The organism is Sphingopyxis sp. RIFCSPHIGHO2_12_FULL_65_19 (genome assembly GCF_001830555.1).
GTDB lineage: Bacteria > Pseudomonadota > Alphaproteobacteria > Sphingomonadales > Sphingomonadaceae > Sphingopyxis.
This window is the reverse complement of the sequence record NZ_MIAM01000057.1, coordinates 10347-64037: the sequence shown is the minus strand read 5'-3', so window position 1 is coordinate 64037 and position 53691 is coordinate 10347. Positions and strand designations below refer to the sequence as shown.

61 protein-coding genes and 1 tRNA gene (1 of these 62 cut by a window edge) are annotated in these 53691 nt (G+C 63.8%); 39 read left to right on the top strand and 23 right to left on the bottom strand.

The genetic code is table 11. The features are described from left to right. From A3E77_RS16220 to A3E77_RS16205, 4 genes are all read left to right on the top strand, one after another. A protein-coding gene (locus A3E77_RS16220; RefSeq protein ID WP_293647826.1) for a TolC family outer membrane protein crosses the window boundary here: on the top strand, positions 1 to 611 show its end. It extends 883 nt beyond the left edge of the window; 611 of the gene's 1494 nt are visible here — the last part of the coding sequence; its start codon lies off the left edge, out of view; the stop codon is at positions 609 to 611. A 77-nt stretch (positions 612 to 688) separates the two neighbouring features. Next, positions 689 to 1111, top strand: a complete 423-nt coding sequence (locus A3E77_RS16215) for a DUF2497 domain-containing protein (RefSeq protein WP_293647824.1) — start codon at positions 689 to 691, stop codon at positions 1109 to 1111. Between the two features lie 286 nt (positions 1112 to 1397). Beyond that, a complete protein-coding gene (locus A3E77_RS16210; protein WP_293647822.1) occupies positions 1398 to 3752 on the top strand; it encodes a putative bifunctional diguanylate cyclase/phosphodiesterase in 2355 nt (784 codons plus the stop codon). Between the two features lie 209 nt (positions 3753 to 3961). Then, positions 3962 to 4546 carry a CHAP domain-containing protein gene (locus A3E77_RS16205; RefSeq protein ID WP_293647820.1) on the top strand — a complete coding sequence of 195 codons (585 nt, stop codon included), beginning with the start codon at positions 3962 to 3964 and terminating at the stop codon, positions 4544 to 4546. A gap of 96 nt (positions 4547 to 4642) precedes the next feature. Here the strand turns inward: A3E77_RS16205 and A3E77_RS16200 are convergent, their stop codons facing one another. Further along, the gene (locus tag A3E77_RS16200) at positions 4643 to 4924 is read right to left on the bottom strand and encodes a DUF3297 family protein (RefSeq protein WP_293647818.1); all 282 of its coding nucleotides are present in this window, start codon (positions 4922 to 4924) and stop codon (positions 4643 to 4645) included. 435 nt (positions 4925 to 5359) lie between these two features. Between A3E77_RS16200 and A3E77_RS16195 the strand changes: the two genes are divergently transcribed. Further along, positions 5360 to 6289 carry a hypothetical protein gene (locus tag A3E77_RS16195; RefSeq protein ID WP_293647816.1) on the top strand — a complete coding sequence of 310 codons (930 nt, stop codon included), beginning with the start codon at positions 5360 to 5362 and terminating at the stop codon, positions 6287 to 6289. 11 nt (positions 6290 to 6300) lie between these two features. Further along, positions 6301 to 7935: a ShlB/FhaC/HecB family hemolysin secretion/activation protein gene (locus A3E77_RS16190; RefSeq protein ID WP_293647814.1), complete on the top strand. Its 1635-nt coding sequence runs from the start codon at positions 6301 to 6303 to the stop codon at positions 7933 to 7935. On the opposite strand, the gene A3E77_RS16185 is transcribed toward A3E77_RS16190, so the two are convergent. Beyond that, on the bottom strand, positions 7907 to 8365 hold the full coding sequence (locus A3E77_RS16185) for a hemerythrin domain-containing protein (protein ID WP_293647812.1): 459 nt from the start codon (positions 8363 to 8365) through the stop codon (positions 7907 to 7909). The genes A3E77_RS16190 and A3E77_RS16185 overlap by 29 nt on opposite strands. A 262-nt stretch (positions 8366 to 8627) precedes the next feature. Here A3E77_RS16185 and A3E77_RS16180 point away from each other — a divergent pair, with 262 nt between their 5' ends. From A3E77_RS16180 to A3E77_RS16170, 3 genes are read left to right on the top strand one after another with little or no spacing between them, the layout of a single operon-like run. Beyond that, positions 8628 to 9794: a PepSY-associated TM helix domain-containing protein gene (locus A3E77_RS16180; protein WP_293647811.1), complete on the top strand. Its 1167-nt coding sequence runs from the start codon at positions 8628 to 8630 to the stop codon at positions 9792 to 9794. Further along, positions 9791 to 9967 carry a hypothetical protein gene (locus A3E77_RS16175; protein ID WP_293647810.1) on the top strand — a complete coding sequence of 59 codons (177 nt, stop codon included), beginning with the start codon at positions 9791 to 9793 and terminating at the stop codon, positions 9965 to 9967. Before A3E77_RS16180 ends, A3E77_RS16175 begins: the two co-directional genes overlap by 4 nt. 37 nt (positions 9968 to 10004) lie before the next feature. Further along, on the top strand, positions 10005 to 12182 hold the full coding sequence (locus tag A3E77_RS16170) for a TonB-dependent receptor (protein ID WP_458574462.1): 2178 nt from the start codon (positions 10005 to 10007) through the stop codon (positions 12180 to 12182). A 99-nt stretch (positions 12183 to 12281) separates the two neighbouring features. Here the strand turns inward: A3E77_RS16170 and A3E77_RS16165 are convergent, their stop codons facing one another. Further along, entirely contained in the window at positions 12282 to 13145 is an 864-nt protein-coding gene (locus A3E77_RS16165; protein ID WP_293647808.1) for a helix-turn-helix transcriptional regulator, read from the bottom strand. A gap of 163 nt (positions 13146 to 13308) precedes the next feature. Here A3E77_RS16165 and A3E77_RS16160 point away from each other — a divergent pair, with 163 nt between their 5' ends. Then, on the top strand, positions 13309 to 14082 hold the full coding sequence (locus A3E77_RS16160) for an SDR family oxidoreductase (protein WP_293647807.1): 774 nt from the start codon (positions 13309 to 13311) through the stop codon (positions 14080 to 14082). A gap of 19 nt (positions 14083 to 14101) precedes the next feature. Here the strand turns inward: A3E77_RS16160 and A3E77_RS16155 are convergent, their stop codons facing one another. The 3 genes from A3E77_RS16155 to A3E77_RS16145 all read right to left on the bottom strand — a co-directional run bounded on the left by A3E77_RS16155 (position 14102) and on the right by A3E77_RS16145 (position 17394). Continuing rightward, the gene (locus A3E77_RS16155) at positions 14102 to 14644 is read right to left on the bottom strand and encodes a pseudouridine synthase (RefSeq protein ID WP_293647806.1); all 543 of its coding nucleotides are present in this window, start codon (positions 14642 to 14644) and stop codon (positions 14102 to 14104) included. A gap of 88 nt (positions 14645 to 14732) precedes the next feature. After that, positions 14733 to 16565 (bottom strand): translational GTPase TypA, encoded by a 1833-nt coding sequence (gene typA, locus A3E77_RS16150; RefSeq protein ID WP_293647805.1) that lies wholly within the window; start codon positions 16563 to 16565, stop codon positions 14733 to 14735. Positions 16566 to 16743: 178 nt separating this feature from the next. After that, positions 16744 to 17394, bottom strand: coding sequence for a 5'-methylthioadenosine/S-adenosylhomocysteine nucleosidase family protein (locus A3E77_RS16145; RefSeq protein ID WP_293647804.1), 651 nt, complete (start codon positions 17392 to 17394; stop codon positions 16744 to 16746). Positions 17395 to 17568: 174 nt separating this feature from the next. Here A3E77_RS16145 and A3E77_RS16140 point away from each other — a divergent pair, with 174 nt between their 5' ends. The 3 genes from A3E77_RS16140 (at position 17569) to A3E77_RS16130 (ending at position 20563) form a co-directional block, all read left to right on the top strand. After that, on the top strand, positions 17569 to 18546 hold the full coding sequence (locus A3E77_RS16140) for a bile acid:sodium symporter family protein (RefSeq protein ID WP_293647803.1): 978 nt from the start codon (positions 17569 to 17571) through the stop codon (positions 18544 to 18546). Positions 18547 to 18622: 76 nt separating this feature from the next. Next, complete coding sequence (locus A3E77_RS16135) at positions 18623 to 19834, top strand: toxic anion resistance protein (RefSeq protein WP_293647802.1); 1212 nt, start codon at positions 18623 to 18625, stop codon at positions 19832 to 19834. 9 nt (positions 19835 to 19843) lie between these two features. Further along, positions 19844 to 20563: a hypothetical protein gene (locus A3E77_RS16130; RefSeq protein WP_293647801.1), complete on the top strand. Its 720-nt coding sequence runs from the start codon at positions 19844 to 19846 to the stop codon at positions 20561 to 20563. Positions 20564 to 20596: 33 nt separating this feature from the next. Here A3E77_RS16130 and A3E77_RS16125 read toward each other — a convergent pair whose 3' ends face one another. The 5 genes from A3E77_RS16125 to A3E77_RS16105 all read right to left on the bottom strand — a co-directional run bounded on the left by A3E77_RS16125 (position 20597) and on the right by A3E77_RS16105 (position 23786). Beyond that, positions 20597 to 20917, bottom strand: coding sequence for a hypothetical protein (locus tag A3E77_RS16125; RefSeq protein ID WP_293647800.1), 321 nt, complete (start codon positions 20915 to 20917; stop codon positions 20597 to 20599). After that, a complete protein-coding gene (locus tag A3E77_RS16120) occupies positions 20914 to 21417 on the bottom strand; it encodes an RNA polymerase sigma factor (RefSeq protein ID WP_293647799.1) in 504 nt (167 codons plus the stop codon). Before A3E77_RS16120 ends, A3E77_RS16125 begins: the two co-directional genes overlap by 4 nt. A 28-nt stretch (positions 21418 to 21445) precedes the next feature. Further along, entirely contained in the window at positions 21446 to 22051 is a 606-nt protein-coding gene (locus A3E77_RS16115; RefSeq protein ID WP_293647798.1) for a hypothetical protein, read from the bottom strand. Between the two features lie 346 nt (positions 22052 to 22397). After that, on the bottom strand, positions 22398 to 23549 hold the full coding sequence (locus A3E77_RS16110) for a tyrosine-type recombinase/integrase (RefSeq protein ID WP_293647797.1): 1152 nt from the start codon (positions 23547 to 23549) through the stop codon (positions 22398 to 22400). A 6-nt stretch (positions 23550 to 23555) separates the two neighbouring features. Then, on the bottom strand, positions 23556 to 23786 hold the full coding sequence (locus A3E77_RS16105) for a helix-turn-helix domain-containing protein (RefSeq protein ID WP_293647796.1): 231 nt from the start codon (positions 23784 to 23786) through the stop codon (positions 23556 to 23558). A 41-nt stretch (positions 23787 to 23827) separates the two neighbouring features. On the opposite strand from A3E77_RS16105, the gene A3E77_RS16100 reads away from it, so the two are divergent. The 3 genes from A3E77_RS16100 (at position 23828) to A3E77_RS16090 (ending at position 26327) form a co-directional block, all read left to right on the top strand. Next, positions 23828 to 24385 (top strand): helix-turn-helix domain-containing protein, encoded by a 558-nt coding sequence (locus A3E77_RS16100; protein WP_293647795.1) that lies wholly within the window; start codon positions 23828 to 23830, stop codon positions 24383 to 24385. Positions 24386 to 24442: 57 nt separating this feature from the next. Continuing rightward, the gene (locus tag A3E77_RS16095; RefSeq protein ID WP_293647794.1) at positions 24443 to 25273 is read left to right on the top strand and encodes a hypothetical protein; all 831 of its coding nucleotides are present in this window, start codon (positions 24443 to 24445) and stop codon (positions 25271 to 25273) included. Positions 25274 to 25703: 430 nt separating this feature from the next. Then, positions 25704 to 26327 (top strand): hypothetical protein, encoded by a 624-nt coding sequence (locus tag A3E77_RS16090; RefSeq protein WP_293647793.1) that lies wholly within the window; start codon positions 25704 to 25706, stop codon positions 26325 to 26327. A 154-nt stretch (positions 26328 to 26481) separates the two neighbouring features. Here A3E77_RS16090 and A3E77_RS16085 read toward each other — a convergent pair whose 3' ends face one another. Genes A3E77_RS16085 through A3E77_RS16070 form a run of 4 tightly spaced genes read right to left on the bottom strand, consistent with a single transcriptional unit; the run spans position 26482 to position 33020 of the window. Continuing rightward, on the bottom strand, positions 26482 to 27243 hold the full coding sequence (locus tag A3E77_RS16085) for a M48 family metallopeptidase (protein ID WP_293647792.1): 762 nt from the start codon (positions 27241 to 27243) through the stop codon (positions 26482 to 26484). A gap of 5 nt (positions 27244 to 27248) precedes the next feature. After that, the gene (locus A3E77_RS16080; protein WP_293647791.1) at positions 27249 to 30293 is read right to left on the bottom strand and encodes a type I restriction endonuclease subunit R; all 3045 of its coding nucleotides are present in this window, start codon (positions 30291 to 30293) and stop codon (positions 27249 to 27251) included. Next, the gene (locus A3E77_RS16075) at positions 30290 to 31531 is read right to left on the bottom strand and encodes a restriction endonuclease subunit S (protein WP_293647790.1); all 1242 of its coding nucleotides are present in this window, start codon (positions 31529 to 31531) and stop codon (positions 30290 to 30292) included. The genes A3E77_RS16080 and A3E77_RS16075 overlap by 4 nt, the downstream gene beginning before the upstream one ends. After that, positions 31521 to 33020, bottom strand: a complete 1500-nt coding sequence (locus tag A3E77_RS16070) for a type I restriction-modification system subunit M (RefSeq protein ID WP_293647789.1) — start codon at positions 33018 to 33020, stop codon at positions 31521 to 31523. Before A3E77_RS16070 ends, A3E77_RS16075 begins: the two co-directional genes overlap by 11 nt. A 262-nt stretch (positions 33021 to 33282) precedes the next feature. On the opposite strand from A3E77_RS16070, the gene A3E77_RS16065 reads away from it, so the two are divergent. After that, entirely contained in the window at positions 33283 to 33621 is a 339-nt protein-coding gene (locus A3E77_RS16065) for a hypothetical protein (protein WP_293647788.1), read from the top strand. A gap of 326 nt (positions 33622 to 33947) precedes the next feature. Here A3E77_RS16065 and A3E77_RS16060 read toward each other — a convergent pair whose 3' ends face one another. Then, positions 33948 to 34169, bottom strand: a complete 222-nt coding sequence (locus A3E77_RS16060; protein ID WP_293647787.1) for a helix-turn-helix domain-containing protein — start codon at positions 34167 to 34169, stop codon at positions 33948 to 33950. Between the two features lie 223 nt (positions 34170 to 34392). On the opposite strand from A3E77_RS16060, the gene A3E77_RS16055 reads away from it, so the two are divergent. Beyond that, positions 34393 to 34893, top strand: a complete 501-nt coding sequence (locus A3E77_RS16055) for a hypothetical protein (protein WP_293647786.1) — start codon at positions 34393 to 34395, stop codon at positions 34891 to 34893. 104 nt (positions 34894 to 34997) lie between these two features. After that, the gene (locus tag A3E77_RS16050) at positions 34998 to 35186 is read left to right on the top strand and encodes a hypothetical protein (RefSeq protein ID WP_293647785.1); all 189 of its coding nucleotides are present in this window, start codon (positions 34998 to 35000) and stop codon (positions 35184 to 35186) included. A 307-nt stretch (positions 35187 to 35493) separates the two neighbouring features. On the opposite strand, the gene A3E77_RS16045 is transcribed toward A3E77_RS16050, so the two are convergent. Then, positions 35494 to 36144 (bottom strand): SOS response-associated peptidase, encoded by a 651-nt coding sequence (locus tag A3E77_RS16045; protein WP_293647784.1) that lies wholly within the window; start codon positions 36142 to 36144, stop codon positions 35494 to 35496. 97 nt (positions 36145 to 36241) lie between these two features. Between A3E77_RS16045 and A3E77_RS16040 the strand changes: the two genes are divergently transcribed. From A3E77_RS16040 to A3E77_RS16030, 3 genes are all read left to right on the top strand, one after another. Continuing rightward, on the top strand, positions 36242 to 36586 hold the full coding sequence (locus A3E77_RS16040; protein WP_293647783.1) for a hypothetical protein: 345 nt from the start codon (positions 36242 to 36244) through the stop codon (positions 36584 to 36586). A gap of 35 nt (positions 36587 to 36621) precedes the next feature. Continuing rightward, positions 36622 to 36861: a hypothetical protein gene (locus A3E77_RS16035; RefSeq protein WP_293647782.1), complete on the top strand. Its 240-nt coding sequence runs from the start codon at positions 36622 to 36624 to the stop codon at positions 36859 to 36861. 317 nt (positions 36862 to 37178) lie between these two features. Next, entirely contained in the window at positions 37179 to 37958 is a 780-nt protein-coding gene (locus tag A3E77_RS16030; protein ID WP_293647781.1) for a KilA-N domain-containing protein, read from the top strand. Positions 37959 to 38006: 48 nt separating this feature from the next. On the opposite strand, the gene A3E77_RS16025 is transcribed toward A3E77_RS16030, so the two are convergent. Then, positions 38007 to 38318, bottom strand: coding sequence for a hypothetical protein (locus tag A3E77_RS16025; protein ID WP_293647780.1), 312 nt, complete (start codon positions 38316 to 38318; stop codon positions 38007 to 38009). Positions 38319 to 38381: 63 nt separating this feature from the next. On the opposite strand from A3E77_RS16025, the gene A3E77_RS16020 reads away from it, so the two are divergent. The 6 genes from A3E77_RS16020 (at position 38382) to A3E77_RS15995 (ending at position 40326) form a co-directional block, all read left to right on the top strand. Continuing rightward, positions 38382 to 38720, top strand: a complete 339-nt coding sequence (locus tag A3E77_RS16020; RefSeq protein WP_293647779.1) for a hypothetical protein — start codon at positions 38382 to 38384, stop codon at positions 38718 to 38720. Then, positions 38717 to 38899, top strand: coding sequence for a hypothetical protein (locus tag A3E77_RS16015; protein ID WP_293647778.1), 183 nt, complete (start codon positions 38717 to 38719; stop codon positions 38897 to 38899). Before A3E77_RS16020 ends, A3E77_RS16015 begins: the two co-directional genes overlap by 4 nt. A gap of 3 nt (positions 38900 to 38902) precedes the next feature. Beyond that, on the top strand, positions 38903 to 39211 hold the full coding sequence (locus A3E77_RS16010; RefSeq protein WP_293647777.1) for a hypothetical protein: 309 nt from the start codon (positions 38903 to 38905) through the stop codon (positions 39209 to 39211). A gap of 1 nt (position 39212) precedes the next feature. Next, positions 39213 to 39479 (top strand): hypothetical protein, encoded by a 267-nt coding sequence (locus A3E77_RS16005; protein WP_293647776.1) that lies wholly within the window; start codon positions 39213 to 39215, stop codon positions 39477 to 39479. Then, the gene (locus A3E77_RS16000; protein ID WP_293647775.1) at positions 39476 to 39910 is read left to right on the top strand and encodes a hypothetical protein; all 435 of its coding nucleotides are present in this window, start codon (positions 39476 to 39478) and stop codon (positions 39908 to 39910) included. Before A3E77_RS16005 ends, A3E77_RS16000 begins: the two co-directional genes overlap by 4 nt. A 125-nt stretch (positions 39911 to 40035) precedes the next feature. Then, positions 40036 to 40326, top strand: coding sequence for an excalibur calcium-binding domain-containing protein (locus A3E77_RS15995; protein WP_293647774.1), 291 nt, complete (start codon positions 40036 to 40038; stop codon positions 40324 to 40326). A 310-nt stretch (positions 40327 to 40636) separates the two neighbouring features. Here A3E77_RS15995 and A3E77_RS15990 read toward each other — a convergent pair. Next, positions 40637 to 40710 (bottom strand) — tRNA-Gln (locus tag A3E77_RS15990). A 155-nt stretch (positions 40711 to 40865) separates the two neighbouring features. On the opposite strand from A3E77_RS15990, the gene A3E77_RS15985 reads away from it, so the two are divergent. Both A3E77_RS15985 and A3E77_RS15980 read left to right on the top strand, forming a co-directional pair. Further along, positions 40866 to 42158: an FAD-dependent oxidoreductase gene (locus A3E77_RS15985; RefSeq protein WP_293647772.1), complete on the top strand. Its 1293-nt coding sequence runs from the start codon at positions 40866 to 40868 to the stop codon at positions 42156 to 42158. Next, positions 42155 to 42574 carry a DoxX family protein gene (locus A3E77_RS15980; RefSeq protein ID WP_293647770.1) on the top strand — a complete coding sequence of 140 codons (420 nt, stop codon included), beginning with the start codon at positions 42155 to 42157 and terminating at the stop codon, positions 42572 to 42574. Before A3E77_RS15985 ends, A3E77_RS15980 begins: the two co-directional genes overlap by 4 nt. Before the next feature lie 127 nt (positions 42575 to 42701). On the opposite strand, the gene A3E77_RS15975 is transcribed toward A3E77_RS15980, so the two are convergent. Further along, positions 42702 to 43958 carry a dipeptidase gene (locus A3E77_RS15975; RefSeq protein ID WP_293647768.1) on the bottom strand — a complete coding sequence of 419 codons (1257 nt, stop codon included), beginning with the start codon at positions 43956 to 43958 and terminating at the stop codon, positions 42702 to 42704. 77 nt (positions 43959 to 44035) lie between these two features. On the opposite strand from A3E77_RS15975, the gene A3E77_RS15970 reads away from it, so the two are divergent. Beyond that, positions 44036 to 45211 carry an acyl-CoA dehydrogenase family protein gene (locus A3E77_RS15970; protein ID WP_293647766.1) on the top strand — a complete coding sequence of 392 codons (1176 nt, stop codon included), beginning with the start codon at positions 44036 to 44038 and terminating at the stop codon, positions 45209 to 45211. Here A3E77_RS15970 and A3E77_RS15965 read toward each other — a convergent pair. Beyond that, entirely contained in the window at positions 45208 to 45525 is a 318-nt protein-coding gene (locus tag A3E77_RS15965; protein ID WP_293647764.1) for a metalloregulator ArsR/SmtB family transcription factor, read from the bottom strand. The genes A3E77_RS15970 and A3E77_RS15965 overlap by 4 nt on opposite strands. A gap of 86 nt (positions 45526 to 45611) precedes the next feature. Here A3E77_RS15965 and A3E77_RS15960 point away from each other — a divergent pair, with 86 nt between their 5' ends. Genes A3E77_RS15960 through A3E77_RS15945 form a run of 4 tightly spaced genes read left to right on the top strand, consistent with a single transcriptional unit; the run spans position 45612 to position 48434 of the window. Further along, a complete protein-coding gene (locus tag A3E77_RS15960; RefSeq protein ID WP_293647762.1) occupies positions 45612 to 46571 on the top strand; it encodes an acyl-CoA desaturase in 960 nt (319 codons plus the stop codon). Beyond that, the gene (locus A3E77_RS15955) at positions 46552 to 47757 is read left to right on the top strand and encodes a M20 metallopeptidase family protein (protein ID WP_293647760.1); all 1206 of its coding nucleotides are present in this window, start codon (positions 46552 to 46554) and stop codon (positions 47755 to 47757) included. The genes A3E77_RS15960 and A3E77_RS15955 overlap by 20 nt, the downstream gene beginning before the upstream one ends. Continuing rightward, a complete protein-coding gene (locus A3E77_RS15950) occupies positions 47754 to 48002 on the top strand; it encodes a GlsB/YeaQ/YmgE family stress response membrane protein (RefSeq protein ID WP_293647758.1) in 249 nt (82 codons plus the stop codon). Before A3E77_RS15955 ends, A3E77_RS15950 begins: the two co-directional genes overlap by 4 nt. Positions 48003 to 48041: 39 nt before the next feature. Next, positions 48042 to 48434 (top strand): GxxExxY protein, encoded by a 393-nt coding sequence (locus tag A3E77_RS15945; protein ID WP_293647756.1) that lies wholly within the window; start codon positions 48042 to 48044, stop codon positions 48432 to 48434. A gap of 50 nt (positions 48435 to 48484) precedes the next feature. On the opposite strand, the gene nadB is transcribed toward A3E77_RS15945, so the two are convergent. Beyond that, positions 48485 to 50062: an L-aspartate oxidase gene (gene nadB / locus A3E77_RS15940; RefSeq protein ID WP_293647754.1), complete on the bottom strand. Its 1578-nt coding sequence runs from the start codon at positions 50060 to 50062 to the stop codon at positions 48485 to 48487. 114 nt (positions 50063 to 50176) lie between these two features. On the opposite strand from nadB, the gene A3E77_RS15935 reads away from it, so the two are divergent. After that, complete coding sequence (locus A3E77_RS15935) at positions 50177 to 50959, top strand: endonuclease/exonuclease/phosphatase family protein (protein ID WP_293647752.1); 783 nt, start codon at positions 50177 to 50179, stop codon at positions 50957 to 50959. Positions 50960 to 50962: 3 nt separating this feature from the next. Here A3E77_RS15935 and A3E77_RS15930 read toward each other — a convergent pair whose 3' ends face one another. Then, on the bottom strand, positions 50963 to 51883 hold the full coding sequence (locus A3E77_RS15930) for an ABC transporter ATP-binding protein (protein WP_293647750.1): 921 nt from the start codon (positions 51881 to 51883) through the stop codon (positions 50963 to 50965). Between the two features lie 134 nt (positions 51884 to 52017). On the opposite strand from A3E77_RS15930, the gene A3E77_RS15925 reads away from it, so the two are divergent. The 3 genes from A3E77_RS15925 to A3E77_RS15915 all read left to right on the top strand — a co-directional run bounded on the left by A3E77_RS15925 (position 52018) and on the right by A3E77_RS15915 (position 53537). Then, positions 52018 to 52539, top strand: a complete 522-nt coding sequence (locus A3E77_RS15925) for a DUF4402 domain-containing protein (protein WP_293647748.1) — start codon at positions 52018 to 52020, stop codon at positions 52537 to 52539. A gap of 149 nt (positions 52540 to 52688) precedes the next feature. Further along, positions 52689 to 52886 carry a zinc-finger domain-containing protein gene (locus A3E77_RS15920; protein WP_293647746.1) on the top strand — a complete coding sequence of 66 codons (198 nt, stop codon included), beginning with the start codon at positions 52689 to 52691 and terminating at the stop codon, positions 52884 to 52886. Positions 52887 to 52982: 96 nt separating this feature from the next. After that, on the top strand, positions 52983 to 53537 hold the full coding sequence (locus A3E77_RS15915; RefSeq protein ID WP_293647744.1) for a DUF4402 domain-containing protein: 555 nt from the start codon (positions 52983 to 52985) through the stop codon (positions 53535 to 53537). Positions 53538 to 53691: the final 154 nt, after the last annotated feature.

Here is a 53691-nt window from a genome sequence, read left to right as displayed (position 1 = left end):
ACAGCGGCGTCCCCGGCGTCAGCGTCACGCAGGAAACGTCGAGCGCGGCGGCCGGGGTGCAGGTCACGCTGCCGATCTTCACCGGCGGCCGCCGCTCGGCGCAGGTGCGCCAGGCGCAATCGCGCAGCAGCCAGGCGATCGAACAATATGTCGAGGTCGAACGCGGCGTGATCGCGCAGACGCGCGGTGCCTATGCCGCGTGGCAGGCGAATGAACGGATCATCGCAGCAACGCAGCAGGCGGTGAGCGCCAATGCGCTCTCGCTCGAAGGCGTGCGCGCCGAAAACAGCGTCGGCACGCGCTCGATCCTCGACATATTGAACGCCGAACAGGAATATCTGAACACCCAGGTCCAGCTCGTGTCGGCGCAGCGCAACTCCTATGTCGCGGCCTTTTCGGTGCTCGCGGCGATGGGCAAGGCCGAAGCGCGCGATCTCGGCATCGAAGGCGGCGCGCTCTATGACCCCGCCGCCAATTACAAGCGCGTGAAGGGCCAAATCTGGGACTGGGCCGACGACCCGGCGCCGCAACAGCAGGCGACCGACACCCGCGCCGTTCCGCCCGCCACCGCCGGCGTCCCCGTCGGCCCGCCGCCGCTGCCGCCACAATAAGGCTTGGCAAAGCCCGCCCCCGAGCGGTAGAAGATGGTTAACTGCCCTGTTTTCGTGGGGGCTGAGGGGGCTGATGGATGGGCGACATGTCGCGGGAACCGTCGATGGAAGATATCTTGTCGTCGATTCGACGCGTGATCGCGCGTGACGATGCGCCGGGTTCGGCCCGCGAGGTGCCGACCGCCGAAGCCGAGGATATTCTTGATCTTCGGGAAGAAGAGGATGCGGCAGCCGAGCCGGCGACTCTGGCCGAAGAGCTGGTGTCCGAGGCCAGCGCCGATGCGGCGCGCCAGTCGCTGGAGGCGCTGACCGCCGCGGTTGCGCCGGTCGCGGCGGCGGCCGCGGTCACGGCTCCCGCCGCCGCGGGCCGCACGATGGAGGATGTCGTCCTCGATGCGCTGCGCCCGATGCTCAAGGACTGGCTCGACACCAACTTGCCGCCGCTCGTCGAAGCGATGGTCGCCAAGGAAATCAGCCGGATTACCGGCAAGAAATTCTAGGCATCCGTCTCTTTCCGACAGAATGGCTGGATCGGCGGCTAACGACCAGTTGTGGACCTACCCATCCTCGTCACCCCGGACTTGATCCGGGGTCCATGACGACGGTTCAGTTATGGATCCCGGATCAAGTCCGGGATGACGAAAAACAGTCAGCTAACGCCCCCTCCCCACCCCAAAACCGTCGGCCGCCATCGCCTCGCAAATTTGTCCCTGCACGGCACAAAAATTCGCGGCCGAACAGCGCGATGGTTACCTTCGAGTAACCCCCGCACGCTAAACGGGGCCGGTGAAAAGCTTGCTGACCGACCCGATTGCTGCCGAAGTCATTCCTGCGCGGACCCTGTTGGGGCTGGGGGCGCGCGTTGAGGACATCGGCGACCTCCGCCAGCTCCAGCTCGCGCCGCTCCGCGGCCGCGGGTCGCTGCGCTTGTTGATGGGTCTCGGCATGGCGCTCGTCGCCGCCTTTACCATGGTCCACAGCGTACCGCTGCCGATTGCCGGGGGCTGGCTTGTGGCGGCGTTGCTGTTCGGCCTGTGGTCCTACAGCAAATTCCAGGGGCTGCCGCTGGGCGACCCCAAATTGTCCGGGGTCGCCGAATATCGGCTGTGCTGCCGCCACGCGCTCTATTCGGCGCTGTTGTGGGGCAGCCCCTTCTGGTTGCACGGCGCGGCGCCGCCGCTCGACCATGTGCTGTCGATGTGGACGATCGCAGTGCTGATGATGGTGACGCTGGCGATCGTCGCGCACAGCGTGCCGATGGCCTGTGCGCTGTTCATCGGTCCCGTCACTTTGTCGGCGGCGATCGCGCTCGTCCGCGCCGGGGCGCCGCAGCTCGCCGCGGTGGCAATGGTCGCCGGGCTGCTACTCTGCGTTTTCTGCGTCCGCTTCGCTCAAAGCCATATCCGCTTTCGCCGCGCCGAAGAGACGCTCCACGAAAAGACCGAAACGGTCAGCCTGCTGCTGCGCGAGTTCGAGGAAACATCCGCCGACTGGTTGTGGCAGACCGACAACAGCCGCCGCCTTGTCCATGTCTCCCCGCGCCTCGCTTATGCGCTGGGCGGCTCTGCCGAAGCGATCGAGGGTCTGCCGCTGCTCCAGGCGCTGTCGGGCGACGCCTGGGAAACCGGGCTGTTTCCCAAAAGCCTGCACGACATGGCCGAACGGATGAAACGGCGCGAAAGCTTTTCCAACCTGATCGTCCCCGTCACCATCGGCGGCCTGCCGCGCTGGTGGGAGCTGTCGGCATCGCCGCGCCTCGACGAATCGGGCAAGTTCCTGGGCTTTCGCGGCGTCGGGTCCGACGTCACCGAACAGCGCGCGACCGCCGAACAGATCGCCAAGATGGCGCGCTTCGACAATCTGACCGGCCTGCCCAACCGCCTCAGCCTGAACGAGGATCTGGCCCGCGCGCTCACCCACGCGGTCGAGGCCAAAACACGCTGCGCCCTGCTGATGATCGACCTCGATCGGTTCAAGGCGGTCAACGACACGTTGGGACACCCGGTCGGTGACAAATTGCTCGCGCAGGTCGCGGCGCGGCTCAAGGGGCTGATGGAACGCGGGATGACGTGCGGGCGCCTGGGCGGCGATGAATTTGCCGTCGTGCTTCACAATGTGCCGTCGGCCGACGCGGCCGAAGAACTCGCCAAGCGGCTGATTACGACGATCAGCCGTCCCTATGTCGTCGACAATCACCAACTGTTCGTCGGCGCCAGCATCGGTTTTGCCATCGGGCCACAGGACGGCGCGACGGTCGAAACGCTGACCCGCAATGCCGACCTCGCGCTCTATAAATCGAAGGATCGGGGCGGCAATGTCGTTGCCGCCTATGTCGCCTCGCTGCACGCCCAGGCCGAAGAACGGCGCGTCATGGAGCAGGAATTGCGCGGCGCGCTCGAACGCGGCGAATTTGAACTTTACTACCAGCCGGTGGTCACCGCGACCGACGGCACGCTCAACGGTTTCGAGGCGCTGATCCGCTGGCACAACCAGAAGCTTGGCAATGTGTCGCCCGGTCGCTTCATCCCGCTCGCCGAGGATGCGCGCCTGATCTCACCGATCGGCGAATGGGTGTTGCGCACCGCATGCCACGAGGCGATGAAATGGCCGTCGAACCTGAAGGTCGCTATCAACGTCTCCGCCGACCAGCTCACCGACCCCAGCTTTGCCTCGGTCGTCGTATCCGCACTGGCGCAGAGCGGCCTGTCGCCGCAACGGCTGGAAATCGAAGTCACCGAAAGCGTGTTCCTGCGCGACGGCGGCGGCGCGGCGCAATTGCTCGACCAGCTGATCGGGCTCGGCATCCGCCTGTCGCTCGACGATTTCGGCACCGGCTATTCGTCGCTCGGCTATCTGCGCAAGACGCAATTTTCGACGATCAAGGTCGACCGCAGCTTTGTGGTCGGCGCGGCGAAGGGGAGCATCGAATCGATCGCGATCATCCGCGCCGTGGTGGCGCTCGCCGACAGCCTTGGCATGTCGACGACCGCCGAGGGCGCCGAAACCGAACTGGAAGTCGAAACGCTGCGCAGCTTTGGGTGCAGCAATATCCAGGGTTATTATTACGGGCGCCCGATGCCGGCGAGCGACGTCCTGACCCTGTTCCGCCGCCCCGACGATGTGACGACGGTCGCGGCCTGACGGCGACAGGTCGACCGCTTGCCGCGCTGAGGGGGGCCGCCGGTTAACGGCGAGACGACAGGCCCGCACGGCGAATCGAACGCCTTAACAAAAGGTTCCCCCATCCACCGCACCATGAGCGCAACTCGTCGCTATGCGGTTGGTAGAGCGCGCAAGGCATAGCAAAGACGCTCCAACGCTTGAAGACAAGCCATCGGGGGTCGCATTTCATGCTCTATCGTCGCTATCTGGCAGCCGCCGCCGCGTCTGTGATGATGATCACCGGCCTGCTCGCCAGCGCCCCGGCCGCGGCGCAGGGTTACCTCCAGTGTGTTCCTTTTGCTCGCGCCGAATCGGGCGTCGAAATCCGCGGCAATGCCAAGACCTGGTGGTCGCAGGCGGCGGGCACCTACGAACGCGGCGCCGAGCCCCGCAAGGGCGCGGTGATGGCCTTTGCCGGTACGCGCGGAATGCCGATGGGCCATGTCGCCGTGGTCAAGAAAATCGTCGACGACCGGGAAATCCTGATCGACCATGCCAATTGGTCGCCGATCAATGGCCGCCGCGGCCAGATCGAACGCAATGTCCGCGTCATCGACGTCAGCGCCGCCGGCGACTGGAGCATGGTCCGCGTCTGGTATGCGCCGATCGGCGACCTTGGCCTCCGCGCCAATCCGGTGCAGGGCTTCATCTATTCGGGCGGCGCCGCCGACGCACCCAACCCGGCACCGAGCTTCAAGGCGCCGGTGTGGGCGCAGAATGACTGGAAACCCGGCAACGGCCTGGAATTCGTCGCCGCCTCGCTCGGCCAGTAAACACCCGAACACGCTCCCGTCGGCCGCCCATCGGCGTCATTGCCGACCCTGGCCCCCTGCAAAGGCAGCCCAAGCGCGCGGCATGACGCCCGCCGATTATTCCTCGGTCGCCTTGTCGCCTTGGCCGTCGCTTTCGCCGGCGACATCCTCGAACCAGGCCTCGACCTCGCCCGACAGCTTGATCGTCATCGGCTGGCCGAAACGGTCTTTGGATTTGCCCGCAGCGACGCGAATCCAGCCTTCGGAGATCGAATATTCCTCGACGTCGGTGCGCTCTTTGCCCTTGAAGCGGATGCCGATGCCGCGCTGGAGCACCTCCATGTCGAAATGGGGCGAACGCGGGTTGGTCGACATATGGTCGGGCGGCGTGTCGGTCATGAACTTGATTCCCAAAAATGCCTGAAATGATGGCGCGGCCCTAGCGGGGCGACGCCGTCATCGTCAATGAAAAGGCGGCATCCGGCCCCGCCCGCGCCATGCGCTCGCCCTCGCGCGCACCGACGCCGCGCTTGCCCTGCCGGCCCATCGCGATTGGCCCGCCCCTTACGCGCGGCGTGCGCCGCGCCGATCTCCCGGCCGAAAAACTGCGTCAATCCGAAACAATCACCGCAATCGAACGGTAAACAAAAATTAAATGAAATATAAACCATTACTAAAAAAGAGTCGATATTTTTCCTAGAAAACTTAGTTTTCTGAAAATAATCTGGTTAATGATCCAAATTTATTTCAATCATTATCAACATTAAAGGGAACTTATTCGCCGCGCACGAATAACGGGCATAGGGACCAGATCATGCACGAAGGGGATTTATCATGCCTTTGTCTTGTCTTGAATTTCGTCCAGCCCACCTCATCCTGATACCTGCCTGCTTCGCGCTCGCAGCATGTGAATCGTCGGGCAGTTACCGCGTCGGCAGTGTTGGCAGCGGCGGCGCGACCGGCGCCGTCGGCCCGGCAGGCGCGCAGGGTCCGGCCGGACCCGCGGGACCGGCCGGGCCCGCGGGCAGCGGCCTCGCCCTCGGCGACGCCGGTGCGCTGGCGGTCGGCGGCCTCGTCGGTCCCGGCGGCGTCGCAGGCACCGGGCTGCTCGCCAACACCGGCGACCCCGCCAGCGTCAATCCGGTGATCGGCGGCGTGCTCGTGAAAACGGGCGGCCTCGTCAATGTCATCGCTGACAAGGGATTGCTGCTCGCCAGCGCCGTTGACGGCAAGGTGCCGGGGAACGCCAATCTGGTCGGCACCGTCGTCGGGGTAGTCAAAAGCACCGGTGTCGCGCTGGTCCAGACGGGCAGCGGCCAGCAATATCTGGTCGACGGCCTCACTGCCGCGCCCGGCCAACTCGTCACCGCGACGATCGGCAAGGCGACGGCGCTCGGCAGCGCGGGCGCTTCGCCGCTGATCGGTGCCAGCATCCTGTCGCCCGGCCAGCAGAATGGCAGCCTGCTGACCGTCGGCGTCGGATCGGGGGGCCAGCTCGTCACGCTCCAACCCGGCACCGGCGGCAATCTGCTCGGCGGGACAGCAGGCGGGCTGACGAGCGGGAACCCGGCCGGATCGCCGGTTGCGCTCGTCGGCAACGTCGTCACGACGGCGACCGGGGCCCTCGCGCAGGTCGGCGGCGGGGTCACCGGCGGCACGGCCGACGGCGGCGCGGCGATCGATCCCGTGACCGGCCTCGTCACGGGGGTGACCGGCACCGTCGGGGGCGTCCTCGGCGGCGTGAAGCCGAAGCGCGGCAACTGAGGCCGCTCCCCATGCGCCCATTGCGCATCGCCTGTGCCGCGGCGGTGGCGGGAGCCTCGCTCCTCCCCGCCGCGGCGCTCGCGGCCCAACCGGCGGCGACGGCGCTCGATGGCCGCCCGCCCCTCGCCCCCGACCGCAGCCGCGCCCCCCTGCCCGACCCGGAGGCGAAGCCGCTCTCGCTCGGCAAGGTCGAACTCGGCGCGCGGCCCGATGTCATCATCCGCGAAATCCGCTTCGTCGGCGCGGGCGTGCCCGCCAATGTCGGCCGCGCGGCGCAACGCTTTGTCGGCAAGCCGGCGTCGGCGGACAATCTCGCGCGGCTCGCCGCGGCGATGACGCGCGCCTATAACCGATCGAGCGTCGCGCTCTTCACACTCGTCATTCCCGAACAGGATCTGTCGGGCGGTATTGTCACCGTCGCGTCGGCCGAGGGCTATGTCGGGTCGGTCGGCTTGAGCGGCGAGAGCGACAGCGGCCCCGCGTCGCTCGTCGCCCGGATGGCGGCCCGCCTCCCCGACCGCCGCCCGCTCGCCCGCGCCCACTTTGAACGCGCGCTCGGCAATATCGCCGACATTCCCGGCGTCACCGTCTCCCCGTCGCTGGCGCTCGGCGGCGCGCAAGGTGCGGTCGCGCTCGACCTCGCGATCGATGCGAAAGAGCCGACGATCGGGCTCGGCTTCACGACGCGTACCAGCCAGTTCGTCGACGACGGCATTGTCGAGGCAAACGCGCGCGGCTCCAGCCTGCTGCGCAGCGGCGACGAAACACGGCTGTCGGGCGCGGCGGCGCTCAACGTCAAGTCGCTGCTCTATCTTGCGGCGAGCCATTCGACCCCGATCGGCGCCGACGGCACCCGCGCCGAAGTGTCGGGCGCGGCGCTGCGGACGCGCCCGCGCGGCCTGGCGATCGACGGCGAGGCGTGGAGTGCGGGCATCGGCGTCACCCATCCGCTGATCCGCGCGACGCGGCGCAACCTCGTCGCCGCGCTCCGTCTCGATTATCTCGATTCGAAAAACGCCCTCTTCGGCTCGACTATTGCTGCCGAAAAAAGCTGGACGGCGAGCGGCAGCCTCGCCTTTCGCGTGAGCGAGGATCGCACCGTCGTCGGCGCGCGGCTTGGCGGTGCCAAGGGTCTCGATTTTGCCGGCGCGCGCGTCGATCCCGCAGTCGGCGAAGCGGGCTTTGCCTATGTCGACGCCAGCATCGAAGCCAATCGGGCGATCGGCAAGGTCGCCGTGGTTCGCGCCGCGGCAACCGGCCGCTGGACGCGCGACCGCCTGCCCGCGGCGCAGCGGTTCAGTGTCGGCGGCGCGACGTTCGGACGCGCCTTCGCCGACGGGCTGGTCAACGGCGACCGCGGCTATGCGACCTTCGGCGAACTCGCGCTGCGGCCCCTACGCGGCGGCAAGCTTGCCAAGAGCGAGCTTTACGGTTTCGTCGATTATGCCGAGGTGACGCTGCGCGCCCGCGCCGCGACGCCGCGCACCGATTTCCGGCTCGGCAGCTGGGGCGGTGGCATTCGCCTTGCCTATGCGGACAATGCCACAATCGGCCTCGAACTCGCCGATGCGTGGAAACAGCCGGTGCCTGGTTTCGATCAGGACTGGCGCGTCGCGATCAGCTGGAAATTGTCGATCCGGCCCTGATCGGCGGCCCCACCGCCGCGGCGGAGGCATATAATTTTTCGGCAAGCGGATACAGCTCGCGCTCTTCGCGTTCGACGCGCGTCGCCAGCAAGCCGAAGACGGTTCTGGTCTCGCCGCAAAAGCCCTGCCAGTCGCCAATGATCGCCTCGCGCGTCCATTTGTCGTCATACGCGACAAAATCCGCCGCCAGGCCGCCCATTTCGATTTCAAACTCGCGTGTGATCCGCATCAGTTCGGGATCGCCCGTCGCCATCATGCGTGGGTATAATATCCAGTCTTCACATTTCAGGTGCCGGACCAGCGCGTCGCGCAACTGGCTGCGCGCGGCCGCGAGCTGGTTTGCGTCGGGAGGGCCGGGCAGGTCGGTCATGCCTAGGATGATCCGCGACAGCGTGACCAGCGCCGCATGTTCGGCGCGCAATCGCTGCATCTCGCTGCTCAAGGGCATAGTTGCTCCAACAGTGCGAGCGGTCCCTCATTGGCCACTATAGGCTGCCCGGTGTGAAAGGGAAGTGAATCGCATGGCGGTCGGCGCCATCGCGGCGCGCGCGCCGGGAAGGCCGCCGGCTGGCCCGATTGATGGCATGGATGGCCCATATGATGGGGTCGGCGCCGCAAAGCGGGTTGCCAAGGGCAAAGCCAAGCCATAGGGCGCTATTGATTATTCCTCGCAATAGCGGCAGCCTTTTTCCATGCAACGCGCGACCATCCGTACATGGTTCCTGATCCATAAATGGACGAGCATCGTCTGCACCCTGTTCCTGCTGATGCTTTGCGTCACCGGCCTGCCGCTGATCTTTCACCATGAAATCGACGAACTGACCGAGGACGCGCCGAATTACGGGATGCCCGGCGTCGGATCGTCGGGCGAGGCCCCCGGCCTCCAACCGCTCGACGCGATGCTGGCAAAGGCACTCGCCGCGCGCCCCGGCGAGGTTCCGGTGTTCATGGCGTTCGACAACGACCAGCCGTCCATGACGGTCACGACCGCGCCGCGCCCCGATTCGCCCGCCGAGGATATGACGATCCAGATCCTCGACCGTTCGACGGGCGATGCCACATCGACCGTCGATGAAAGCGGCGTGATGCATTTCCTGCTGCAACTGCACACCGACATGTTCCTTGGCCTGCCCGGCATGTTGTTCCTTGGGCTGATGGGTCTGTTCTTCGTCATCGCGATCGTCTCGGGGGTCGTGCTTTATGCGCCCTTCATGAAAAAGCTGGAATTCGGTACGCTGCGCACCTCGCGCAGCCGCCGCGTGAAATGGCTCGACTATCACAACCTCCTCGGCATCGTCGCGCTCGCATGGATGACGGTCGTCGGCGCGACCGGCGTGATCAACGCGCTCGCGACCCCGATCTTCCAATATTGGCAGATGACCGAACTGGCAGAGATGACCCGGGCCTATGCCGGCAAGGGCGCCGTCGCGCCCCAGGACTATGGCTCGATCGACAAGGCGATGGCGGCGGCACGGCGGGAAATTCCCGGCAACAACCCCCAGTTCATCGCCTTTCCCGGCGGCGCATTCAGCAGCCAGCATCATTATGCGGTGTTTTTTCAGGGCGACACGCCGCTGACCGAACGCCTTCTCACCTCGGCGCTGATCGATGCGAAGACCGGCGACTTCACCGACGCGCGCCCGATGCCCTGGTATGTCAAAGCGCTCGCGCTGTCGCAGCCGCTGCACTTTGGCGATTATGGCGGGCTGCCGCTCAAGCTGCTCTGGGCGATCCTCACCCTCTTCACGATGATCGTGCTCGGCTCGGGCCTCTATCTCTGGCTCGGCAAGCGCCGCTACGGCACCGACGCGCTGGTGCGCGAGGTCGAAAGCGGCGGCGAACTGGCGCCCGCCGAATGAAGAAACAGGGTCTCCGCGCGATCTTCGCCGTCCCGCTGCTGCTCGCGATCGCCAGCATCATCGGGCTGGTCGTTGCGCTGACCGGCGACGGGCTGCGCGACGCCGCCGCCTGGGTCGCGCTGGCGATACCCGTCTGTGCCGTCGGCTGGGCGATGCGCGCCCGCCGGACCTGAATTTTGCTGCGCGGCCGCCGCCGCGCTTTCAAGGGGAATGAAAGTGACCAAGTTCAACGCCCGCATCGCGCTCGGCCTCTCCGCCGCCGCCGCGACGCTCGCCGCCACGATGCCCGCGATCGCGCAGGAGGGCGGCGACAGCGACGACATCATCGTCACAGCGCAGCGCAACAACCAGACCAAGGTGACGGGCGGCGGCAATGTCGGCGTCTTCGGCACCAAGGCGGCCGAGGATATTCCGTTCAACATCCGCAGCTATAACGAAGCGCTGATCCTGAACCAGCAGCCCGATTCGCTTGGCGAGGTGCTGGAAAATGATCCGACGGTCCGCACCGCGCTGGGCTTTGGCATCGCCGGCGAAGTCTTTGTCATCCGCGGCTTCGACCTTGCCTCCGACGATGTCGGCTTCGACGGCCTTTATGGCATCACCCCGCGCCAGATCGTCGCCCCCGAACTCGTCTCCTCGGTCCAGGTCATCAACGGCGCCAGCGCCTTTCTGAACGGCGCGGCGCCGGGCGGTAGCGGCATCGGCGGCAGCGTCAACATCCTGCCCAAAAAGGCCGAGCGCGACATGGTCCGCGCGACGCTGGGCTATACCTCCGCTTCGCACATTTCTGGCGCAGTCGACGTCGCGCGCCGCTTTGGCGCCAATGACGAATGGGGTCTGCGGATCAACGGATCGGCGCGCCGGGGCGACATTGCGATCGACGATGAATTTCACTCGAGCTACGTCCTCGGCGCGACGCTCGATTACAACAACGGACCGCTGCGCACCGCGCTGAACCTCAACTACCAGCGGCTGAACCAGAAATTCTGGCGCGGCCAGGTCGGCATCGGCGCAGTCATTCCTGCGGTTCCGGATGCCGACACCAATTATTCGCAGCCGTGGAGCCAGATCCTGACCAAGGATTTCTTCGGCACCTTCAGCATCGAATATGACGTATCCGACGCCGCGATGCTGTATGCCAAGGTCGGCGCGCGCGACGGGCGCGAGGACCAGACCACCGCCAGCATCACCGTGCTCGATGCGGTCACCGGCGCCGCGAGCGGCAGCGGCTCCTACGTCCCGCGCGAGGATAATAATGAATCGGCGACTGCGGGCATTCGCATCAAACTGAACGGCGGCGGGATCAGCCACGAGATCAACGCCGGCGCCGCGGTCAGCTGGCAGCTCAACCGCAACGCCTATGATTTTTCGGCGACCAGCTATGCCACCAATCTTTACGACCCGGTGATCGCCCCGGCGCCGACGCCCGGCGGGTTCGTCGGCGGCGATCTGGACAATGTATTCCCGATCAGCCGCAACCGCGTGTCGAGCGTCTTCGCATCAAATACGCTGGGGCTGTGGAACGACCGCATCCTCATCACCGGCGGCCTGCGACTGCAAGAGATCAAGACGACCGCTTACTCCTATTTCGGCGGCGCCCGCACCGGCGGTTACAAGGAATCGGCGGCAACCCCGGTCCTCGGCCTTGTCGTCAAGCCGACGAACGGCCTGTCGCTCTATGCCAACCGGATCGAGGGGCTGGTCGCCGGATCGACCGCGCCGGTGGTGATCGACGACGGCAGCGGCAACGACATTCCGGTAATCAACGGCGGCGCAGTGCTGCCGCCGGTCAAATCGACGCAATATGAAGTGGGCGGCAAACTCAACTTCGGCGCGTTCAACGCGGGCGTCGCGCTGTTCCGCATCGACAAGCCCAACAGCTTCGTCGATCCCGTCACGCTGGTTTACGGCAATTATGGCGTGCAGCGGAACAAGGGTATCGAAATCACGCTCGACGGCGAGCCGGTCCAGGGCCTGCGGATCATTTCGGGCCTGACCTTCAACGACGCCACGCTGCGCCGGACCGAGGGCGGCATCAACGAAGGCAATGACGCCATCGGCGTTCCCGAAATACTGGCGAACGCGAACGTCGAATGGGACCTGCCGTTCCTGCCCGCGCTGACGCTGGTCGGCCGCGTGGTCCACACGGGCAAGCAGGCGGTGGACCAGGCGAACACGCTCGAACTCGACAGCTGGACGCGCTTCGACCTCGGCGCACGCTATGTCGCGCGCGTCGGCGACACCCCGCTGACCTTGCGCTTCAACGTCGATAATGTCGCGGACAAAGCTTATTGGGCCACCGCCTATAACGCCTTCAGCGCCTTTGGCTCACGCCTCGTCCAGGGCGGCCCGCGCACCTTCAAGGCATCGGCGTCGGTCGAATTCTGACCCGCGGCTCCTCCCCGTCGCGCCGCGATGGGGAGGGCCCCTTGTCATGCGAGGCGAGGGGCCGCGAAGTCGCGCCCCCGCGCAAATGCTGCCCGACGCCTATCGCAGCGCGCCGCGATATTGCGACGGCGGCACGCCAAACCGGCTGACGAAAGCGGTCGCAAAATGGCTCGGCGTCGCAAATCCGACCGCCAGCGCAATCTCGGTCACCGACTCTTGCGTATCGCGAAGCTGTCGTGCCGCCTCGTCGAGCCGCGCGCGCAGCACGAACTGCCAGGGCGACAAGCCGAACGCCTGGCGAAAAGCGGTGGAGAAGCGCCGCGCGTCCATGCCGACGAGCGCGGCAAGGCCCGCAAGGCTATGCCGTGCGTCGAGCTGGCTGCGGATCGCTTCGGCCACCCGCGTCCGGTCCGATGCCGACAGATCGCGCCGCCCCTTCGCGGGCAGGCGGGCGCCATAACGTTCGAGCAGGTGGAGTTGCAGCGCATGGACGATGCCATGACTTGCCATCGCGGCCAGATCGCCGCCCCGCGTCGACACCAGCTCCGTCAATCGCGACGCCGCGCCCAGAATGAAATCATCGCGATGTTGCACCCGCGCCGCGATCGGCGCGTCGGCGAGCAACGATGTCGGCACCCGAAACTCGACAAATTCAGCCCGGTCGCCCTGCGCCAGCGCGGCATAGCGGCACGCCGCCGGGATCATCCAGATATCGCCGCGCGATGGCAGCACATGACCCGATGGCCCCACCGAAAATTCGCAGTCCATTCGGTCGACCCGTCCGCCCAGATGGACGACAATCGTATGATGCGATTCCTCGAACGCCCAGTCGGTCGGCTGGTCGATCTTTTCGGTGGCGGCAACGATGCCGAGCGACCCGATCCGCACTTCATGCCGCGCGACCAGATCTCGCTGCCGCAGCGGCCGTATGCTGTCCCAGACCTGTACCGCTTGCTCGGTCAAAAACACACCTCGCGAGTTCCCCCACCAAACTCCCGACTCATCGCGCCGGAATCGGAATCTGCGCCGGAATTGGAAGGCGGGCAAGCCGAAAGGCTTTATTGTCAGCCCGATAGCGCCCCGCAGCCGCGGCGGCGTTGCTTCCCGTCAGAAAAGGAGACCAGCTATGACGGATCACAGCATCAAGGGTAAGACAGTCCTCATCGCCGGTGGCGGCAAAAACCTCGGCGGCCTCGTCGCCCGCGATCTCGCCGCGCAAGGCGCCAAGGCGGTCGCGGTCCACTATAACAGCGCCGCCGCAAAGGCGGAGACCGACGAAACGCTCGCGGCGATCCGCGCTGCGGGCGCAGAGGCGATCGCCTTCCAGGCCGACCTCACCAGCGCCGCCGCGGTGGAAAAGCTGTTCGCCGACACGATCGCCGCGGTCGGGCGCCCCGACATCGCGATCAACACGGTGGGCAAGGTGCTGAAAAAGCCATTCACCGAAATCAGCGAAACCGAATATGACGAAATGACCGCGGTCAACAGCAAGACCGCCTTCTTCTTCCTGAAAGAGGCAGGCAAGCACCTCAACGACAATGGCAAGATCTGCACGCTGGTGACGTCGCTGCTGGGCGCCTACACGCCCTTTTATGCCGCCTATGCGGGCACCAAGGCGCCGGTCGAACATTTCACCCGCGCCGCCTCGAAGGAGTTTGGCGCGCGGGGCATTTCGGTGACCGCGATCGGCCCCGGCCCGATGGACACGCCCTTTTTCTACCCCGCCGAGGGCGAAGAGGCCGTCGCCTATCACAAATCGGCTGCGGCGCTTTCGCCCTTCACCCCTTCGGGTTTGACCCATATCGAGGACATCGTGCCGTGGATTCGGATGCTGGTGTCCGAAGGTTGGTGGATGACCGGCCAGACGATCCTGGTGAATGGCGGCTACACGACCAAGTGACCCCTCCGGCGGGCGGCCTTCAGGCCGTCCGCCACGCCCCCAATCCCAAATCCCCGATCTCCCATTCCCCGATCCGCCAGCGAACCAGCCGCAGCGTCGGATGGCCGACCGCGGCGGTCATGCGGCGAACCTGGCGGTTGCGGCCTTCGGTGATCGTCAGTTCGATCCAGGCGTCGGGCACGCTCTTGCGGTATCGCACCGGCGGGTCGCGGTCCCACAGCATCGGCGGATCGATGCGGCGGACGGTCGCGGGGCGCGTCGGGCCGTCGTTGAGCGTGACCCCGCGGCGCAGCGCTTCGAGCGCGGCCGCGTCGGGCTCGCCCTCGACCTGCGCCAGATAGGTTTTGGGCGTCTTGTGCTTCGGCGACGATATGCGCGCCTGCAACGCGCCATCGTCGGTCAGGACCAGCAGGCCCTCGCTATCACGATCGAGCCGCCCCGCGGGATAGACACCGGGCACGTCGATATAGTCGGACAGCGTCGCGCGCGCGGTGTCCGTGCCGCGGTCGGTGAATTGCGACAGCACGCCCCAGGGCTTGTTGAACAGGATCAGGCGGGCCACGGCTCGTTCTCCCGATCACCCTGCGTGCCTAAAATTTCCGTGTTCCCCCGCGAAGGCGGGGGAACACGATCCATTTTCGTCAGCGAAGTTACGCCGCTTCCTTCTTGCGGCTCGCCTTCTTGCGCTCGTGCGGATCGAGCAGCGCCTTGCGGATGCGGATGTTTTTGGGCGTGACTTCGACCATTTCGTCGTCGTCGATATAGGCGATCGCCTGTTCGAGCGTCATGCGGCGCGGCGGGGTCAGGCGGATCGCGTCGTCCTTGCCCGTCGAACGGAAGTTCGTGAGCTGCTTCGACTTCATCGGGTTGACTTCCAGATCGTCGGGCTTGGCATTTTCGCCGATGATCATGCCCTCATAGAGCGCCTCGCCGGGCGAAACGAAAAGGATGCCGCGCTCTTCGAGCGGGCCAAGCGCATAAGCGACGGCTTCGCCATTGCCGTTCGAGATCAGGACGCCATTCTTGCGGCCTTCGATCACGCCCTTGTATGGGCCATATTTCTCGAACAGGCGGTTCATGATGCCGGTGCCGCGCGTGTCCGACAGGAATTCGCCGTGATAGCCGATCAGGCCGCGCGACGGACCGCTGAAGGTGATGCGCGTCTTGCCGCCGCCCGACGGGCGCATGTCGGTGAGGTCGGCTTTGCGAACCTGCATCTTCTCGACCACCGTGCCCGAATGTTCGTCATCGACGTCGATAACGACGGTTTCATAGGGTTCGGTGCGCTTGCCGGCCTCGTCCTCGCCATACAGCACCTTGGGGCGGCTGATGCCGAGCTCAAAGCCTTCGCGGCGCATCGTTTCGATGAGCACGCCGAGCTGGAGCTCGCCGCGGCCCGCGACTTCAAAGCTGTCCTTGTCGGCGCTTTCGGTGATGCGGATCGCGACATTGGTTTCGGCTTCGCGGTACAGGCGGTCGCGGATCATGCGGCTCGTCACCTTGCTGCCCTCGCGCCCCGCCATCGGCGAATCGTTCACGGCAAAACGCATCGACAGCGTCGGCGGGTCGATCGGCTGCGCGGCGATCGGTTCGCTGACGCTGGTGTCGGCGATGGTGTTCGCGACGGTCGCCTGCGCAAGGCCCGCGATCGCGACGATGTCGCCCGCGCGCGCTTCGTCGACGGGAACGCGCTCGAGCCCGCGGAAGGCGAGCAGCTTCGACGCGCGGCCGGTCTCGATCACCTTGCCGTCCATGTCGAGCGCGTGGATCGGCTGGTTGACCTTGATCGTCCCCGACTGGACGCGGCCGGTCAGGATGCGGCCGATGAAATTGTCGCGGTCGAGCAGCGTCGCAAGGAAGGTGAAGGGACCGTCTTCGGGCAGGCCCGGTTCGGGAACATGGCTGACGATCGTCTTGAACAGCGGCTCCAGCGTGCCTTCGCGCGCGTCGGGATTGTCAGAGGCAAAGCCGCCGCGGCCCGAAGCGTAAAGGATCGGGAAGTCGAGCTGTTCGTCATTGGCTTCGAGCGTCAGGAACAGCTCGAACACTTCGTCGAGCACTTCGGCCGCGCGCGCGTCGCTGCGGTCGATCTTGTTGACGACGACGATCGGCTTCAGGCCCAGAGCCAGCGCCTTGCCCGTCACGAACTTGGTCTGCGGCATCGGGCCTTCGGCGGCATCGACGAGCAGGATGACGCCGTCGACCATGCTCAGGATGCGTTCCACCTCGCCGCCGAAGTCGGCGTGGCCCGGCGTGTCGACGATGTTGATCCGCGTCAGGTCGGCGCCTTCACCCCATTCGACGCTGGTGCATTTCGCCAGGATCGTGATCCCGCGTTCCTTTTCCAGATCGTTCGAATCCATCGCGCGTTCTTCGACACGCTGGTTGTCGCGGAAGGTGCCCGACTGGCGGAACAGCTGGTCGACGAGGGTGGTTTTTCCATGATCGACGTGGGCGATAATGGCAATATTGCGCAGAGACATGCGGAAACGGGCCTTGATGGGAGGGGGCAGCGCCCGGAGCGCCGCGAAACGCCGCGCCCCTAACAGAAGTGGTGCTGCGGCGCAACATGATTGCCGCCACCGCGCTTTATCGCAGCGATTGCTCCGGAAGCGCGCGATCATCGTTTCGGCGGCGCATGGGTGCACCGCACGGATCGGTTCAGATCAGGGCAACCAGCCGCTCGACCTCCCGCCCCGCGACCCGCGCCGCGCGGACGAGGTTGGCGTGGAAATCGCCCGCACTGTCGCCATTGGCATCGTCGGTGACCGCCTTGATCGCCGCCCAGGGTTTGCCCAGGCGCGCCGCGACCTGCGCGACCGCGGCGACCTCCATGTCGACCAGCGCCGCGCCGAGTGCCGCGAGGTCCGCGGCCGCATCGGGACAGGCGACAAAAGCGTCACCGCTGGCGATGCGCGCGTGGGGCAAACCGAGGCCGGGGTCGGGCATCGCGGCGAAATGCGCCGCGCCCGCCGGTCCCATCGGCCAATCGCCAGCGCGATAGCGATGAAAGCGGCCTGGCAGGCGGGCGCCATAATCATGTTGCAATGCCTCGGCGATCCACCAGGCGCCCGGCGCCGCCCCGAGCGAACCGCACGTGCCGGTCATCAGCATCAGGTCGGCATCGGCCGCGAGCGCGCCCGCGCAAAGCGCCGCGTTGACCTTGCCAAGCCCGCATGTCGCGATGGCGAGGCTGTGGTGGCGAATGGCAAGGCGGCGGACCGCAAAGGGGCCGTCGTCGGACAGGCCGGTGTCGGGGAAAAGCGCGCCGGCTTCTTCGGGTAATGCGGCGAGGATCAGGATGGCAGCCATGCCGCCTGCTTATCGTCATTCCCGTCCGTGTCGAGCCAGGTTGCGTGGCCCACCGAAAGTTGCCGACTGCAAGCGCGCGCCCTTGCACCATCGCGACGTCGCTCGATGCGGACGACAGGAGCGAGGTCACAGGTGACTTGCCAAGTGCGCGTCACCCCGTCATCGCTCATGCCAATGCTCGCCCGCATCTTTCCCGACCGCTTCGTCCCCGTCCTGCTCGCGACGATCCTGTTCGCAAGCGTGCTGCCGGTGCGCGGCGACGCGGTGCCGATCGCGCAGGGCCTGTCGACCGCGGCGATCGTCCTGCTTTTCTTCCTGAACGGCGTCCGCTTGCCGCGCGACGAAGTGCTGCACGGCATTCGCAACTGGAAATTGCAAGGCAGCGCGCTCGCCTTCTGTTTCGGGGCCATGGCCCTGCTCGGCCTGGCGGCGCAGGCAGCGATGGCGCCGCTGCTTCCCGCGACGCTGGCGCTCGGTTTCCTGTTCCTCGGCATCCTGCCCTCGACCGTCCAGTCGGCCACCGCGGCCAGCAGCCTCGCTGGCGGCAATGTCGCCGCCAGCGTCGTCGCCGCGGCGCTGCTCAACCTGTCCGGGGTTGCGCTGTCGCCCCTGCTCTTTGCATTGCTCGCGGGCAGCGCGGGCGAAATTCACGGGGAAGCGGTACTGCGCATCGTCTCGATCCTGCTCCTGCCCTTCGTCGTGGGGCAAGTCGTCCAGCGCTGGCTGCGGCCGTGGGTGCTGGCGCACCGTGGCCTGGCGACCGTCATGGACCGCACCGCGATTGCCATTGCCGTCTATGTCGCCTTTTCGGCGGCGGTCGTTGCCGGAATCTGGGGCCTGCTCGACGGCCGCGAGATCGCGCTGGTGCTCGTGGCCGTCGCCGTGCTGCTCGCGCTGTCCTTTGGGGGTGCCTGGGCTCTGGGCGGGCTATTGAACCTGGCGCGGCCCGATCGCATTACGCTGCTGTTTTCGGGTGCGCAAAAAAGCATCGCGGTCGGCGCGCCGCTTGCCGCAACGCTTTTCCCGCCTGCCATCGCCGGCATGGTGCTCGTCCCGATCCTCGTCTATCATATGGCGCAACTGATCCTGTCCGCGTGGATCGCGCCGGGTTTGAACAAAAAGCCGGCCGGTGCGAGACGCCAGGAGGTGTAGTGCTTGAATAACACAGGCCCGCATGCCATATAGGCAAGCGGCCTGGGATCGTAACTTGGGGCTGGAAGGAAGACGAATGAGCGAACTGACTGCAACGGCGACCGCGACCGAAGAACTGAAACTGACCCCGCCCGAGCCGCTGCCCCCGATGACGCCCGAAAAGGCGGCCGGGCTGGTCCCGCTGTCGTCCGACCAGAAATCGAAACTCGAAGAGCGCGTCGACGGCTTCATCGACGACCTGATCGCGCAGGATGAAAATTCGCCCGAATTCGGCAAGCGGATCGACCAGATCACCAATATGGGCCGCAAGGAAATGCTCGACGCGGCGAACCAGTCGAATCGCTTCCTCGACCGCCCGATCAAGGCGATGGACCGCGACACCAACATCGGCCAGAGCCTGATCGAATTGCGCACCACGGTCGAGAAGCTCGACCCGTCTGCGAATGGCAAGCTGCTGAGCAAGCGCGGCTTTTTCGACAAGATCTTTGGCAGCAAGATCAACAATTATTTCGCCCAGTATCGCAGCGCACAAACGCATATCGGCGGCATCCTGACCGCCTTGTCGAACGGCAAGGACGAACTGCTGATGGACAATGCCGCGATCGACGTCGAACGCCGCAAGCTGTGGGAAGCGATGGGCAAGCTGGAACAGATGATCCACGTCGCTGGCACGCTCGACCGGCGGCTCGAGGAAAAGGCGGCCGAACTCGACAGCAGCAACCCGGCCAAGGCCAAGGTGATCCGCGAAAACGCACTCTTTTATGCCCGCCAGCGCACGCAGGATCTGCTGACGCAGATGGCGGTGACGGTGCAGGGCTATCTGGCGCTCGACCTGGTCAAAAAGAATAATGTCGAACTGGTGAAGGGCGTCGAACGTGCCTCGACCACCACCGTCGGCGCATTGAAGACCGCGATCACCGTCGCGCAGGCGATGACGAACCAGAAACTGGTGCTCGAACAGATCACCGCGCTCAACACGACGACCGCGAACATCATCGACGGCACGTCGCAGATGCTGAAAGACAATACCGCGCGCATCCACGAACAGGCGGCGTCGAGCACGATCCCCGTCGAAACGCTCCAGCGCGCGTTCCAGAACATCTATGACACGATGGACGCGATCGACACGTTCAAGCTGAAGGCGCTCGATACGATGAAGGCGACCGTCACCACGCTCGAAGGCGAAGTCGTCAAGTCGAAGGGCTATATCGCCCGCGCCGAAGGCGCGACCCAGGCGCAGTCCAGCGTCAGCGGCGCCGCCAGCCCGCTCGCCGCACTCGAAGGCTAAAGGATGAGCATGAGCGAAGTCGACAAGGTCCGGCTCTCGGCGGCTTCGGCGATCGAACGGTCGCGCGAACGCCGCCGTCCGATCGGGACCAAGAGCGTCGCGCTGCGCCGCCAGCATCTCTACAAGAAGCTCGGCCGCGTGCTGATCGCGGGCGGGATCGTGCTGATCGGCGCGGCGGTGTTCGGCGCGCTCATCCAACCGCTCGGCTTTACCGGCCTGCTCGCGCTGTTCGTGGTGCTGATCGGCGTGGCGGTGCTGTTCGGCCGCACCCCCTTTCCCGAACCGCGCCAGGCCGATTTGCCGAAGGCGGACCTGAAGCAGCTCGCGGGCCGCACCGAAATCTGGCTCGAGGCGCAGCGTCCGGCACTTCCCGCGCCCGCGCGCCAGCTCGTCGACGGCATCGGGGTCCAGCTCGACCTGCTCGCACCCCAGCTTCAGACGCTTGACGCATCCAGCCCGGCGGCGGCGAATATCCGCAAGCTGGTCGGCGAAGACCTGCCCGAACTCGTGGCGGGTTATCAGCGTATCCCGGCAGGACTGCGCACCGAAGCGCACGCCGGGCGCACGCCGGACGAGACGCTCGTCGGGGGGCTCAAAATGCTCGAAAGCGAGATCGGCAATGCGGCGCGCAGCTTGGCCGCGGGCGAGCTCGACAAGCTTGCGACGCGCGAGCGTTATCTACAGCTCAAATATCAGGGCATCGATGGGGACGACACGCCCGTCGCTTAAGGGTGGGCGCGCGGATGCGCCAGCGTCCTGACCCTAAGTCTGGCGCCAGCGCTGCGTGCCGAACCACAATAACAGGATGAGCAGCAGCGGGGGCGCAAGGCCCCAATGCGCCGCCCCGGCCAGCGGCGCGAGCAGCGGCGCCGACGACAAGAGCCACAGCCCGGCCAGCAGCGCGCCGACTGCCAGCGCCTCGAACGCGAAACTGCGCCAGAAGCGCGACCGCGCGCGGGCATAGGCGGCCCGCGCGTCGATCGCGCGCTCGACCCCGCGGGCAAAGCCGCGGTCGCCCGCGCGTTCTGGCGGGGCCAGCATCGTCGCAAGCAGCGCGTCGGTTTCGCGGTCGTCGGTGGTCATGCGTCCGCTCCTTCGCCGATCATCTTCTGCGCCTTTGCCCGGCCGCGCAAGACCAGCGATTTGACCGTGCCAAGCGGCACCCCCATGATCTCGGCCGCTTCGCTATGCGACCAGCCATGGCCGAAGCAGAGGGTAAGCGCGGCGCGCTCCTGCGGGGACAGGGCCCCGAGCAGCCGGTCGGCGTCGATCGCGGCATCGCTTGCCGGACGCGGGTCGCTGATGGTCGATATCTCCTCACCCGCCGCAAGGGCTTCGCGGCGGCGCGCGGTGCGTCGCTGGTCGAGGAACAGGCGCCAGCCGATTCCCATGATCCACGCCGCGTAACTTCCTTGCCCCCGATAGTCGCCCGCGCGTTGCCATGCGCGAACAAAAGCTTCCTGCGCCAGATCGTCGGCGTCGCACCCGGCGGCGCGGGACAGGAAAGCGCGCAACCGCCCTTCGTGCCGCAGCACGAGGAGCTGGAATGCGGCGCGGTCCCCCCCGGCGACACGCTGGCCCAAGGCCCAATCTTCATCGGCGCTTGCCTCATCACGCAGCGGTGCGCTCCTCGAGCGCCGCGGCGCGCGCGAGGCGGCGGCGGACGAGCAGCGCGATGCCGACAAAGGCGGGAAAGAGCGCGGCGCCGGCCGAGATGCGGGTCAGCTCTTCATGCCCCTGGATCAGCCCGAACCCTGCCATCGCGAGGCCGATCGCGAGCAGCACCAGCGCATTGCGGTCGTCGCCGATCGACGGCTCGGCGGCACCCTGCGGACCGATATGTTCATAGGGCTTGTTCAGCTTGTCGATCAGCGGGTTCACCGCATCCGACTTCGCTTCGAGCGCGCGGCGGATCGAACGGTGAAGCATCCAGGCGTGGAGCAGGCGGGCCAGCAGGAAAAAGCCGACGATGAACAGCGCGACCACCGTGATATTTTCAAGCCAGCTGAAAAAACTGTCGCTGATCGCCACCAGTTCGGTCGTCGGCGGCGGCGCGGGCATATAGGCCGCGACATCGCGGGGGCTGATATAGGCAGCGATGTCCTCTGCGCTGACCATTTGGTCGCCCGTCACCGGGATCGTCACGACGGGCGGCGGCGGGGTGGCGGCCGCGGACGGCGCGGCTGCGGCAGCGGCCGCGATCATCAGCAGGTTCATCGGCAATCTCTCCTTCACGCCGTTTCGGCATGGTCAAAACCACAGGCGGCGATCCCCGGCAAGGCGGGATGACCTGAACCGGGGAGCCAGGTCGACCACCGCGCGGAATCGCCGCCCGGACCGGCGCAAACCGCCAGTCAGGACCTAGACGGCGCGGCAACGTCCCGCGGATGCAGGGCTATGGTCTTTTTTTGGGAGGCGGCGGATCGGGACGGACCGCGAGAGGCCACGGCGGCAGATAGCGCGTGGGAAATGGATGCCCCGTGAGGATTCGAACCTCAATAGACGGAATCAGAATCCGTAGTCTTACCGCAGATAATCAAGCAATTTCAGCCCCGTGTTGCGTCTATGTTGCGTCGGAGAATATTTGGGTCTCCATCGAGGCGGCGACCTCTTGGTCGCTTTGTTGCTGCTCGAAGAGGTGACCATAGACATCGAAGGTCATCGATATCGACGAATGTCCCATCAATGTCTGGACGCGCTTTGCCGAAAGCTTCTGCTCGATCCACAGCGACGCAGCGGCATGACGGAAGGCATGGAAGGAGTGCCGCGGGGTGACTATCTGCTTGCCATCCTCAACGCGCACATCGACCTCGCTAGCACCGCTCAGTGCCGGGATCAGCATCCGCTGGACCATGTAGCCATAGGTCATGACACTTCCCCGAGGCGACGGAAACACCAAGTTGAGCTCGGTTGGTGCACATTGGAGCTTCCACTCGCGCATCGCGGCGATACATTTCGGCGGCAACGGAATCGTGCGGGTGCCCGCATCAGATTTTGGCGGTCCCAGCACACCAGCGTTGTTTGCTCGCCGCACGACGCTGACCGTCCGCTTCTGGAGATCGACGTGGGACCACGACAAGCCACGTGCTTCCGATATTCGCAGGCCGCTGAAGATTAGGAGCGTCATCAGGGCGCTTGTCGCAGGGTGACCGTTATCGCTCGCCGCCTCCAAGATTGCGCGGAGCGCGGACTTCGACGGTATGGTGATCGATGGCTTTCTACGCCTGCGTGCCGAGCGGACGGCAATCGCGACATTATGCCCGACGTGACCCTGACGCATAGCTGTCGACAAAATAGCCCTGAACGACCGCAGCACGCGCTTGGCCATCGCAGGCGACAGCTTCCCATTCCATATATCGAGAAAGCCCTCGACCCGCGGGGCCGTCAATTCAGAGAGCCTCACGCCGCCGCAGAGGGGAATAATGTGGAGCCTGACATGCTGCTCATAGGCCGCCAACGTGGTGGGCTCGAGATTGGCTCGACCACGATCGGCTAACCAATTCCTGGCCGCTTGATCGACGGTCACGCTCTCTCGGCTGACAGTATGGGTCCCGAGCCGGACTTCCGTCTGCGCTCGAAGCAGGAACGATTCGGCATCCTTCTTCCTGGCGAACTGCTTCGACCGCCGCTTACCCATCTGATCGACATAATCGACCTGCCAAGCCGATCGATGCTCGCCGTCGCGAGCCGTCCATTCACGCTTTCGAATCGCCATGCGCGATCACGCAGCCCGCGATTGGCTGGAGGAGAACACCTGAGCCAGCTCGGATTTCCGAAAGTAGAGGCGGCGACCCAGCCGAGCGACAGGCAACTGCCCACGATCGACGAGGTGATAGATTGCGCGCGCTGTGAGGCCGGTGAACTCAGCGGCGGCCTCAGCACCGGCGATCAGATCGGACGATAGATTCACAAATTCTCCTGGTGGTTGCGTTGACTTTCTGCTTTCTACCATATACCACACAGTTTATCAACTGTTACCTCGAAGGACAACCAATGCCCGCGCCGTCGATACACCCTTTTGCAGAAGACCAGGCCACCAAGATGCTCGATCGAGCGCTCGCGCTCACCAAGGAAAAGTCTGGCAAAAACTTGACAGAGGTTGCCAGCGCTATCGGCATATCAAAAGCGACTCTGAGTCACATGGCCGTTGGCAGAGCCCCAATTCCCATCGATCGCGCCCACGATTTAGCCAATCACTTGAATATGGAGCCACGGACCTTCGTTATGGCCGTCCTGAATCAACGCCACCCGGAGGCGATGGCCATCGTCGCTGGCTCTGAGCTTCAATCGAACGGAAAGCAGGATCGACAATTAGACTGGGTGCTCTCTCGTCCAGTCGCCGAGCTCAGCGACGACCAGGTCACCATCATCCGGGAAGTGGCGCGGGATGCACGACCCCGAGAACGCTGGCTGTCAGTGAGCGAAGTTCCCACGGTCAATGCGATCAGGAGACTCAGGCCAAATGGCACGACACAGGACGATTTCGATGGAATCGAGATGGCGCTGATCGCCAACGACGTCGCCTCAGCGGGCACCGGAGACGCAGCATGAGTTACATGCAATATTTCCGATGGCACCAGGAAAAGGTGACCCTCAAAAAAACATATCATGACTAAACGGTTCAATCGCAGTCGCCGTGTCTTCGTCCGCCCTTCGGACGTGAAGACCGATGGCGATGGCAACATCATAAGCATGCCCATCATCGCTGGGCTGCCATGCTTCGCCGATCCTGTAAAGTATTTCGCGGGTGTGTTCGACACGCCTAGCAAGCGCGTGAATGCGAGGGGCGAGATTGTTGAACAGCCGCGGGGATGTGCGGGGTGTAAATCGCGCGCCGCGTGCGGAACCACCGCCTACGGCCGCGTGATGGGCGATCCCGAGTTGCACCAGCTTCACGGAATATGGGAAAGCGCTACTCAGCCCCTCACCGGGAAAGCACGCTACAAGCATCCGACCTTTGTGGCTTTCGCGGCAGCGTGCACATCGCGCGCATGGACCTCGTCGAATGATGAAGCACTGCCCCGAATGAAAGCAGAAAAGGCGAAGCAGACTCGGCAAGATCGGCGGCAGCGGCAGCGCCAACAGAGAAAATTGCCAGTGAGCGTCGAAGAAATTCGGGCTGCTGAGGCTGCGTGTGAGGAGCGTATGGCGACCTTGGCTGCGGCGGCGTTAGCGCCGGGAGCACCCGTTTGGCTGCGCAACTTGCCGGGACGAACAATTCACCTCACATGCGATGTATGGTTGACCCACCGGCTGATCGAGCTGCGTCGGCGGGGAGAGGTGACGGGCGGCGACATCCTTCGGGCAATGGTCGAGGCAGGAAATACGTATGACCTGCCTGATCGATCGTTGCGATCAAGAATTAACGAAGCCTTGCGGAGAATCGCCAGATTGGAAACTGAGCCGGTGGAGGCACCAGTCTGGCCCTCCTCATACTGAACTGGCTCGCGCACCCCGTTCAGGCGGTGAGATTTTGAACGGGGTAACAGTGCATAAAGCGGACGCTGAGTTGACGGAAATCCGACACTTTCCACCCCGTTCAAATCGTGTCGTCACTAATATAGAAATAAAGGACATTAGCGGTAACACAGTTCCTACGCCGAGCGTCAGCGAGGCAAAAAACGCAAGGTGAAGGCGAAGCCTTCGCCGACGCCGTCCACCGAGCTCCGCCAGGAGCGAGGCGGACAATCCTATGGGATCACCTCACAGTCAGCAGCAGGTCCATGGTAGGCTTCGCTACGCTCCGCCTACCGGCTACGCCGATGCTCCGCATCGGCTTGCTTACTTTTTTGGAGATGCATTTCCCACCCGCTTCCAACGACTGGCTGCTTCACAAGGTCTCTACAACACCAACGAGAGAGACCCCGGTATGAAGATTTTTTCCGCTCGATTCCCCGAAATCACAGGATACCTGACAGTCATAGCTGAAGCAGAAATCAGGGGTCGTCGGCTTGCCATTGACTGGTTCCAGCACCGCTTTCATCGCGACCCCCGCCAGCTTACGATCAACGCCGACAACACAGACTGGGAACTCGGGGCACATACCCTCGCTCCCCGCGCTCGGCACGAAGGGATCGCGTATTGGGTGCGGGATCAGGGGTGGATCGTCGTGCCCCCGGATTTCGATGATCCTGGCGCTTACTACCGATCGCTGCCGCCAGTTCTCTGCCATGAATTCGTGACAAGCCGAGAGGATGCCCGCACCCTGATATTTGCCACGTCATGGGAAGAGGCCGACCTTATCTTCGACACATGGAAGGAACTTCACGGACGCCCCCAAGATCAGCTGTGGCGTGCCGAGCAGGGTATTACGCCGCCAACCATGCGGGATCGCCGGATGCGGCTACGCACAGATCAGGCGCTCGGCTTCGTTGGCCTTGCTCGATCAGGTATCGCGGGTTGGGAGGTCGTTCCCCCCTGGCATCCATATGCCGGCGACTTCACGCATGGGAATTGGCAGGACGATACTCGCTTTCCCGGCGACCTGATCTGATCGAAGTGGTCACGTTGGTTGCGTATTGTTGACAAAATATGCTGTAATCGCTCGAGACTAACAGAAGCAGAGCGCGGAATAGCTCTTTTCTGCGAAATTCCTGTCATAGGCAGAATTGGTGCTGGGTTCCGTTGGAACCTTTTTGAACGACGGATCACTTTCGCCGTTTTCGAGCCGAGATTGGGTGGCCGAGGTCGAGGAATTCGGAGCTGAGGCTGCTCTCATTCTGTGACAGCCAGTCCCGCGCCGCTTCGTATCCCGGCATCATCCCCCCCAAGAGGCGCCAGAACCGCTCCCCGTGCGATCGCTCTCGAATATGGGCAAGCTCGTGCACGACGACATATTCCTGAATGCGGCGGGGCGCGAAAATGAGTTCCCAGTTGATGAGGATGTTGCTTTCCTCGCCGCATGACCCCCAGCCATTGGCAAAGTCACCGACCCGGATCGACCGGGGGGCGAGGCTGAACCGCCTGCCGTAGTTCTCGGCGATCTCGTTCACATCGCGGCGAGCGCGTTGCCGCAGCCAGAGCTTCAGCTCGCTTGCGACCAGGCGATCGGCATCAAGGCCGGCCCAATGCGGCAGATCGACGATGAACCCGCTGCGGTAATTCACGGTTGCTCGCTCTGCATCGGTGCGACGAACGGTGAGCGGCATCTTGCGGCCCCGATAGGGTATCTTCGATCCCGTCAGGAACCGAGGCACGGCGTGGCGGTTGGCGGTGATGCGCTCCATCTCGCGCACGGTGTTAAACAGCCACTGGCGTTTGCGGTCGAGAAAGCCTGCGACGGCCTCCTCGTCGTCAATGGAAAGCGCCAGCACCTCGACATGACCGGGGGTTACGGTGATGCGGCGTTCCGATGCAGTGGCGGAGCGGCGAAGCTCGTAGGGTATTTCCGTGCGGCCGATCTGGAGCATGGGCATCAGTGGCCATCCCCATAGGCGTGCACGGCGAAGTCATCGACCTTCTCGCGGATGGTCTGCGTCTCGCCGATGCCGTGCTCGGTCAGGATGCGGCGGACATCGCGGCGAAGCCTGCGCAAGTAATCGTCCATGTGGGTGAACGCGGGCTGCGTCCGTGCGGCGTCAGCATAGACTGCGCCGATGGCGATTGCCGCGTCCTGCAAGGTGCCATGGTCCCCGTCGGGCACAATGGCTTCGATGATGCGAAGGATCGAAAAGGCGTGCTCGTCCATGCCAAGTTCGGCGTGTGCGCCCTGCTCGGCCTGTATGTCGCCAGTCAGCCCCTCGAAGTCGCGCAGCCCATCAGCAGCGGCAAGCTGACCTTCCTCGAAGCGGCGGATGATCTCCAGCACCCGCTCAGAGAAGCGGGCATATTGCGCCGGGTTCTTGTCCACCAGTTCGCGGGTTGTCCGGCGAAGCTCGGCGGACTTGCGCACGAAGGCTTCCTGAAGCTCTGCCTCGGTCTTTTCGCCGGTGTCGAAGTCGTCAGCGAACTCGGGATCGGTAATGTTCCGCAGGCGGATGGTAGTTGAGAGGCCAGTCGCGTGGACGTGCTGCTCCAACATGTCCCTGATCTTGCCGGAGTAGCTTCGGTGATCGAGGCTTTCGTCCTTGCTGATAGCCTGTGTCGCCAATCGCAGGAACGCCGCTGCCCATTTCACCTCGACGGTGAAGTCCAGTATGGCCGGATCGGGTGACAGGTCGGCATATACTTTGATGAATGTCCGGGTGAGACGCTGTAAGTCGAACCAGTCATCCTCCTGCCCCTGTGTCAACAACGCGGCGGCGGCATAGGCAGCTTTCTTCTCATCCAACCCGTCCAGCTTCATTGCCCGCTTCTGCGCGCGATAACGGGCGTGGGCTTCCTTGAGGTCGTTCCGCAGGATGGCGATGTCGCGCATGGCGTGTTCGACATCCTCGGAACGGTAGGACTTCAGGGCCTCATCGAGATGGTTGGTGACGCCGATGTAATCGACAATCCGGCCATTGGGCTTTTCGATGGTGCCTCCATCGGCATCAGTGAAGGCGTGAGTGCGGTTGGTTCGGGCGATGGCTTGAAGCAGATTATGCTCCTTCAGCGACTTGTCGAGATACATGACATGCTCGATGGGCGCATCGAACCCGGTTAGCAGCTTATCGCACACGATCAGGAAGCTGGGCTGCGCGCCCCGCACCTTGAACCGCTTCTTCGCATCCTTCTCGGCCTCGTCGTCGAGATAGAACTCCTCCAGCCCGGCGCGCAGTGTTGCAATCTCCGGGTTCTCGCTCGGCTTGTTGTCCTCTTGGCTCTTGGAATAGACGCAAGCGATCATGGCGTCGGCCTGCGCTTGTGCCTCCCCGGCATCCATCCCGCCACGCTCCAGATCGGCGGCGATGACGGCGGACAGCGCGGCGCGGAAGAGGATCACCGCTTCCCGGTCCACGGCCACGATCTGCGCCTTGTAACCGTCTGGCTGGCACACCGCCTTGAAGTGCTCCCAGATGTCGAGCGCGATCAGGCGCACGCGCTCGGGGTGCTTGGCGATGGTGGCGAGCGTCAGGCCCTTGCGCTTCAGTTCCTCGCGCTTCTCGTCCGGCAGGTCCACGAACCAGCGGTCGAACAATATGTCGATCTCGGCCTCGTTGATCGCCCAATCGGTTTTGCGGCCTTCGTATAGGATCGGCACGGTCGCACCGTCGCGCACGGCATCGTCGATCCCGTATTTGTCGAGGTAGCCTTCGCCCGCGACGCTGAACCTGGCGTAGGTGTCCTTATCGGCCGATTTGATCGGGGTGCCGGTGAAGCCATAAAAATGGGCATCTGGCAGGTTCGCTTGCAGGAACGCGCCCAAATCCTTTTCCTGCGTGCGATGGCATTCGTCCACCAGCACGATCCAATTCTCTGAGTTCGGGATTGGGTCTTTCGATCCGGCGAACTTGAAGATCGTGGACAGCAGGATTTGCCCGTTGCCGCCTCGGTTCACCGCCTGGCGCAGTGCTGCCACCGATCCGCATTGGGTGGGGTTCGGCAGGCCGCAAGCGACAAAGGTCTTGCTGATCTGGTCGTCGAGGTCGATGCGGTCGGTCAGCACGAGGATATTGGGATTGGCGAGCGTGGGCGCGTCGAGGGTCAGGTGGGTTTTCAGCTTCAGGGCGAGAAATACCATCGTCAGGCTCTTGCCGCTGCCCTGCGTGTGCCAAATCAAGCCTTTGCGGTGCTTACCGTCCGCAACCCGTTGCACGGCTTTATTGACCGCGCGGAACTGCTGATAGCGACAGATCTTCTTGATCTTCCGGCCTGTCTCCGGGCTGATCTCGAACACGATGAAATGCGCCAGTAGGTCGAGCAGGCGCGACGGCTCGCATAGGCACCACAGGTCTTTGCCCAGAGCATCTGGGAAGTCGTCACGGCTGCGCGGCCATGCGTCAGGCCACGGGCCATAGAACTGCGCTGGCGCGCCGGTCGCGCCATATTCAGTGTGCATCCCGTCCGTCAGGATGTTGAACGCATTGGGATAGAACAGCCGTGGGATGTCCCGCTCATACTGGCGGATTTGTTCATGAGCCTCGTCGCCCGTGGCGGTGCGCTTGAGCGGCGACTTGGCCTCGATCACCACCAGCGGGATGCCGTTCACGAACAGCACGATGTCGGGGACGCGCGGGCGCTGCGCGGCAACGCGGAACTGGCTGGTAACGTGAAAGACGTTGCGGCTGGGGTTCTTGAAGTCGATCAGCGCAATCGGGCAGTCGCGGTTCTCACCGGTCAGGCGGCGGGAATAGCCGCCGCGCAGCTTGCGCTGCCACTCCTCATTGTCAGACAGGGTGGCAAGGTCGTTGTAGATCGCCTCGGCGTCCGCCTCGCCAATGCCATTGAGCCTCCGCAGCGCGTCGATCAACGCGCACCTGAGAATGACGCGGTTTTCCTCCTCGCGCATTGCCAGCGCCTGCGCCGGGGACAGCACCTGCCAGCCCATCGCCTCCAGCGCATCAAGCGCGGGCCTTTCGGCGAGGCGGTATTCACTCATGCAGGCACCCGCACGCGACCGGAGAGTAGCGTGGGCATCAACCCCGCTTTCGTCGATTGGAGCGCGGCAAGCTGGGCTTCCTCCACCCGCACAGGCCACCATGCAGCGTCCAGAACTTCGATAAGCCGGTCCTGCCGAGCAAGGTCTGGAACCGGCAGTTTCAGTTTCTTCATCTCGCCCACGTTGAAATGCTGTTGGGCCAGACCACCCTGTGCCCCCAAAATCTGACGGCGCGCGGTGCTGGAGTTAATGAAGTAAGCCGCGAAGTGGGGCCGAAGGTGGGGCTTCGGTCGGGAAAAAATGACGTCGATGCAGTTGAGCGGCGATGGTGCGTCATGCGGGATCACCGCAGTCTTACCCGGCTCTCCGGTGCGAATCGTCACCACGTCACCAGCCCGTAGCGATGACTTCCGGTTGAACTCGTGACCTTCAGGGGAAAGTTGGACAAGGCCCGAGAACTCAATCTGGTTACGCCTGATGTTGGTTGAACGAAGTGCGGGCACCCCGCCATCATCAACGTAGTAAGACGCGGGCTTTACCACGATGCCAACCTGCACCGTTTCGCAGGCCTCGCCATACGCGGTCACGCTATCGGCGCACTCGGAAATCTCACGCGCAAACAGTTCGTCGGCTAGATCATCGGTCGTCTGCCTAAGGTGCGAGCACAGGACAGACTGCGCCGCAATCGCCTCATCCACCGACCGCAGCACCTCGGCGATCCGCCGCTGCTCGTCGAGGGGTGGGAGAAGAATGGGCAGCAGCTTAGCCGTGCCCCGACTAAGTTCTTTGAACGTGCTCCCGCCCGCTGCGGCCACCAGATTGCTTCGTTGAGCGGTAAGCCAATAGAGCAGGAAGTAGGCGTCAAGCCCGTCGCCAGCCCGGAAGGTGATGAAACCCTGATTGGTGGCCATGGGCACATCATTGACGGCCACAAAGCCAATCGTGGCGCGCGAAGTCATCAAGACAGTGCCGGGGGGATTGAGCGTCAAAGAGCACTCTGCGAGCGACCTATCCGAGACCTTGGTCTCGGTGTCAGCAATCCGGCTAACCCCCACTGGCAGAGACGTGATGTCAGATGGGGTCGCCCAAGAAATCGCCGCATTTTCCCAAAAGGCTGGCTCGGCCCGTGATGGCGTCGTGCCGCCACTCAACGTCGCCACTTCACCAAGGCGGTAAGAACGCCAGCCATCCGGTAGCGCATCAGCTTCACGCTCCAGATCGGCCACGTCACCCGACATAGCCAAGCCTCTTTAGGTGCCCGAACATCACGGCTTCCGCTTCGTTGCGCTTGGCGATCAGGTCTTGCAACTTGACAACTTCCGCCGCGACATCGACCGCTTCGGCGTCCGCGCCGGTCTGGACATAGCGGCTGATGTTGAGGTTGTGGCCGTTGGCGGCGATCTCCTCGACCGGAACAACGCGGGCGAGCTTCTCGACATCGGCGAATGCATGAACAGCCTCGGCCAGCGTGCGAACATGACCGTCGGTCAGGAAATTCTGCGCCTTGCCCGGCTGGTAAGTGGCATCACCGTTGACGATCAGCACCTTGCCGCGACGGTCGGCTGCCTTTTTCTTTCGACACACTAGCAGGGCGGCAGGAATACCCGCTCCGTAGAACAGGTTGGGCGCTAGGCCCACGACCGCCTCGATCACGTCAGCGGCGAGCATGGCCTCTCTGATCCGCCCCTCGGCCCCGCCACGGAACAGGACACCATGCGGCACCACCACCGCCAGCATCCCGTCATCCTTCAGGCTGGCGAGCATGTGCTGGACAAAGGCGAGATCGCCATAGCCCTTGGGAGGGCAGCCATATTCATCGCGCCCGAACGGATCGCCATTCTGCCAGACATCGTGGCCCCAGACCTTTTCGCTGAACGGCGGGTTGGCGAGCACCCGGTCATATGCCCCGATGCCTTCCACGAACTCGCGCGCCTTCGGGTCATATCGCTTGGGGGACAAAATCGTGTCGCCCTTGGCGATGAAGGCATCATCGACATCATGTAGAAACAGGTTGATCTCGGCGATGCCCCATGTCGCGAAGTTCTTCTCCTGCCCATAGAGCGACAGGCTGCGCGCGTTTTCTCCCCTGTCCTTCAGAAATTGCACCGCCTCCAGCAACATCCCTGCCGAGCCGCAGGTTGGATCGTAAATCGACATTCCGGGGCGCGGTTCGAGTATCTCGATCATCAGCCGGACGATCTGGCGCGGGGTGTAGAACTCCCCGCCCTTCTTTCCCGCGCCTTCAGCGAACATCTTGATGAGGTAGAGATAGGCGTCGCCCAGCATGTCAGCTGGCACATCGGCATTGCGCAGCCGGTGCTTCTCGAAATGGGTGAGCAGTTTTTCCAGCAGGGCGTCGGAGAAACGGTTCTGATTGGCGAAGTCCACCGAACCGAACACGCCGCGCAACCGCAGGTTGGCATCTTCGATCGCTGCCAGCGCATTGTTGAGCCGCTGGCCGATCTGCGTCGATTGCTGGCGCACGGCATCCCAGCGGTGCTCTCCCGGAACGTGGAAACGGTGCTCATCTGGGTCGGCGGCCTCGGCTTTATCGCCGGTTTCAGCCAGCAGCGCCTCGTATTCCTCCTGCCACACGTCGCAGAGCCGTTTGTAGAACAGCAGGCCGAAGATGTATTGCTTGTAGTCCCCGGCATCGACCGTGCCGCGCAGAATGTCAGCAGCACCCCATAGGTGCCGTTCGAGTTCCTGTTGCGTCAATTTTCCCATTATTCCCCATCCGCCTGACCCGCCGCGATACGCGGTTCGATCGACTGGCCCGGCACTATCCCGATGTAACTGCGGACTGCAAGGCTGGCGACGGTCTCCCTTCCCCAAGCGTTTGCCCGCGTGCGGCATGCCCTCGAGGGGTCGGCCAGACGCCCGTATGCATTTGCCAACATTTGCCATTGGACATCTGACGAAGTCGCCGACAGTTGGTCCTCCTTCCAACGCTCCCGTCCCGGAGCTCCATCGCGAAGGAAAAGAAACAATGGTCAAACTCAGAAACCTCCAGCCGCTCACAATGCGCGGGCTCGAGATCGCCTATCGGTTTGAATGTGGCGCAGCGGATCAGTCCTTGGAGGAGTGGCTGCTGACCCTTCCCGACCAGGGAGCCCGCCTTGCCGCGTTGAGCGGCCTATTGGCCGACCCCGCTGTGTTTGAAGCCGTCACCGACCACGACGATGCCCAAGCACTCCGCATCGCCGTAGAGGTGATCGATACGGTCGCAAACCTATGCCGAGATGCTGAGCTGGACGTCGCTGACATTGTTGCTGGGTTGATGGGTGAGCCGGTGATCGAAAAGAAGGAGCGTTTGGAGACCGGGTGAGGCAAAGGCGCGACACTTGAATGTCTGTCCGAGTGGGAGATCAACAATGTGACCGTCGGGGCTTTGCTTGAAGCCCGCGCATCACGACAGCCTCGTTGCATTTTCGACCGCAGGTGGGGCCTCGACGGCCCCCGATCTCTCCCGCTCGCTCTGTCACTCCAACGCCGTAGATACGGCTGAGATCGCATCCTTGTATCGTGTGAATTGTGGACGTCCTAGACCAGAAAGCGCTTTATCACCCGGATCGCGCCAATCAGGCGGGCATCGGCGCACCCGACCCATCCACTTAGCTGTCGGCGCTGGTCAGTTTCGATCCGCCTCAAACGCTAATCAGTTTCGTCGATAATCTGCAATAAATCCAAGGGCTCCGCATCAAGCGGGCCGGTCAGTTCATGGAGCGTCAGCACGGTCGGGTTGCGCCGACCTCGCTCCAAGCCGCTGATGTATTGCTGACTTGCACCTGTCAGATCCGCCGCCTGCTCCTGCGTCAGCCCCTTGGACAGCCGGAGCCGTCTGAAGTTGAGTCCGACCTGAAGGCGCACGTCCATAGCGCACCCCTGCCGCACCATAGGGTTGAAATTTATCAACTATAGTATGTAACCGGACCCCGGTGATCTTCGCTCCTTCTGCTTCCGCGGAGGGGATCTCGCGTCGGGGGTAGAATCTATGGTAGAAAATTGTCCGGCTTGCGGTGCGGCAGCCAGTAGCTCCGACCAGTTATGCAAGCGCTGCGGGCAACGATTTGGATTGTCTTCCGACCATCCGCGAGGCGTGGGCGTTGACAGCGCGTCCCGAGCCATCGGCATCTTCGGAGGGATCGCCGTGCCGTTTTTCGGAGTCATGTTTCTACTCAGCCAGTGCGATCGCTCAAATGCGTCCCTGGATGATCCGGCGGTTCCTCCCATTAGTTTGGAGGATGATTTGAAAACCGCTAAGAATCGCCTCGATCACGCCACCGACGTTTGTAAGAATGGCGCTAGCGGCAGTGACCCGACCGGAAGATTTGCCGCAGCGGAAGTCGACATCGCAATGGCCGATAACATCGACAATGTGTCTCCAGAACAAGAGTGGCGCATCAGAAAGTCTATCGGGGCAGAAATGGGACTGGCGCCGTCCGAAGTCGATGGCTGGAAAGATATCTATCGTGGTCGCGCTGAACAGGCTCGAAAGCTGCTGAAAGAGCGCGATGATGCACTTCGACGAACACGAGTTGAACTATGTAATGCGATCCCTGACTTGCGGAAGCAATATGAAGAACTCGGTGGAAGGTAGCATTGCGGATATATCCGTCTCACTCGCAGCGACACCTTTGTCGCAGCTGGACGGGTCAAGGGCGGGTGCTCCCGACGGAAAGACCAAGGGCAGTCATCGGTATGATGGCAGAACGCACGAAGTCATCGCCTGACGACAACCAATTACGTGCCCAGCACCATGCCCCCGAAGCTCACGATTTTAACACATGGGCCGACCAACCGCAGCCTTATCCGCGCGCGTTATATTCGCTCAAGGAAAACGCCTCTGAAACTGAGAGCTTCACCGGACATTTACCGGCGCAGTATATGTGAGCACCAACCCCGCTGCATCAGCGACCCAATGCAGTGGGGCCAAACATTGCTTCAGTTCGCAGGTGCAGGTGTCGTTTCCGGCGACGCCGTCGGGATGACATTCGTCGGTGCGATCGGCACCGTCATTGCAGGAGCAGACGCTGGGACCGCGAGAGGTGCCGGAGCCGCATTTGCAAATGCCAGCTCAACATCTTCGTCGATGAAACCGCCGACGGTGCCACCCTTGGGTAAGACCGCGCTGGTCCCAGTGACGAAGAAGCCGGCGAGCGGCACGAGCGCTACCGACGCCACGCATCGCTCCGATCCGTTATAGCAGCGACGGTGTGTCCGCTGCTCTGGCTTTCGCTTTGAACCATGGTTCCGTCGTGCGATCGACGGTGAGCTTGCTCGCCGGGTATTTCCGCACCAACGCCATTGCCTCTTCGGCGGGGGCGCGCAGCCAAGCCTCATGCTCGTCGGGGTGCAGGATCACCGGCATTCGGTCGTGAATGTCGAAAAGCTCCTCGGTCGCATCGACCATGACGCCGGTATAGCAGTCGCCCCATTCGTCGGTCGGCCGCCATAGCCCTGCCCATGCAGCGGTCGGCTGATCGGCGACGCTGATCCATGTGCGCGTCATCTTGCCCTTCGGCCCCTCGGCTTCGGCGAATGCGGTGAAGGGGATGAGGCAGCGGTGTGCCGGCGTCGTGAACCAGTGCTTCCAGAACGGCGTCAGCAGCTTGTCGTCGCGGGCGTTGTTGACCGGCTTCGGTTTGCTGGTCGGCTTCATGCCTTTGAGGCGCACGGGAAAGCCCCATGTCATGGATTGCAGGACGCGGGCGCCTTCTTGCTCGTGGACGATCATGCCGGGATAACCAGGGTAGACGTCTTCGGCGATGTTATATTCGCGATCCGCCTTGGCCCCGAATAGGTCGGCCGTTTCCTGCACCATCGTTTTGTTGGTGTAGAGATTGCACATCGGTTTATGATGACCCGCTCAGCTACGGAGTCAACGGCGGTATGTGCCGCCTGCACCGGGGGAAATACCGGCATCAGCGATTGCCAGAAGGAGGGGTATGAAACGTTTGATGGTTCTTTTGGCCATAATGGTCGCGGGCTGCTCCAGCGCCAAAGACGAGGCGGCGAGCGCGACGCTCTACCGCAACTCTATTCTCGATCCGTCGATGCGAGTTCACTTCGCCTCGTTCAATGCGCCAGACAAGGCGCCCTTCAACATCGATAACTGCGAGATGGTTGCGCGCATCATGAACGCAAATGTTGACGCGTCCTCTGCGAAGGAAGGCAAACCGCGCAATCAATCGGCGGGTTTTTGGTGCGAGCGCGGCGATTTCAGTGAAGAGGGATCGGTGCCGCGGGCATTCGAAAGCGAGTTTCCGTCAGATAGCGCGCCGTATCGCTAACCGTGTCTCGATACTGCGGAGGAGGCGGATAAGACATGAAAAATAGATTAGGTTTGCTGGGCGTGCTGGCGCTTGCTTCGGGATGCAATTCCCCTAGCGTTATCAGCAACGAATTGATGCAAGAAATGTATCCTGACACGTTCCGCAGTGGCGATCCGCCATATCTGGAAAGGGATTTTGAGGCCGGTGCCGACTTTATTTGTGATGAGGTCAAGAATGAGATCGGCCGCGACCTATGTTCAGAACCCAGCATCAATTGGCGCCGTCCGCGATAGCAAGCTTAAGCCCTAGCCTCTCCGCTCTTGCGACCCTGGGCAGGCGGGTTTACCGCTCGACTCGTCGCAAAATCATGCCCGACTTTCCCTAGCTTTCGTCTCAAATAGTCTTCGGCTGTTCGCGGAACGTCTCGGCAACATGCGAGGACTTGCGCGGGTTTCGAATCGTGGTAAACAAAAAGCTTCGGAAGCGGGAACTTCCGAAGCTTTGTTCGTCACGGTCTGGTGGACCGAAACTGCGTTTTGTGTGGGGAGCCGTATGCATATAAGGGAAAGCGCCGTCAAGAGTCCGCCGGTCCATATAAAGGACCGTTTATATGACTACCCCCGATAATCGACGCGACATCGTTATCCGCGGCAAGGCTATCCGAGAGGATGGCGCCGGCAACATTCTACTCGATGACATTTGGACACTCGCCCAAGCCAAACAGACAAAGGCGCCCAAGTTCTGGCAAATGGGGCAAGCCGCTAAGGCGCTGATCAACGCTCTAAATTTTAAGGTAAGAAATTCCAACCTTAACGGTGACGGGGTTTGCGAGCCCATCTATGCGAAGCGCGGGCAAGGGCAGAAGGGGACGTATGCCCATCCTATCCTCGCCGCAGCCTATGCCGGATATCTCGATCCCAACCTTGAGATTGAGGTGCGCGAGGTTTGGCTTCGCTACCGCGCTGGCGATTCAACCCTTGCAGACGAAATTCTGCAACGGGCGTCGGCTGAAGCGAACAAATGGGCTGGCCTTCGCGCCCTCTCGCGGTCGCAGCGCAGCGGATATACCGATGTTTTGAAGGCGCATGGCGTGACCGGGAAGGAGGGATATATGGCCTGCACGGAAGCAGTCTATGTGCATTTGCTCGGCGGAAAGTCGTGGGAATTGCGTAACGCCCTCGGTTTGCCGAAGGGCGCCAACCTTCGCGACGCGGTCGGCATTGACAATCTTTCTTGGCTGATGGCTGCCGAAGCGCTCGCCGCCGATCGTATCGAAGATGAAGGCTGCACTGGCAACGATGAGTGCGCCGATGCAAGCGCGACGGCAGCCAGGGCGATCAAGAAAGCGATTGAAGATGACCGGCGTTCCCGAAAGCGCCGCGCCGCTTAAGAGCTAATCCCCGATAGCCCCGCCCTCCGGTGGGGTTTTTCGCGCGCCCTAACGGCGGCGGCGCAGCTGCCGCTTCCATTCGATGAGATCCGGCATCGGCAATTGCCGCGTGTGATTTTCATCGCATAACTCGAGCGCCGCGAGCGTTCGCTTCCGCTTCGCGGCATAGCATTGCAGGCACCGCATCCGCTTGCGCACCGCAGGCAGTTTGTCGTTCCATCCCTTCCGCTCGAACAAATACCAGAGCGCGTGCGGATCGAAGATGCCCACATTCCCGCACCCGCACGACACCTTGATCGTGCGATGCCGGACGGCTGCGTCGAACAGGTCCTGGATCGGGTTGGCGAGGTCTCGACTCATGCTGGACAAATGAGAACATTAGTGGAACATTTGCGCAATCGAGAATCGAGTCGGAGATGAAGGATGGACGTGCAGGCAAGGAGCTTTCGCGGCTTCAATATCGTGGGCCGGGGCGTGCCGCAGGAGACGGTCGATCGTGCCCGCGAAGAGGTCGAGGCCATATTGGAAAAGCATGGCGTCACAGCGGCGGAAATCGACGCCTTCACCCGCAGGCTGCCCGACATCGGGATGGGGGTGGATTTGCAGCGGTTCACCGCGGCGGACTGGCGGCGCTTCGGCGTTGATCCCAAGCTTGTTCGTGCGGATAAGCATGTTGGTGCTGCCCTGAATGCGGCGCTCAACAGCGCTCCTGCCCATCCGGGTCGGAGCCTTGGGTTCAAGGTCGAGACCGCGCACGCATGACTCCTCTGATCGGACATAATGGCCCTTCGGACGCCGACCGGATTGCCGACTATATCGAGGATCGCGCGCGCCGATACCGCGACCGCGCGGCGCGAACCGGCAACCCCGACCTGCTGACCCGCGCCACGACGGCCGACGCGATGGCTTCGGACGTTCGCGCCCGGCTTTATGAGAATTGAACGATGGCAACCGCTTTGACGATCTACGGCCAGGATCAATTGGCGGCCGACGTGCGGGCTGCTGCGCTCGAGGCCGCACATGCTGCTCTATCCCGCGAAGGGGTCACGGCAGCCGAGGCTGTAGCGGCCTATGGCGTCGATTTGCTGCTCGCGGAAGGCCTGTCCCTAGAAGAGCGGACCGACGCGCGCTTTCGGGAGCATGGCGCCAGCCTGCGCGCTGCTGAGGCCTACTGCGCAGCAAGAGAGGCTGCCGAGGCGGAAATCGCCCAGCGTGGCGCTCGGTTCGCCGTCCTATTCTCCGTGGCGAACTGACATGCGGCGCATCGATCGACAGGATTTGAAAGACAGCTTTTACATCAAGATCAAGACCATGCGCCAGGGGCGGCATGGTCGCGGGCGCCATCCAATTCCGGAACTGAAAGACGATCACACGGCTGGCCAACTCGCCGCCACGCTCGTCAATATTGTCGATGGCGATAGCCGCATGGTCGTCAGCACCGATGAAAAGCCCAACAGTTATGGCGTCTGCGGTCGCTGGGGCGTCGATGAGCCTTGGCCTGAGGGATGCGAGCCGAAATGATCGTTTCGTTCATCCTTGCGGCAATTGTCGTCCCTGCTGGCCAATCGTTCGATTGCACGCCGGTCGCCGTATGGGACGGCGACGGGCCGATCTGGTGCGCCGAAGGTCCGCATATTCGCCTCTCGGGCATCGCGGCGCGCGAAATGGACGGGTCGTGCCGTGCGGGCCACCCTTGCCCCGCCGCCGAACCCATAGCCGCGCGCGATCATCTCGTGAGGCTGCTCGGCAACCGCACCGGCACGCGGCCCACGGGTCATGTAGCGGTCGAGGGCCCGACGATGCGTTGCCGCTCGGCTGGCGGTGCCGGGGGCAATCGGACGGCCGCCTTTTGCACCTCGCCGCGGTCGGGCGACCTAAGCTGCGCGATGGTGCGCGACGGCTATGCGGCCCGTTGGGATCGCTATTGGCAGGGGCATCGGTGCCGTGACTGACCGCGCCATCGTCGCTTTAAGCATCGCGCTAGCTATTTTGGTTTTCGGAAGGATTGCATTTGCGGCGTGGGGGTGGATGTTCGGCTGAAGTAGCTCTTTAACCCGTTTATGGCAGTTTCCCGCCCATGGCTCAGAAGGGGCAAGATAACCTTGGCGCGCTGACCGTTGTGGCCATTATCGCGTTCTCACTCGGCAAATGCGTGAGCGAGGAACCGCGTGAGACGGCGCAAGAGAGAGCCAGCCACCTGTTTTCCGAGCCTGCCGACTTTGCTGCGGCGCCGAGCAGGGAATATGGCGGAACCTCATTCTCAAACTGCTCGGAAGCGCGAGCAGCCGGAGCGGCTCCAGTCTACGCAGATGAGCCAGGTTATGCACCACGGCTCGATCGAGACGGGGACGGAATTGGGTGCGAATAACGATGGCGGCCGCACGCTTGCAGTGAGATTCTCAAATACCGCTTAACCCGCCTTTATAGGTTCCCACTTGCGCCTTAATGACGATCAAGCTCGACCTAGCGCGTGGAACCTTCTGGCCCGCATTCGTTAAGTCGCCATTCGAACGGAACGAAAGCTTCCAAATCATGTTGCATCTATGTTGCGCGTAGTTGCCGGGAACTGATGACACTAATCAGAAAACCCCAGAAATACGTTGCATTGGCGTAGACTTCGAATCCCAAACACGAAGAGTGCTCTAGGCCAGTAAGTCTTTGAGTATCAATGGTATATCTGGATGCCCCGTGAGGATTCGAACCTCAATAGACGGAATCAGAATCCGTAGTCTTACCATTAGACGACGGGGCAATGAGGCGGGCGCAATATGATCCGGCGAAGCCCGTGTCAAGGCCGCTGGGGCGGGCCGAACAAGTCCGCTTGCCCTGACGCATTTCGCCGCTAGCATCGCATCGACAACAAAGGGGGCTGCGCCCCGGCGCGGAACCCCCATGAGGAGTGGGCTGATGCGTCACGTCGCCATCGTCGGGTCTGGCCCGGCGGGCTATTACACCGCCGAAACCTTGCAGAAAGCCGACGATATTGCGGTCGATGTCATCGACCGGCTACCCGTCCCCTATGGCCTGATCCGCACCGGCGTCGCGCCCGACCACCAGTCGATCAAGGCGGTGTCGCGCCGCTACGAAGGGACCGCGCTGACCGACAATGTCCGTTTCGTCGGCCATGTTGCGGTCGGCACCGACGTGACGATCGACGAACTGGTCGCGCTTTACGACGCGGTGGTGCTCGCGACCGGGGCGCCGAACGACCGACCGCTCGACATCCCCGGCGCCGACCTGCCCGGGGTGATCGGCAGCGCCGCCTTTGTCGGCTGGTATAACGGTCATCCCGATTTCGCGCATCTCGACCCGCCGCTGGGTGCCCCCGGCGTCGCGGTGATCGGCAACGGCAATGTCGCGCTCGACGTGGCGCGCATTCTTGCCAAGACCCCGGCCGAATTTGCAGGCAGCGATATCGTCGCGCACGCCCGCGACGCGCTGGCGGCAAGCGCGGTGCGCCATATCCACATCCTCGGCCGCCGCGGTCCGCACCAGATTGCGATGACCCCGAAAGAGCTTGGCGAGCTCGGCCATCTCGACCGCGCCAGCCCGCGCGTCGACCCGACCGACCTGCCGGCCGAGGGCGACGACGCGATGCTCGAACCCGGAATGCGCAAGTCGGTGACGCATTTGCGCAGCTTCGCAGCCAACCCGGTCGCCAAGCCGGTGACGATCGATTTCGATTTCTTTGCCATGCCGATCCGGCTGGAAGGCGACGGGCGAGTCGAACGCATCATCGTCGAACGGACAACGCTGGACGCGGACCTCAGAAGCCATGGCACGGGCCAGACCTATGCGATCGACGCCGGACTGGTGATCAGTTGCATCGGTTATCAGACGCCGCCGATTCCCGGCGTCCCCTATGAACATGGCCGCGGGCGCTTCGCCAGCGACGAGGGGCGCATCCTGCCCGGGCTTTACGCGGTCGGCTGGGCGCGGCGCGGCCCGTCGGGGACGATCGGGACGAACAAGCCCGACGGCGCGCGGATCGGCGAAATGGTGCTGGAGGATATCGGCCGCGGCGCGGGCAAGGCCGGCCGCGCCGGGCTCGACGCGCTGCTCGCGAGCCGCGACATCGCCCCCGTCACGTTCCGCGACTGGCGCCGGATCGAGGAGGCGGAGGTGAAGGCGGCGGTCGACGGCAATCCGCGCGAAAAATTCACCAGTATCGAAGCGATGATCGAAGCCATCGGGCGTTGAAGGCGCCTATCCGCCTCGCGCTGCGCTGGCTGCTCGCGCTCGCTTATGGCTATGCCGGCTGGGCGCATCTGGCGCGCCCCGCACCGTTCCTGGCGATCATGCCGCCCTGGGTTCCCGCGCCCGACCTGGTTGTCGCGCTTACCGGCGTGGCCGAAATCGCGGGCGCCATCGGCCTGATGGTCCCCACCACGCGCAAGGCGGCGGGCTGGGGTCTCGCGCTCTACGCCCTGTGCGTCTGGCCGGCCAATTTCCACCACGCGATCGCCAATGTCGCGATCGGCGGCGAAACGCTGAGCTGGTGGTATCATGGCCCGCGCCTCGCCGCGCAGCCGCTGATCATCTGGTGGGCGCTGTGGGCGAGCAGCGCGACCGACTGGCCGTTCAACCGGGACAGACGCTCTAACCTTCCCCCTTGATGGGGGAGGCAGCGAGACTGGACGATGCCATCGGCTGGTCGCAGCGGTGGGGGTGAGGTTGCGAGCATGAGCCCAAGCCTGCAACCGCACCCCCACCCAACCTTCCCCCATCAAGGGGGAGGGCCAATTATTTCGCGACTGGCGTCTCGATCGGCGGCTGGCCCTTCTGGCTCGCGGCATAGGCCTCGGCCGCCTTCAGGACGCGGAGCATGTTGCCGCTCGAAATCTTTTCCAGCTCGGCCTGCGTATAGCCGCGCCGCGCAAGTTCGGCGAACAGTCGCGGATAACCCGTGACATCCTCCAGCCCCACTGGGGTTGCGTCCATGCCGTCATAGTCGCCGCCGATCCCGATATGATCGACGCCGATCGTCTTCTTGATGTGGTCGATATGGTCCGCCGCGATCCCGATCGGCGTCTGCGGCGCCGGGTTCGCCGCGTCCCACGCTTTCAGCGCAGCCGCGACGGCATCGGGATTGCCGACATACAGCGCATCAAGCCGCGCCTTTTCCGCCGTCCGCAACAGGCCGTGCGCGCGCAATTTGGGGTCGAGGAAGGCGGCATAAAGCACCACCATCACGACGCCGCCATTGGCCTTCACCGCGGGCAGCACGCTGTCGGGCACGTTGCGCGGATGATCGTTGACCGCACGCACGCCCGAATGGCTGAACATCACCGGCGCCTTCGTGACCTCGAGCGCATCCTTCATCGTCGCCTCGCTGACGTGGCTCAAATCGACAATCATGCCGAGGCGGTTCATTTCCCGAACCACCTGGCGCCCGAAATCGGTCAGCCCGTCATATTTGGGCGCGTCGGTCGCGCTGTCGGCCCAGGGCGTCGTCTTGCCGTGCGTCAACGTCATATAGCGCACGCCCATGCCATACATTTCGCGCAGCACCGCCAGGCTCGACCCGATCGACTGGCCGCCCTCGATGCCCAGCATTCCGGCGACCTTGCCCGCCTTCATCTGCTGCTCGAGTTCGGTCGAGGTCAGCGCCAGACCAAGGTCGTTGGGGTAACGCGCGATCAGCCGCTTGGCGACGTCGATCTGTTCGATCGTCTGCTGCACCGCTTGCTGCTCGTTCGTGTTCGACGGCACATAGACCGACCAGAATTGCGCGCCAACATGCCCTTTGCGCAGGCGCTGGATGTCGGTGTGCATCACCGTGCCGTCGGGCTTGGGCTTGGTGGTGTCACGAAAGTCGAAACCGTTGATCATGTTGCCGACCTGCCCGCGCAGTTCCCACGGCACGTCGTTGTGCCCGTCGAACACCGGCGCCTTTTTGAGCGCGGCCTCGGCGATCGCTTCGGGCGACTTTTGCGCCATGGCGGGAGTGGAGATCAGGGCGAATGCGGCGAAGCCGACGAGCAGGGAGGCTTTGTTCATGGAACGGACCTTAAGTGCCTCAGCGGATGACGCAACCCCGACTTGACGTTCGCGTCAACGCCGCGCAGCATTGCGACATGACAGCCTTCGACGAGTGGCGCGCCAGATCGCCCTATTATGACGAAACCCACGAGGCATTGGCGCAGAGTGTCCGCCGCTTCGTCGCCCGCGAGGTCGCGCCGCATATCGACCGCTGGGAAGCCGAAGGCGAACTGCCGCGCGACCTCCACAAGAAAGCGGCGGACGCGGGCATCCTCGGGCTGCGCTATCCCGAACGCTATGGCGGGCACAGCGAGGGGTTCGACAATTTCCACGGCCTGGTGCTGACCGAGGAGCTCGCCGCCGTCGGCGCGGGCGGGCTCGGCGCGTCACTGATGACGCATGGCATCGGCCTGCCCCCGATCCTCGCCTTGGGATCGGAGGAACTGAAACAGCGGGTCGCGCCGCCGGTGCTCGCGGGCGACAGGATCATCGCGCTCGGCATTACCGAGGCAGGCGGTGGCAGCGATGTCGCGAACCTCAAGACGACGGCGGTGAAGGACGGCGACGATTATATCGTCAACGGCGGCAAGATGTTCATCACCAGCGGCATGCGCGCCGACTGGCTGACCTGCGCGGTGCGCACCGGCGGGCCGGGCGCGGCGGGCATCTCGCTGCTGCTGATCGACATGGACAGCCCCGGCGTCGAGCCCACCCGCCTCGACAAGATGGGCTGGCGGTGCAGCGACACCGCGGCGATCCATTTCGAGGGCGTCCGCGTTCCCGCCGCCAACCTGATCGGCCCCGAGAATGGCGGCTTCATCGGCATCATGCGCAATTTCAATTCAGAGCGTCTCGGCATGGCGATGGGCTGCTGCGCCTATGCCCGCGTCGCGATGGCCGAAGCGGCCGAATGGGCGCAGAACCGCGAAACCTTTGGGCGTCCGCTCGTCGGCCACCAGTCGATCCGCATCAAGCTCGCCGACATGGAGCGCCAGATCGAGGCGACGCAAGCATGGGTCGACCTTTGCGCCTGGCAGGTCAAGGAAGGCAAGGACCGCCCCGCCGACTTCGCGATGCTGAAGGTCCAGGCGACGCGGATGCTGGAAAGCGTCGCGCGCGAGGCGGCGCAGGTGCTGGGCGGTGCGTCCTATATTACCGGCAGCAAGGTCGAACGCATCTACCGCGAGGTCCGCGTCAATGCGATCGGCGGCGGCAGCGAGGAAATCATGCTCGACCTGGCGGGACGGCAGTTGTTCGGGGGGAAGCGTTAGGCTTGGTCGCGCCGCTTGTCCGCCAGTGCGCGCGATTCGGCTTTCAGCGGACGTGATACCGGGCAAACTTCCTGCACATAGCCGTTGAGGACATTGGTCAGCGCTTCGGGGACGAGGCGATAGAAGACGAACTGGCCGCGCTTCTCACTCACGATCAGCCCAGCATTTTCGAGCACCGACAGATGCTGTGATACCGCGGGCTTGCTCATCTCGAAGCGCGCGGCGATGTCGCCCGCGCTGAGTTCGGCATGCGCCAAATAGGCGAGAATCTTGCGCCGCGGCGTCGACGCCAATGCCTGAAAAACACGTTCCATAAGTCCCGAAATGGGCATCGTCGGCAGACTTGACAAGCAATAATTTATTTAAGTAATTACTTATATTCTTTTTAGAGGAGTCGGTGATGCGAAGCGAACTTGACCCCCATGCCGTCAATTTCCTGATCGACGAGCCCGGACCCGATCCGCGCAGCGGCCGGGTTCGCGCCGACGCGCCGAGCATGGCGTGGAACGGAGGCATGGCAATCGTCGCGCTGATCGCTGGTCCCTTTTTCGCCACGCCATCCACCATCGCGCTTTTCCTTGTCACGACCGGCGCGGCGCTGCTTCTCGGCCACAGCGTCGGTTATCACCGCATGATGATCCACGGCAGCTTCGCGGCGCCGCGCTGGCTTACCCGCACGCTCGTCTGGTTTGGCGCCTTCGTCGGCATGGCCGGGCCCTATGGCATCATCCGCGCGCACGACACGCGCGACTGGGCCCAGCGGCAGGCCGATTGCCATCCGTTCCTTGCGCACAAGACACACATCCTCCGCGATGCGTGGTGGCAAATCTATTGCCGCCTCGATCTCGACCGCCCGCCGCGTTTCGATTTCGCCGAACTCGACCGCGATCCCTTTTATCGCTGGCTGGAAGCGACATGGCGTTGGCAGCAAGTGCCTGTGGCGTTGATTTTCTTCGCGGTTGGCGGCTGGGGATGGGTCGTGTGGGGCGTCGCCGCGCGCGTCGCGGTCGCCAATCACGGCCACTGGCTCGTCGGCCACATGGCCCACAATCGCGGGCCGCAGCACTGGATCGTCGATGCACACGGCGTGCAGGCGTTCGACGTGCCTTGGGCGGCGATACCGACGATGGGCGAGGCGTGGCACAATAATCATCACGCCTATCCGGGATCGGCGCGCATCGGCCTTCATCCCGGACAGAGCGACTGGGGCTATGCTTTCATCCGCCTTTGCGAACAGATGGGTTTGATATGGGGCGTGCAGACACCCGACACGCTGGGCAAACGCCCCGGGCTGTCCAAGATCACTCGACAGCCGTGTGGCTTGGCGGCACATTCGCCAAATGGACACGCAATCAAATAGCTGGCCCGCCGAGGCCGAAACGCTGCTCGACGATCTCGTCGATCTTCGCCGCGCGATTCATCGTGAGCCTGAATTGGGGCTGCAAACCCCTAAGACGCTGGCGAAGATCAAGGAGGCGCTCGCCGGGTTGCCGCTCGAATTTCGCGAGGGGCCGTCGACCACGGGGCTGGTTGCGATACTGCGCGGTCCGGCGAACGGGCGCACCGTGCTGCTGCGCGGCGACATGGACGCGCTGCCGCTGGTCGAAGAGACCGGGCTCGACTTCTCCTCGGAAATCAGCGGCGCGATGCACGCCTGCGGGCACGACACGCATGTCGCGATGCTCGTCGGCGCGGCAAAGCTGCTCTGCGCCGCCCGCGACCGCCTCCCCGGCACCGTGATGTTCATGTTCCAGCCGGGGGAGGAAGGGCATCATGGCGCGCGCTTCATGCTGGGTGACGGCATTATCGACCCACTGCCCGACGCCGCCTTCGCGCTCCACATCATGCCCAACGCGCCGCACGGCATTTTCGCGTCGCGCGCCGGGCCGCTACTCGCCTCGTCCGACGTGCTCTCGATCACCGTCAAGGGTGCGGGCGGCCATGCGTCGATGCCGCACGATGCCATCGACCCGATCCCGGTGGCCTGCGCGATCGTCACCGCGATCCAGACGATGGTGACGCGCCGCGTGTCGGTGTTCGATCCGGCGGTTATCACCATCGCGAAAATTGCCGCAGGGACGACGAACAATATCATTCCCGAAACGGCCGAGATGCTGGGGACGATCCGCACCCTGTCGCCCGAACGCCGCGGACACGTCGCGCGCGAATTGAAGCGCCTGGTGCCCGCGATCGCCGAAGCGCATGGCTGCACCGCCGAGGTCCAGATCGACGAAGGTTTCCCCGTCACCATTTGCGATAGCCGCGCGGTCGCCTTCGGCCAGTCGGTGGTCGAACAGACCTTTGGCGAGGCGGCCTGGCTGACGATGGACAATCCGGTGATGGGCGCCGAGGATTTCTCTTACGTGCTCGAAAAAGTGCCCGGAGCAATGTTCTGGCTCGGCGCGAGCGAGGCGGGCAGCGACTGGCGCCAATGCTGCGGGCTGCACTCGAACCACATGGTGCTCGACGAGACGGTGATGGCACGCGGGGCGGCGCTGCACGCGGCGCTCGCCGAGCGGTTTTTGAACGAAGGATTCAACGCATGATCAACATCATCGGCGCGATCATCTCGGGCCTGGTCATCGGTGCGTTGGCGCGATTCTTTTATCCCGGCGCGGTCGAGATGGGTTGGATCGCAACGATCCTGCTCGGCATCGGCGGCTCGCTGCTCGCCGGGCTGGTGACGACGCGCGGGGTGCGCGGCGAATTCCACCGCGCGGGATGCTTCGCTTCGGTGATCGGGGCGATTGTTTTGATTCTGGTCGGACGGTTGTTGGGGATAGGTGGGTGAGAATAATTATCTCACACAAAGACACAAAGAGGTACGCCGATGACTGCAAGCGTCGAAGATTTGGCCAGGCTTGTTGTCGACTGCGGGTTCCGACTGCATCAGAATTTGGGGCCGGGCCTCCTTGAATCGGCGTATGAAGCCATTTTGGCGGACCAACTGGCAAGACGTGGTATCATCGTCGAACGTCAGAAGCCGATCCCAATCAGATATGATGGCGTTGAACTCGCCGAAGGCTTCCGGGCCGATCTATTGTTGAATGGCCAATTGCTGGTTGAGTTGAAATCGGTTGAGCGGCTTTCGCCGCTCCATAGCAAACAGGTGCTGACCTATTTACGGCTGCTCGACCTGCCACTCGGTGTTCTGATAAATTTTGGCGGAGCCACTTTCAAAGAGGGTGTACGCCGCATCGCAAATGGCGATTTGGGTCGATGAACACGCGCCCTCTTTGTGTCTTTGTGTGAGAAATTTTTTCTAAACTAACATCACGGCACCAGCACCGTGTCGACCGCCTGCGCCAGCATTTCGGGATAATCGAGCGTATAGTGCAGCCCGCGGCTTTCCTTGCGGTGGAGCGCGCTTTTGACGATCAGGTCGGCGCATTGCAGCAGGTTGCGCAGTTCGATGAGGTCGGTCGTGACGCGGAAGTGGCCGTAATAATCCTCGACCTCATGGGTCATCATGTTGATGCGGTGCTGCGCGCGTTCCAGCCTTTTGGTGGTGCGCACGATGCCGACATAATTCCACATGAAGCGGCGGATTTCGGTCCAGTTCTGCTTGATGATTACCTCTTCGTCCGAATCGGTGACGCGGCTTTCGTCCCACGGGCGGATCGGCGGCGGCGGTTCGAGCTGGTCCCAGCGCGCTACAATGTCCTTCGCCGCGGCCTCCCCGAACACGAAACATTCGAGCAAGCTGTTCGACGCGAGACGATTGGCACCATGCAGCCCGCTCTCGGTGCACTCGCCCGCCGCATACAGGCCGGGAAGGTCGGTGCGCCCGGCCAGGTCGATCAAAATGCCGCCGCATGTATAATGTTGTGCCGGCACCACCGGGATCGGCTGCTTCGTCATGTCGATGCCCAGCGTCAGCAACTTGTCATAGATATTGGGGAAATGCCCCGCGACGAAATCGGGATCGAGGTGGCTGATGTCGAGATGGACATAATCGAGCCCCGACCGCTTGATCTGGTCGTCGTTCGCGCGCGCAACGACATCGCGCGGGGCGAGTTCGGCGCGAACGTCATAGTCGGGCATGTAACGGTGGCCGGTGACGGGGTGCTTCAATATGCCGCCCTCGCCGCGCACCGCCTCGGTAATCAGGAAATTCTTCACGTCGAGATTATAGAGGCAGGTCGGGTGGAACTGCATCATCTCCATGTTGCTGACGCGGCAGCCCGCCCGCCACGCCATCGCGATGCCGTCGCCGGTCGCGCCTCTGGGCGCGGTCGAGAATTGATAGACGCGCCCCGCCCCGCCGCTCGCGAGGATCGTCGCGCGGCCGACATGCGCGTGGACCTGGCCGGTCGCCTCGTCGAGCGCATAGACGCCCCACACGCGCCCCGATCCCGAATAGCGCAATTCATGCCGTCCGGTGATCAGGTCGATGCACGCCTGCCCGGGCAGCAAGGTGATGTTCGGATGCGCCTCGGCGGTCTTGAGCAGCGCCGCCTGCACCGCCCAGCCGGTCGCGTCGTCGACATGCACGATACGGCGGTGCGAATGGCCGCCCTCGCGCGTCAGGTGCAGCGCCTCGGCATCCTTGTTGAACGGCACGCCCATTTCGACGAGGCGCTCGATCGACGCCGGGGCGTTCTCGACAACGAACTCGACCGTTTCACGGCGGTTGAGACCGCCGCCCGCGACCATCGTGTCCTCGATATGATTCTCGAACGTATCGCCCGCATCGAGCACCGCCGCGATGCCGCCCTGCGCCCAGGCGGTCGAACCGCCGGTGAGTTCGCCCTTCGCGAGCACAAGCACGCGGCAATGATCGGCGAGCGCGATGGCCGCGGTCAGCCCCGCCGCGCCCGATCCCACGATGATGACGTCATATTCGCTCATGGCGCCTCTGTTGCACAGCGGGACGCCGCATGACAGGGGGATCGCGGTCGCTGGTCAGGGGAATTTTTCGGGATGCACAAAGTCAGACTTGATCGGCGCGCGATTCTGACGGCAATGGCGTCGCTCCCGCTCGCCGCCTGCGCGCATCGGCCGCAGCTGGGAACCAGAAGCCGTATCGGCGTCGCGACCTTCAACATCTGGCACAACGCGGGCGGGCATTGGCCGGCGCGCCGCGCCTTGCTGGCCGACGCGCTGCGCGCCGCCGACGCCGATGTCATCGCGTTGCAGGAGGTGCTGGAGGATGCCGGCAGGGGCCTGCCCAACCAGGCGGCCACCATCGCGCGCGACCTTGGTTATCCCGATGTCCATTTCGTCGCGCCGGAGGCCGAAGGGTCGCCCAAACGTTATGGCAATGCGATCCTGACGCGCCTGCCCGTGATCGAAGTCGCGCGCCGCAAGCTGGAACCGCTGTCCGATTACCGCACTGCGATCCGCGTGCGCGTGCAGGACGGGCACGGCCCGGTCGATGTCGTCGCGACGCATCTGGCCTGGCAGCCCGGGGCCGCCGCCGTCCGCGCCGAGCAACTTGCCGACCTGCTGGCGTGGCTGCCCACCGACCGAACCCCACTGATCGTCATGGGCGATTTCAACGCGCCGCTCGACGACCCCGGACTGACCGCGATGGGGCCGCCGCGCTTCACCTCGGCGCTCCCCGCGGGCGCCGCCGCCACCACGCTCAATCCCGCGCGCGGCCATGCCCCGCGTGTCATCGACCATATTTTCGCGGAAACTGCTGCCTTCGCCGTCGCCGACGCGCATGTGATCGGCGACCAGCCGGTCGCTGGCGAATATCCCTCGGATCATTTCGGCGTCGCCGCGCGCCTGACGCGGCGTTGAGGATCAGGCGGCGCGGCGCGTCAGGTTGAGGAACACATCCTCCAGATCGGCCTCGCGCGTCGACACATCGACGATGCCATGCCCCATCGCATTCACCGCGGCGAGCACCGCGCCCGCGTTCATGCGGTCCTTGTTATAGTGGATCGCGAGGCCGCGCTCGCCCTCACGCTCGACCTTCTCGAACGCCGGATGCGTCGGCAGCACCGTCACGTCGGCGTCGAGCGTCACCACGACGATCTTTTCGCGCGCCATGTCGACCAGTTCGCGCGTCGGCTTGTTCGCGATCAGCTTGCCATGGTTGATGATCGCGATCCGATCGCACAGCTCCTCGGCTTCTTCCAGATAATGCGTGGTCAGCACCACGGTCACACCGCGATCGTTGAGCGACTGCACATATTCCCAGAGTTGCTGGCGCAGTTCGATGTCGACGCCCGCGGTCGGTTCGTCGAGCACGATGATCGGGGGCGAATGGACCATCGCCTTCGCGACCAGCAGGCGGCGCTTCATGCCGCCCGACAAGGTGCGGGCATAGGCGTCGCGCTTGTCCGACAGGTGCACCGCGGCGAGCAGCGCGTCCGAAATGCGCTTGTCTTTGGGCACCCCATACAGACCCGCCTGATTCTCCAGCGTCTCATATGGCGTGAAAAAGGGATCGAAGACGATTTCCTGCGGCACGATACCGATCGAATATTTGGCGTTCCTGGGATCGGCATCGATGTCGAAGCCCCAGATGCTTGCGCTCCCGCTCGTCTTGTTGACCAGACCCGCCAGGATGTTGATCAGCGTCGACTTGCCCGCGCCATTCGGGCCCAAGAGCCCGAAGATCTGCCCGCGCGGCACGTCGAAACTGACATTGTCGAGCGCCTGCTTGCCGCCGGCATAGATTTTGGAGACGGCGTCGATGCGGATGGCGGCTTCACTCATGCCCGCCTCCATAGCCGCGCGCCGCCGCCCGCGAAAGCCCGCTAATTTTTGTCAGCACCGCGTTAACGCTAAATTGGAAAATCGCCGCTAGGACCGGGGATGTGAGGACCAGCCACATCTCTTGCCCGTTGCCCATGCAACGCGGCCTCGCCCTTCTTGCGCTTTGCCTTGCCCCGGCCGTTCCCGCGCTGGCGCAGAGCGGAACGCAGGCCCAGGCCGAAGCCATCGTGCTTCGCCCGCTCAGCTTCTTCAAGGTCAACGACCTCGATTTCGGCGACATCATCCCGTCGGCGAGCGCGGGGACCGTGACGATCGAACCCGATGGATCGCGCAGCCGCACCGGCGGCGTGACGCTGGCGGGCGATGGCGGCGAACCTGCCCGCTTCGCTGGACTCGGCAGCTTCAATCGCCAGGTCAATATCTCGCTGGGGTCCAACATGATCTGGATCACCGGCCCGGGGACGCGGATGCGCGTGCGAAACTTTGAAATCGGCAGCACGCCGACCGCGATCCTGTCGACCACCCCGACGCGCTTCCGCATCACCTCGCCGCTCGGCAATTATAATTTCCCGGTCGGCGGGACGCTCGAAGTCGGCGCCAACCAGGCGCCGGGCGACTACAGCGGCACGTTCACGATCACGCTCAACTATCTTTAGGCAATTATCTTCAGGCTTCCTGTGGGGGGAAGACGGCACCGGGGGACCACTTGCGCCCGACCCGGTGCCTGCGCCGGTGCCGTCACGGCCCTCACATCCTGTTCAGACCCGATTGCCGAGCGTTCGCCCGCTTGCTATGGGCGCGGTCGATGACCCAGCCCGCGCCCGAAACCATCCGCACGCCCAAAACCCGCATCGCCTGTGACGGCACCGGCGACGGCCTCGCCGATGCGGCGCTCGGCCATCCGCGCGTATGGCTGGAAATCGACACCGACGACGGCTTTGCCGACTGCGGCTATTGCGACCGGCGCTTCATTTTGATCGGCGGCGTCGCCGACAAGGCCTGATCCCCGGCGCAGACGTAAACGCCGCCTTTACCAAGCCCATGCATCAGTGATGAACGCCCCTGCTGGCATAAGATGTGCCAGACAGGAGCAGAATCTGTGGGGATTCGAGGGACCAGATATGACCGGGGCGCCGCGCGCGCGCTGACCATCGGCGCGGCGGCGATCGGCGCCGCGCTGTCCGCCCCCGCGTCGGCCGCGGACATGGCCGGCACCGCCAATGCCGCGGTCGTTCGCCCCAACACACTGATCAAGACCGACGATCTCGATTTCGGCACGCTGGTCAGCGGCGCGACCGGCGGCACCGTCACGATCAACCCCGTCACCAATGCGCGAACCACGGGCGGCGGCGTCACGCCGGTCGGCAACGACGGCCGCCGCGCCATATTTCAGGGCACCGGCGGCATATTCCTCATCACCGTATCGGGCAGCACCTCGGTCACGCTCACGCGCGTCGGCGGCGGCGCGGCGCCGATGACCGCCAGCCTCGTCCGCGCCGCGAGCACCAGCGGCGGCGGCATCGCCCTGCTGGGCGTAACCTTGCTGCCCAGCGGGGTGCAGACCTATTATATCGGCGGCACGCTCAACGTCCCCGCGAACCAGCCCGAGGGCAATTACAGCGGCACCTTCACGCTGACCGTCAATTATCTGTAGACGGGCGCCCGGTTTCGACCGGGGGCGGACGTAAAGTTCCTCCCCATCGCAAGTCGATGGGGAGGATCTAATTGCCCGCTCCCCACCCCTAAGCGGATGTCCTTGGGCAGGCCCCTGTAACGCCCGCCGACGAACGGGCCTTTGCCTCGCTGGC

What these genes read in the sequence shown, in the direction of transcription:
- A3E77_RS16050 (WP_293647785.1), top strand. Translation starts at nt 34,998, where the DNA reads ATGGCAGAACGCACGAAGTCATCGCCTGACGACAACCAATTACGTGCC.
- A3E77_RS16115 (WP_293647798.1), bottom strand. Translation starts at nt 22,051, where the DNA reads ATGAACCTGCTGATGATCGCGGCCGCTGCCGCAGCCGCGCCGTCCGCG.
- A3E77_RS16175 (WP_293647810.1), top strand. Translation starts at nt 9,791, where the DNA reads ATGAAGAAACAGGGTCTCCGCGCGATCTTCGCCGTCCCGCTGCTGCTC.
- A3E77_RS16180 (WP_293647811.1), top strand. Translation starts at nt 8,628, where the DNA reads ATGCAACGCGCGACCATCCGTACATGGTTCCTGATCCATAAATGGACG.
- A3E77_RS15970 (WP_293647766.1), top strand. Translation starts at nt 44,036, where the DNA reads ATGACAGCCTTCGACGAGTGGCGCGCCAGATCGCCCTATTATGACGAA.
- A3E77_RS16200 (WP_293647818.1), bottom strand. Translation starts at nt 4,924, where the DNA reads ATGACCGACACGCCGCCCGACCATATGTCGACCAACCCGCGTTCGCCC.
- A3E77_RS16075 (WP_293647790.1), bottom strand. Translation starts at nt 31,531, where the DNA reads ATGTCGGGTGACGTGGCCGATCTGGAGCGTGAAGCTGATGCGCTACCG.
- A3E77_RS15985 (WP_293647772.1), top strand. Translation starts at nt 40,866, where the DNA reads ATGCGTCACGTCGCCATCGTCGGGTCTGGCCCGGCGGGCTATTACACC.
- A3E77_RS16010 (WP_293647777.1), top strand. Translation starts at nt 38,903, where the DNA reads ATGGCAACCGCTTTGACGATCTACGGCCAGGATCAATTGGCGGCCGAC.
- A3E77_RS16020 (WP_293647779.1), top strand. Translation starts at nt 38,382, where the DNA reads ATGGACGTGCAGGCAAGGAGCTTTCGCGGCTTCAATATCGTGGGCCGG.
- A3E77_RS16130 (WP_293647801.1), top strand. Translation starts at nt 19,844, where the DNA reads ATGAGCGAAGTCGACAAGGTCCGGCTCTCGGCGGCTTCGGCGATCGAA.
- A3E77_RS16110 (WP_293647797.1), bottom strand. Translation starts at nt 23,549, where the DNA reads ATGGCGATTCGAAAGCGTGAATGGACGGCTCGCGACGGCGAGCATCGA.
- A3E77_RS16035 (WP_293647782.1), top strand. Translation starts at nt 36,622, where the DNA reads ATGAAAAATAGATTAGGTTTGCTGGGCGTGCTGGCGCTTGCTTCGGGA.
- A3E77_RS15950 (WP_293647758.1), top strand. Translation starts at nt 47,754, where the DNA reads ATGATCAACATCATCGGCGCGATCATCTCGGGCCTGGTCATCGGTGCG.
- A3E77_RS15960 (WP_293647762.1), top strand. Translation starts at nt 45,612, where the DNA reads ATGCGAAGCGAACTTGACCCCCATGCCGTCAATTTCCTGATCGACGAG.
- A3E77_RS16205 (WP_293647820.1), top strand. Translation starts at nt 3,962, where the DNA reads ATGCTCTATCGTCGCTATCTGGCAGCCGCCGCCGCGTCTGTGATGATG.
- A3E77_RS16090 (WP_293647793.1), top strand. Translation starts at nt 25,704, where the DNA reads ATGAAGATTTTTTCCGCTCGATTCCCCGAAATCACAGGATACCTGACA.
- A3E77_RS16160 (WP_293647807.1), top strand. Translation starts at nt 13,309, where the DNA reads ATGACGGATCACAGCATCAAGGGTAAGACAGTCCTCATCGCCGGTGGC.
- A3E77_RS16065 (WP_293647788.1), top strand. Translation starts at nt 33,283, where the DNA reads ATGGTCAAACTCAGAAACCTCCAGCCGCTCACAATGCGCGGGCTCGAG.
- A3E77_RS16015 (WP_293647778.1), top strand. Translation starts at nt 38,717, where the DNA reads ATGACTCCTCTGATCGGACATAATGGCCCTTCGGACGCCGACCGGATT.
- A3E77_RS15975 (WP_293647768.1), bottom strand. Translation starts at nt 43,958, where the DNA reads ATGAACAAAGCCTCCCTGCTCGTCGGCTTCGCCGCATTCGCCCTGATC.
- A3E77_RS15945 (WP_293647756.1), top strand. Translation starts at nt 48,042, where the DNA reads ATGACTGCAAGCGTCGAAGATTTGGCCAGGCTTGTTGTCGACTGCGGG.
- A3E77_RS16005 (WP_293647776.1), top strand. Translation starts at nt 39,213, where the DNA reads ATGCGGCGCATCGATCGACAGGATTTGAAAGACAGCTTTTACATCAAG.
- A3E77_RS16170 (WP_458574462.1), top strand. Translation starts at nt 10,005, where the DNA reads ATGAAAGTGACCAAGTTCAACGCCCGCATCGCGCTCGGCCTCTCCGCC.
- A3E77_RS15920 (WP_293647746.1), top strand. Translation starts at nt 52,689, where the DNA reads ATGACCCAGCCCGCGCCCGAAACCATCCGCACGCCCAAAACCCGCATC.
- A3E77_RS16100 (WP_293647795.1), top strand. Translation starts at nt 23,828, where the DNA reads ATGCCCGCGCCGTCGATACACCCTTTTGCAGAAGACCAGGCCACCAAG.
- A3E77_RS16195 (WP_293647816.1), top strand. Translation starts at nt 5,360, where the DNA reads ATGCCTTTGTCTTGTCTTGAATTTCGTCCAGCCCACCTCATCCTGATA.
- A3E77_RS16030 (WP_293647781.1), top strand. Translation starts at nt 37,179, where the DNA reads ATGACTACCCCCGATAATCGACGCGACATCGTTATCCGCGGCAAGGCT.
- A3E77_RS15955 (WP_293647760.1), top strand. Translation starts at nt 46,552, where the DNA reads ATGGACACGCAATCAAATAGCTGGCCCGCCGAGGCCGAAACGCTGCTC.
- A3E77_RS16140 (WP_293647803.1), top strand. Translation starts at nt 17,569, where the DNA reads ATGCTCGCCCGCATCTTTCCCGACCGCTTCGTCCCCGTCCTGCTCGCG.
- A3E77_RS16000 (WP_293647775.1), top strand. Translation starts at nt 39,476, where the DNA reads ATGATCGTTTCGTTCATCCTTGCGGCAATTGTCGTCCCTGCTGGCCAA.
- A3E77_RS16105 (WP_293647796.1), bottom strand. Translation starts at nt 23,786, where the DNA reads ATGGTAGAAAGCAGAAAGTCAACGCAACCACCAGGAGAATTTGTGAAT.
- A3E77_RS16080 (WP_293647791.1), bottom strand. Translation starts at nt 30,293, where the DNA reads ATGAGTGAATACCGCCTCGCCGAAAGGCCCGCGCTTGATGCGCTGGAG.
- A3E77_RS16190 (WP_293647814.1), top strand. Translation starts at nt 6,301, where the DNA reads ATGCGCCCATTGCGCATCGCCTGTGCCGCGGCGGTGGCGGGAGCCTCG.
- A3E77_RS15995 (WP_293647774.1), top strand. Translation starts at nt 40,036, where the DNA reads ATGGCTCAGAAGGGGCAAGATAACCTTGGCGCGCTGACCGTTGTGGCC.
- A3E77_RS16070 (WP_293647789.1), bottom strand. Translation starts at nt 33,020, where the DNA reads ATGGGAAAATTGACGCAACAGGAACTCGAACGGCACCTATGGGGTGCT.
- A3E77_RS16060 (WP_293647787.1), bottom strand. Translation starts at nt 34,169, where the DNA reads ATGGACGTGCGCCTTCAGGTCGGACTCAACTTCAGACGGCTCCGGCTG.
- A3E77_RS15935 (WP_293647752.1), top strand. Translation starts at nt 50,177, where the DNA reads ATGGCGTCGCTCCCGCTCGCCGCCTGCGCGCATCGGCCGCAGCTGGGA.
- A3E77_RS16025 (WP_293647780.1), bottom strand. Translation starts at nt 38,318, where the DNA reads ATGAGTCGAGACCTCGCCAACCCGATCCAGGACCTGTTCGACGCAGCC.
- nadB (WP_293647754.1), bottom strand. Translation starts at nt 50,062, where the DNA reads ATGAGCGAATATGACGTCATCATCGTGGGATCGGGCGCGGCGGGGCTG.
- A3E77_RS16040 (WP_293647783.1), top strand. Translation starts at nt 36,242, where the DNA reads ATGAAACGTTTGATGGTTCTTTTGGCCATAATGGTCGCGGGCTGCTCC.
- A3E77_RS15965 (WP_293647764.1), bottom strand. Translation starts at nt 45,525, where the DNA reads ATGGAACGTGTTTTTCAGGCATTGGCGTCGACGCCGCGGCGCAAGATT.
- A3E77_RS16185 (WP_293647812.1), bottom strand. Translation starts at nt 8,365, where the DNA reads ATGCAGCGATTGCGCGCCGAACATGCGGCGCTGGTCACGCTGTCGCGG.
- A3E77_RS15930 (WP_293647750.1), bottom strand. Translation starts at nt 51,883, where the DNA reads ATGAGTGAAGCCGCCATCCGCATCGACGCCGTCTCCAAAATCTATGCC.
- typA (WP_293647805.1), bottom strand. Translation starts at nt 16,565, where the DNA reads ATGTCTCTGCGCAATATTGCCATTATCGCCCACGTCGATCATGGAAAA.
- A3E77_RS15925 (WP_293647748.1), top strand. Translation starts at nt 52,018, where the DNA reads ATGCAACGCGGCCTCGCCCTTCTTGCGCTTTGCCTTGCCCCGGCCGTT.
- A3E77_RS16215 (WP_293647824.1), top strand. Translation starts at nt 689, where the DNA reads ATGGGCGACATGTCGCGGGAACCGTCGATGGAAGATATCTTGTCGTCG.
- A3E77_RS16135 (WP_293647802.1), top strand. Translation starts at nt 18,623, where the DNA reads ATGAGCGAACTGACTGCAACGGCGACCGCGACCGAAGAACTGAAACTG.
- A3E77_RS16145 (WP_293647804.1), bottom strand. Translation starts at nt 17,394, where the DNA reads ATGGCTGCCATCCTGATCCTCGCCGCATTACCCGAAGAAGCCGGCGCG.
- A3E77_RS16095 (WP_293647794.1), top strand. Translation starts at nt 24,443, where the DNA reads ATGACTAAACGGTTCAATCGCAGTCGCCGTGTCTTCGTCCGCCCTTCG.
- A3E77_RS16125 (WP_293647800.1), bottom strand. Translation starts at nt 20,917, where the DNA reads ATGACCACCGACGACCGCGAAACCGACGCGCTGCTTGCGACGATGCTG.
- A3E77_RS16045 (WP_293647784.1), bottom strand. Translation starts at nt 36,144, where the DNA reads ATGTGCAATCTCTACACCAACAAAACGATGGTGCAGGAAACGGCCGAC.
- A3E77_RS16085 (WP_293647792.1), bottom strand. Translation starts at nt 27,243, where the DNA reads ATGCTCCAGATCGGCCGCACGGAAATACCCTACGAGCTTCGCCGCTCC.